The sequence below is a fragment of the Sphingobacterium paucimobilis HER1398 genome, from assembly GCF_000416985.1.
GTDB classification, from domain to species: Bacteria; Bacteroidota; Bacteroidia; order Sphingobacteriales; family Sphingobacteriaceae; genus Sphingobacterium; species Sphingobacterium paucimobilis.
Genome location: NZ_ATDL01000015.1, coordinates 576,714 through 634,384 on the forward strand (window position 1 = coordinate 576,714; position 57,671 = coordinate 634,384).

At 39.7% G+C, this 57,671-nt stretch carries 42 protein-coding genes (2 of these 42 cut by a window edge); 17 read left to right on the top strand and 25 right to left on the bottom strand.

The window, feature by feature from the left end; genetic code table 11:
* From M472_RS35300 to M472_RS35380, 17 genes are all read right to left on the bottom strand, one after another.
* Positions 1-1,181 carry the 5' portion of a serine hydroxymethyltransferase gene (locus tag M472_RS35300; protein WP_031301773.1) on the bottom strand. Its footprint begins 88 nt before the window's first position, so only the first 1,181 of its 1,269 coding nucleotides appear in the window; its start codon is at positions 1,179-1,181; its stop codon lies beyond the left edge, outside the window.
* Positions 1,182-1,300: 119 nt separating this feature from the next.
* Entirely contained in the window at positions 1,301-1,717 is a 417-nt protein-coding gene (locus M472_RS35305) for a hypothetical protein (protein WP_021070672.1), read from the bottom strand.
* Positions 1,718-1,728: 11 nt separating this feature from the next.
* On the bottom strand, positions 1,729-2,001 hold the full coding sequence (locus M472_RS35310) for a hypothetical protein (RefSeq protein ID WP_021070673.1): 273 nt from the start codon (positions 1,999-2,001) through the stop codon (positions 1,729-1,731).
* Positions 2,001-3,005, bottom strand: a complete 1,005-nt coding sequence (locus M472_RS35315) for a cbb3-type cytochrome c oxidase subunit II (RefSeq protein ID WP_021070674.1) — start codon at positions 3,003-3,005, stop codon at positions 2,001-2,003. Before M472_RS35315 ends, M472_RS35310 begins: the two co-directional genes overlap by 1 nt.
* A gap of 14 nt (positions 3,006-3,019) precedes the next feature.
* A complete protein-coding gene (locus M472_RS35320; protein ID WP_031301774.1) occupies positions 3,020-5,158 on the bottom strand; it encodes a cbb3-type cytochrome c oxidase subunit I in 2,139 nt (712 codons plus the stop codon).
* A gap of 232 nt (positions 5,159-5,390) precedes the next feature.
* On the bottom strand, positions 5,391-6,731 hold the full coding sequence (hemL, locus tag M472_RS35325; RefSeq protein ID WP_021070676.1) for a glutamate-1-semialdehyde 2,1-aminomutase: 1,341 nt from the start codon (positions 6,729-6,731) through the stop codon (positions 5,391-5,393).
* A gap of 11 nt (positions 6,732-6,742) precedes the next feature.
* Positions 6,743-7,552 (bottom strand): Cof-type HAD-IIB family hydrolase, encoded by an 810-nt coding sequence (locus M472_RS35330; protein WP_021070677.1) that lies wholly within the window; start codon positions 7,550-7,552, stop codon positions 6,743-6,745.
* Positions 7,553-8,387: 835 nt separating this feature from the next.
* A complete protein-coding gene (locus M472_RS35335) occupies positions 8,388-9,710 on the bottom strand; it encodes a DUF4302 domain-containing protein (protein WP_081643179.1) in 1,323 nt (440 codons plus the stop codon).
* A gap of 37 nt (positions 9,711-9,747) precedes the next feature.
* Positions 9,748-11,058 (bottom strand): DUF4302 domain-containing protein, encoded by a 1,311-nt coding sequence (locus M472_RS35340; protein WP_021070679.1) that lies wholly within the window; start codon positions 11,056-11,058, stop codon positions 9,748-9,750.
* A complete protein-coding gene (locus M472_RS35345; RefSeq protein WP_021070680.1) occupies positions 11,055-11,927 on the bottom strand; it encodes a substrate import-associated zinc metallohydrolase lipoprotein in 873 nt (290 codons plus the stop codon). The genes M472_RS35340 and M472_RS35345 overlap by 4 nt, the downstream gene beginning before the upstream one ends.
* A 65-nt stretch (positions 11,928-11,992) precedes the next feature.
* Positions 11,993-13,459 (bottom strand): RagB/SusD family nutrient uptake outer membrane protein, encoded by a 1,467-nt coding sequence (locus M472_RS35350; protein ID WP_021070681.1) that lies wholly within the window; start codon positions 13,457-13,459, stop codon positions 11,993-11,995.
* Positions 13,460-13,518: 59 nt separating this feature from the next.
* Entirely contained in the window at positions 13,519-17,109 is a 3,591-nt protein-coding gene (locus M472_RS35355) for a SusC/RagA family TonB-linked outer membrane protein (RefSeq protein ID WP_037458628.1), read from the bottom strand.
* Between the two features lie 143 nt (positions 17,110-17,252).
* Positions 17,253-18,386 (bottom strand): FecR family protein, encoded by a 1,134-nt coding sequence (locus tag M472_RS35360; protein ID WP_021070683.1) that lies wholly within the window; start codon positions 18,384-18,386, stop codon positions 17,253-17,255.
* Between the two features lie 21 nt (positions 18,387-18,407).
* Positions 18,408-18,938 carry a sigma-70 family RNA polymerase sigma factor gene (locus tag M472_RS35365; protein ID WP_021070684.1) on the bottom strand — a complete coding sequence of 177 codons (531 nt, stop codon included), beginning with the start codon at positions 18,936-18,938 and terminating at the stop codon, positions 18,408-18,410.
* A 280-nt stretch (positions 18,939-19,218) separates the two neighbouring features.
* A complete protein-coding gene (gene rocF / locus M472_RS35370) occupies positions 19,219-20,172 on the bottom strand; it encodes an arginase (RefSeq protein WP_021070685.1) in 954 nt (317 codons plus the stop codon).
* Positions 20,173-20,385: 213 nt separating this feature from the next.
* Positions 20,386-21,777 carry an MBL fold metallo-hydrolase gene (locus M472_RS35375; RefSeq protein ID WP_021070686.1) on the bottom strand — a complete coding sequence of 464 codons (1,392 nt, stop codon included), beginning with the start codon at positions 21,775-21,777 and terminating at the stop codon, positions 20,386-20,388.
* A gap of 63 nt (positions 21,778-21,840) precedes the next feature.
* Positions 21,841-22,632 (bottom strand): sulfite exporter TauE/SafE family protein, encoded by a 792-nt coding sequence (locus M472_RS35380; RefSeq protein WP_021070687.1) that lies wholly within the window; start codon positions 22,630-22,632, stop codon positions 21,841-21,843.
* A 296-nt stretch (positions 22,633-22,928) separates the two neighbouring features.
* On the opposite strand from M472_RS35380, the gene M472_RS35385 reads away from it, so the two are divergent.
* The 11 genes from M472_RS35385 (at position 22,929) to M472_RS35435 (ending at position 39,998) form a co-directional block, all read left to right on the top strand.
* Positions 22,929-23,477: an RNA polymerase sigma-70 factor gene (locus M472_RS35385; RefSeq protein WP_021070688.1), complete on the top strand. Its 549-nt coding sequence runs from the start codon at positions 22,929-22,931 to the stop codon at positions 23,475-23,477.
* Positions 23,478-23,538: 61 nt separating this feature from the next.
* Positions 23,539-24,693 (top strand): FecR family protein, encoded by a 1,155-nt coding sequence (locus M472_RS35390; RefSeq protein ID WP_021070689.1) that lies wholly within the window; start codon positions 23,539-23,541, stop codon positions 24,691-24,693.
* 74 nt (positions 24,694-24,767) lie between these two features.
* Entirely contained in the window at positions 24,768-28,217 is a 3,450-nt protein-coding gene (locus M472_RS35395) for a SusC/RagA family TonB-linked outer membrane protein (RefSeq protein WP_021070690.1), read from the top strand.
* Positions 28,218-28,230: 13 nt separating this feature from the next.
* Positions 28,231-29,712 (top strand): RagB/SusD family nutrient uptake outer membrane protein, encoded by a 1,482-nt coding sequence (locus M472_RS35400; RefSeq protein WP_021070691.1) that lies wholly within the window; start codon positions 28,231-28,233, stop codon positions 29,710-29,712.
* Between the two features lie 30 nt (positions 29,713-29,742).
* Positions 29,743-30,447 carry a DUF4843 domain-containing protein gene (locus M472_RS35405; RefSeq protein ID WP_021070692.1) on the top strand — a complete coding sequence of 235 codons (705 nt, stop codon included), beginning with the start codon at positions 29,743-29,745 and terminating at the stop codon, positions 30,445-30,447.
* Positions 30,448-30,465: 18 nt separating this feature from the next.
* Positions 30,466-32,010 (top strand): PKD-like family lipoprotein, encoded by a 1,545-nt coding sequence (locus M472_RS35410; RefSeq protein WP_021070693.1) that lies wholly within the window; start codon positions 30,466-30,468, stop codon positions 32,008-32,010.
* Positions 32,011-32,021: 11 nt separating this feature from the next.
* Positions 32,022-32,954 carry an ABC transporter ATP-binding protein gene (locus tag M472_RS35415; RefSeq protein ID WP_021070694.1) on the top strand — a complete coding sequence of 311 codons (933 nt, stop codon included), beginning with the start codon at positions 32,022-32,024 and terminating at the stop codon, positions 32,952-32,954.
* A gap of 33 nt (positions 32,955-32,987) precedes the next feature.
* Positions 32,988-35,282, top strand: coding sequence for a Gldg family protein (locus M472_RS35420; RefSeq protein ID WP_022829364.1), 2,295 nt, complete (start codon positions 32,988-32,990; stop codon positions 35,280-35,282).
* A gap of 1 nt (position 35,283) precedes the next feature.
* Complete coding sequence (locus M472_RS35425) at positions 35,284-36,609, top strand: MutS-related protein (RefSeq protein ID WP_021070696.1); 1,326 nt, start codon at positions 35,284-35,286, stop codon at positions 36,607-36,609.
* A gap of 11 nt (positions 36,610-36,620) precedes the next feature.
* On the top strand, positions 36,621-37,952 hold the full coding sequence (locus tag M472_RS35430; RefSeq protein ID WP_021070697.1) for a MutS-related protein: 1,332 nt from the start codon (positions 36,621-36,623) through the stop codon (positions 37,950-37,952).
* 675 nt (positions 37,953-38,627) lie between these two features.
* Positions 38,628-39,998 (top strand): NAD(P)-binding domain-containing protein, encoded by a 1,371-nt coding sequence (locus M472_RS35435; RefSeq protein ID WP_021070698.1) that lies wholly within the window; start codon positions 38,628-38,630, stop codon positions 39,996-39,998.
* Positions 39,999-40,405: 407 nt separating this feature from the next.
* Here the strand turns inward: M472_RS35435 and M472_RS35440 are convergent, their stop codons facing one another.
* From M472_RS35440 to serC, 7 genes are all read right to left on the bottom strand, one after another.
* Positions 40,406-41,137 (bottom strand): YggS family pyridoxal phosphate-dependent enzyme, encoded by a 732-nt coding sequence (locus M472_RS35440; protein ID WP_021070699.1) that lies wholly within the window; start codon positions 41,135-41,137, stop codon positions 40,406-40,408.
* Between the two features lie 147 nt (positions 41,138-41,284).
* Positions 41,285-41,539, bottom strand: coding sequence for a hypothetical protein (locus tag M472_RS35445; RefSeq protein WP_144062721.1), 255 nt, complete (start codon positions 41,537-41,539; stop codon positions 41,285-41,287).
* 208 nt (positions 41,540-41,747) lie between these two features.
* Entirely contained in the window at positions 41,748-42,218 is a 471-nt protein-coding gene (locus M472_RS35450) for a hypothetical protein (protein ID WP_021070701.1), read from the bottom strand.
* A 253-nt stretch (positions 42,219-42,471) separates the two neighbouring features.
* A complete protein-coding gene (gene lysA, locus M472_RS35455) occupies positions 42,472-43,629 on the bottom strand; it encodes a diaminopimelate decarboxylase (RefSeq protein ID WP_021070702.1) in 1,158 nt (385 codons plus the stop codon).
* A gap of 17 nt (positions 43,630-43,646) precedes the next feature.
* Complete coding sequence (locus tag M472_RS35460; protein ID WP_021070703.1) at positions 43,647-44,963, bottom strand: aspartate kinase; 1,317 nt, start codon at positions 44,961-44,963, stop codon at positions 43,647-43,649.
* Positions 44,964-45,244: 281 nt separating this feature from the next.
* Complete coding sequence (locus M472_RS35465) at positions 45,245-46,192, bottom strand: D-2-hydroxyacid dehydrogenase (protein WP_021070704.1); 948 nt, start codon at positions 46,190-46,192, stop codon at positions 45,245-45,247.
* Positions 46,193-46,260: 68 nt separating this feature from the next.
* A complete protein-coding gene (serC, locus tag M472_RS35470; RefSeq protein WP_021070705.1) occupies positions 46,261-47,328 on the bottom strand; it encodes a 3-phosphoserine/phosphohydroxythreonine transaminase in 1,068 nt (355 codons plus the stop codon).
* 374 nt (positions 47,329-47,702) lie between these two features.
* Here serC and gyrA point away from each other — a divergent pair, with 374 nt between their 5' ends.
* The 3 genes from gyrA to M472_RS35485 are packed head-to-tail and all read left to right on the top strand — an operon-like array spanning position 47,703 to position 52,554.
* Positions 47,703-50,258, top strand: coding sequence for a DNA gyrase subunit A (gyrA, locus tag M472_RS35475; RefSeq protein ID WP_021070706.1), 2,556 nt, complete (start codon positions 47,703-47,705; stop codon positions 50,256-50,258).
* 6 nt (positions 50,259-50,264) lie between these two features.
* A complete protein-coding gene (locus M472_RS35480; protein WP_021070707.1) occupies positions 50,265-51,362 on the top strand; it encodes a tetratricopeptide repeat protein in 1,098 nt (365 codons plus the stop codon).
* 25 nt (positions 51,363-51,387) lie between these two features.
* Positions 51,388-52,554 carry a tetratricopeptide repeat protein gene (locus M472_RS35485; RefSeq protein ID WP_021070708.1) on the top strand — a complete coding sequence of 389 codons (1,167 nt, stop codon included), beginning with the start codon at positions 51,388-51,390 and terminating at the stop codon, positions 52,552-52,554.
* A gap of 59 nt (positions 52,555-52,613) precedes the next feature.
* Here M472_RS35485 and M472_RS35490 read toward each other — a convergent pair whose 3' ends face one another.
* Complete coding sequence (locus M472_RS35490) at positions 52,614-53,306, bottom strand: carboxylesterase family protein (RefSeq protein ID WP_021070709.1); 693 nt, start codon at positions 53,304-53,306, stop codon at positions 52,614-52,616.
* A 185-nt stretch (positions 53,307-53,491) separates the two neighbouring features.
* On the opposite strand from M472_RS35490, the gene M472_RS35495 reads away from it, so the two are divergent.
* From M472_RS35495 to M472_RS35505, 3 genes are all read left to right on the top strand, one after another.
* Positions 53,492-53,905 carry a c-type cytochrome gene (locus M472_RS35495; protein WP_021070710.1) on the top strand — a complete coding sequence of 138 codons (414 nt, stop codon included), beginning with the start codon at positions 53,492-53,494 and terminating at the stop codon, positions 53,903-53,905.
* 105 nt (positions 53,906-54,010) lie between these two features.
* On the top strand, positions 54,011-55,237 hold the full coding sequence (locus tag M472_RS35500) for a metallophosphoesterase family protein (protein WP_021070711.1): 1,227 nt from the start codon (positions 54,011-54,013) through the stop codon (positions 55,235-55,237).
* Positions 55,238-55,241: 4 nt separating this feature from the next.
* Positions 55,242-57,671 carry the 5' portion of an AAA family ATPase gene (locus tag M472_RS35505; protein ID WP_021070712.1) on the top strand. It continues 606 nt past the right edge of the window, so the window shows 2,430 of its 3,036 coding nt (coding positions 1-2,430); the start codon lies at positions 55,242-55,244; its stop codon lies beyond the right edge, outside the window.

Consider the following 57,671-nt stretch of genomic DNA (forward strand, 5'->3'; position numbering starts at 1 on the left):
TCCCCCATCAAATCGACAATGGTCTCCATATCCTTTTCGAGCAATCCACGTGTCGTAATCGCTGGTGTTCCAACCCGGATCCCAGAAGTCTGCAACGCTGATTTCGTATCAAATGGAATCATATTCTTATTCAAAGTAATACCCGCGTTATTCAGAACTAATTCGGCTTCTCGTCCGGATATAGACCAACTGGAAAGATCAATCAGTAGCAAATGATTGTCTGTACCACCGGATACCATATCAAAATTATGGGTGCGAAGGGCATTTTCAAAAGCTTTGGCATTCCGTTGTACCTGACGGATATAGCTATCATATTCTGCTGTAAGTATTTCGCCGAAAGCAACCGCTTTAGCAGCTATGATATGCATCAATGGTCCGCCTTGATTTCCAGGAAAAACAGAAGCGTCTAACAGTGACGACATCATGCGTATATTCCCTTTATTATCTTGGAGCCCAAAGGGATTCTCAAAATCAGCCCCCATCAATATTATTCCTCCACGCGGCCCACGTAAAGTTTTATGAGTTGTACTTGTCACCACATGACAATGCGGGATTGGATCAGACAGCAACCCCTTAGCAATAAGTCCTGCTGGATGCGCAATATCAGCCAACAATAAAGCACCTACACTATCCGCTATGGCCCTAAACCGCTGGTAATCGATATCGCGGGAATAAGCCGTTGCTCCTGCAATAATCAGATTCGGACGCTCCCGCAAGGCAATCTCTTGAATCTGGTCATAATTTAAAAAACCAGTTTCTTTATCGACGCCGTAGAAACTGGTTTTGTATAACTTGCCTGAAAAATTGACCGAGGCTCCATGCGTGAGGTGCCCACCCTGCACCAGATCAAATCCAAGTATCTTATCGCCCGGCTTAAGACAGGCCGACAATACAGCTGCGTTGGCCTGCGAGCCGGAATGTGGTTGCACATTGGCGTAACTGGCATTGAATACCTCTTTTATGCGGTCTATAGCGGCCTGTTCTACCTGATCCACAACCTCACAACCGGCATAATACCTCCTACCCGGATAGCCCTCAGCATACTTATTGGTTAATACAGAACCTGTCACCTGCATCACCTGCGGGCTTACATAGTTCTCTGAAGCAATGAGTTCCAGATCTTTCATCTGTCTGTCCTGCTCTTGTGCGATAAGATCAAAAATAAAGTTGTCTAATTCCATCATGCGTAAAAGTTTTAAGTTAAATACAGAGTGTCGTTATTATTTTCCGCAAAAGTAAGCTTCCAATGGATGGTATTGCTGGTACAGAATACGCAATAGCTACTGATCCAGTGACCTTCCTACATATCCACGACAGGGAGATTCATATAGCGAACCAAATAATACAACGACCAGGCAATAAAGCAAATAAGTAAAATCCACACCCAAAAGGGAATCGTCTGCGGAGTCTCGCTGCCCGATATCAGAAAAGACGTCTGATCTCCTTTACCATACGCATTGATCATAATGGGAACTACCCCATCGACCACAGCATCCTCCTGAATCCCCTCCACGGCTATTGCCGGACCATTACGCACCTCAAAAGGAATAGTCCGTATTCCTTCCTTACCGGAAGGGTCTTTACTGACTAACTTTAAGATATGCTTACCATCAACGAGCTTTCGGGTATCGATCTCGATATGAATAGGTGCAGTCACTACAGCCAGTGGACGCACCTCCTCGTCCATAAATATGTATATTTTGCTCTTCGCTTCCATTACCGTATACGTTAAACTTCCACTTCATTGATTATCATCCGCTTGATATGTGTATCTTCCTTCTCCATAGGCCGAATCAGCCATTTAATGGAGAAAAAAAGTGTAGCCAGCACCATCAAGGCTACAGCCCCTATAATCCAATAGTCAAATTGGCTGTCTGGCCCAGATCCATGCACCACACCCCTTAATATCTTGGGCTGATGCCGATCACAGACCGGGCAAGCCCATACCGATTGCTGTATTACGAAAAACGCAATAAGCAGTATACTTTTTAGCTTTTCCATTACTTCATTTGTGTTTTTAAATACTCCATCACTTCTTTAACCTCTTCTTCGCTCACCTTGGGCGCTTTATTGCCCCAACTGTTACGCTCATAGTTTATAATCGCAGTTACTTCCTTTTCCGTCCAGCCCATATTATTCCCTACGGCAGGCATTGCACTATATTCAGGTCTAGAATCATAACCGTTCATGATAATATCCACATACAGCTTGAGGTCATTGCTAAGCACGATTTTACTGTTTTTCAGCGGAGGAAATGCCCCCGCCAACCCTTCGCCCGAAGCCTGGTGACAGGATTGGCAATTGGCAGCATACAATGTCTGTCCATCCAATAGTCCATCATCCATTTTTGATACGGTTTCCCCGGATTTCTCTTCCGGCTTATAAAGAAAAGATGGCGTAGTTGTAGCTTCAGGAAGCGGAGCTTGCTTCAACTCCTGCAGGTAAGCAACAAGATATAGCGCTTCTTGGGTGGCCACTACCCTTTGATTTCCTTTGCGCATAGCCAGCGGTACATTTACCGCAACATCCCCTTCTTCCAAAACCTCTTTAGATGTAAACAACCATGGGTAAGCCGGCATAATAGACTCCTTAACAACCAGACGCGGATTATATAAATGGAGGAGATGCCAATCCAGACTAGGTTGCCTATTTCCTACATCCGTCAGGTCAGGTCCTGTTCGTTCAGTCCCCATCAATGTTGCTGTATTTCGCCAGGTATCCACACGCGTGCTCAATGCATAATCAGCAGCTATGGATGGTCTATTGCCCCACACTTTGTCCATATGCACATTACGTACCTGCTGACTATGGCAAGCTACACAGCCATTAGATATATACAGATCTCTACCTTTTCTTGCATTTTCGCTCAGGGGCTGCGCATCCGGCAGAGGACCGTTATTCATCTGATTATCAAAAGCAGGTACAATAGCGATAACAACAGTCAACAACAGAAATAAAACCGTAGCCGTTGTAAATAGCTTTTTATGATTATTAAAAATTTCCATTTCAGCTTCCTCTCTTATTTATTTTCGATATTTTTCATCTCCAAATGCGCTACAACCTGTTCTACAAGTGACTCACCCTCTTTACTTACAGCCATCATCTGGAACACATTATACGCAAATACGATATGCGATATCCACATCAACGTACCCCCTATTGCGCGCCACAACCAGTAGGGCATCATCAACGTCACACTATCAATAAATGGTACATTCTCCATCCATGCCAGACCACGCAATGTCCCACCGTACATCAGAGACACCGAATAGATCATAAGTCCGATCAAGGCTAACCAAAAATGAGCACCTATAGCTGCCTGGCTCGATTCCTTCCCAGTGAGGCGGGGCAATAAGGCATAAATACTACCCCACAGCAAAAAGGCAATGATACCATACATCGTCATATGGGAATGCGCTACGGTAAAATCAGTAAAATGCCAAAGTAAGTTGGTATACCGAAAAGCTTCAGCTGTGCCCTGCATCGATCCGGTAAAGTAAAAAACAATACCTACTACAAAAAAGGGAAGAGAATAACTATCTCTCACTTTGTGCCAGGCACCACGGAAAGTCATGATAAAATTGGTCGTACCTGCCGCCACAGGGATTACCATCCCAGCACTGGCCACAATAGCAACAGTTTGTAGCCACCAAGGAATAGCACTGAAAACAAAATGGTGTGTACCAATAAGCGTATAGAACAGAATCTGTGTCCAGAACGCCAGTATACCCAGACTGTAGGAGTAAATAGGACGATTGAGCTGTTGGGGCAGAAAATAATAGACAATCCCCAAGGTAAACAGCATAAACCACATCCCTACCGCCTGATGCATATAATATCCCTGAATAATAGTCTCCCCCAATCCATCCTGATAAGAAGGAAGATAGCCCACTACAGCAACGATAGAAATGAACAATACAGCCGATACAATATACCAGTTGGAGATATAAATCTCTTTGGTTTTTCTTTTCGCTATTGTTTTGAGGTAGCTACCTAAGGTAAACGCCAGTCCCAAGGCAAACAGCAGCATAATGGGCCAGATATACTCGCGGTACTCACCGCCGCCATTGTTTATTCCGGCCATCAGACTGACGCTCCCGAATAATACGCAGGCATTGATCAATATCAAAGAGTACCACCCCCAATTGACTTTCTGCAACGGTACATTACTCACCTTGGCAACAATATAATAGCCCAACCCGATCATCCCTAAGGATGACCAGCCCCAGAAAACAGCATTGGTGTGGACCGGGCGTAGTCGCCCGAAGCTGAGCCAGCTGATCGCTTCGGCGTCGGGCGCAATAAATTTGATACCTAAATATTCGCCGACGGTCGTACCAAATAACAGCCAGAATGTAGCCGTACCGATAAACCATTGTATCAATTTGGAACTTGAAGCATCTATTTTAGGTCGGGGAAGTGCTTTTCGCTTTTTTGCCACGAACGGTAGGTTATCCAGATCTCGGGCCTGTAACAGTCCTTTTTCATCAGATACCGCAGCCGCACCACTCAATTCCTGATCCGAAAGTCTATATTGAAGTGCCCCCATCCGCTTTTCAAAAACAGCAGCATCTACATCATCCTGTTGCTGCATATAGGTCGCAAGATCTTCTGCATCTTTCTTTGTCCCCATACGAACAGACTTATGCACTTGTTTCCTTATCTGTACAATCAATAGGATAATAGCAACAACCAGCGGAATACCTACCAGAACCATGGTCACCAGGACACCGCCTTGACTCAGCAAATCCAGGTCCTCTACTTTCTCGTAGAATTGTGCCCTAGCCTGTAGTACCGCACCAAACAGAAAGAAAAGAACGACTCCTATCTTTTTATGCTGAGCCAATCGCTTGACTACCGTCCACACTCGGTTCATTTGCTCGGCATTCATAGCAGAGAACAACTCGTCCAACTCTGCATGAAAATCACCCTCCCGCTCGGTGCGTCGTCGTACCACATGCCAATACCGATCGATATACTTATATAATAAAGTCACCACGATCAATAAAAACAAAACCAACGTAACCCCAAGACAGGTTATCCAATCCATATCATAGAATGAAAAAGAGGTAGGGAGCATGACATGTGCTTTGGAAACCTGTGGGGTGTACAACAGTAAACAACAAAAAAATAAACTATAAAATCTTGAAAATGCCATAAGAAATAATTAATCGATTTAAAGAATACAATTCGTACCGATCTGGTTTGGGAAAATATGGCTTTTGAAAAAGAAGAGGTCAGGAATGGATTCGAACCATTATAAAAGGTCTTGCAAACCTTTACCTTCCAATCAGTCACCTGACCTTAAGATCTTCACTTTAGTAGATCATCTTTTGATACTCAAAGATACGCCATATCCGAATAGCTTTCCCATGACAGATCAGCCAAAATCAGCTGGTCCAGCCTATAGATGATTCTTCTATTACTTTATTTTTCACCATACCTGATAACACCGTACGGGCAGCTTCAACCGTATGATCAAGATCTTCCTGAGTAAGCGCGTCAGACAAAAACCAAGATTCGAAAGGAGAAGGAGGAAGATAAACTCCCTGCTCCAGCATACCCTGAAAAAATGCACGGAATGTCCCAGCGTCCGCACATTGGGCAGAAGCATAATCCGTCACCGCATCACTATCAAAAAACAAGGAAATCATTGAACCTACTCTATTGATACAAACGGGAACCTTAAACTCCTCAAACAAGGATTTCAATTCCTCCTCCAAATAGGCCGTCTTATGTTCCATCCGCCGATACAACGCTTCATCCCTATTTATCCGTTTCAGCATCTGTATTCCTGCGGACATCGCTAAAGGATTGCCCGAAAGAGTTCCCGCCTGATAGACAGGCCCCAAAGGTGCCAACTGATCCATAATGTATTTTTTACCTGCAAATGCCCCGACCGGCAATCCACCACCGACGATCTTTCCAAAGGTCACCAAGTCCGCCTCTACCTGAAAATACTCCTGTGCTCCTCCACGTGCCAAACGAAACCCCGTCATTACCTCATCAAAAATCAATAATGTCTGATACTGCGAACACAGTTTACGCAAGCCTTCCAAAAATCCCGAGACTGGAGCCACACAGCCCATATTTCCTGCTACTGGTTCGACAATCACCGCAGCAATACTTTCGGGAAACTGCTCAAATAACAGCGCTACACTATCTAGTGAATTGAAATCGGCCAACAAAGTATCGGCTATTGCCCCTTGTGGTACTCCTGCCGAATCAGGAATCCCCAATGTTGATAAGCCACTGCCTCCTGCTACCAAGAAGGAATCGGCATGGCCGTGATAACAGCCAATAAATTTGATGATCTTGTTCCTCCCCGTAAATCCACGCGCAAGTCGGACAGCGCTCATCGTCGCTTCTGTCCCGGAATTGACGAAGCGAACTTTCTCGACATGAGGGACCGCATCGACAAATAGCTGTGCCAATTCAATCTCTGCCTCTGTTGGGATACCATACGAAGTCCCCAAAAGTGCTTGCTGCTGAATCGAATCTACCACCGAAAAAAAGGCATGTCCGAACAATAAAGCTCCCCATGAATTCACATAATCGATATAGATATTATCATCGACATCGTACAAATAGGCTCCTTTTCCTTTTTTTACAAAAACAGGATTCCCTCCTACGCTGTTAAATGCTCTCACAGGAGAATTAACTCCTCCCGGTATAAGCCTTTCTGCTTTCCAAAAAAGCCGTCTGCTATTCTCGTATCTCTCTCTTTTCATGACGTTATTAGTTATAATGTAATCAATCCATCTTCTTCCTGTAACAGGTTAAAATACTTTAAAGCCTGTACGACTCCTGCTTCTTCTACCTCAGCGGTCACATGGTAAGCGATATCCTTTACCTCCTGACGGGCATTCCCCATCGCCACTCCATACTTTACATATTTGAGCATTTCGATATCATTGCCACCGTCTCCAAAAGCCATCGTATCACGTTTTCCAATTCCGTAATAACGCAACCAAAAGGCGACTCCGGTCGCTTTGTTGTAGCGCTGATTATTGATATCTGCAAAGTCATCATGCCACCTCGTCGCTACACAATTGACCATAATATTATCGATGATTGTCTTTTCCTGTTCAGGGGTGATATAGGCAGTCAGCTGAAATACTTTGGAACGCAACAATTCCAATAGTGGCCGTTTCTCAGGAAGAGGGATATGGATAAGTGAATAATGATGCTCCAGTAATTCGTTGATATCATTGGCAAAAACACCTTCTTCGGTCATATAGGAAATACAAAAAGCCGAAGGTCTGGACTCTAGGTATTGTACCAGATTAAACAGGTCTATATAAGGTATGGATGATTTATAAAGAACCTTTCCATGAGCATCGATACCTAAGGCTCCATTGGAGGCAACAAATCCATCAAATGGGAAGTCTGTGACACGCTTAATCTGGGCATAAGATCGCCCTGATGCGACAAATACCTTTATTCCATTGCTTTTTAAACAATGGAGACTTTCCAGTATGGAATCGGGAATAGTCTCTTCATTAAATCGTAATAAAGTACCGTCTACATCAAAAAAAATAGCTTTAACCATAGTTGTACGGGGTTTAATAAACACAGTACAAACATAGGCCTAAACTGGATTAGTCAAATGATACAGAAAAAACAATACAGCATAGTCCAGGTCGCCGTGGTTTATATTTTTACTGTACGCACGACAGCCTTGTCACAATACCATTACTCAAATAACATTAACAAGTATTTAACACTTTAGAAGCGTCTATACTCTTAACTTTGGGTATTCATAATTTAGGTTAATAATTGGTTAGTTAAGAACGCCTGTAGCTCCCCGCTTCAGGCGTTTTTTTTTATGTCCAAGCTCATCCGATTAACGGAGCTGTCTGTGTTTCCTTTCCCAGCTCAATCCGCCCTGCAAGTCTTGTACAAAAATCTACGGAGCTAGCAGCTGTGACTTACAAATCATACCAATTCCCCTACTTTGACAAATCTACAGGTATCACAACCGTCTTATTGGCTTTCACAACGATGACCTCCTGAATAGGCTGATAACTAACATTCTTAATGTGTAATGCGCTGCTCGGCTTTACTAGCGCTATATGTCACAATCATGTTATATACAATTCCTTAACAAGTTTTTAACACTTCAGAAGCATCTGTATCCTTAACTTTGGGTATTCATAATTTAGGTTAATAATTGGTTAGTTAGGAACGCCTGAAGCGGGGAGCTTCAGGCGTTTTTTATATAACAGCTGGGATTACCTTAGACATCTTATTTTCTATATACGAAGTGATCAAGACTGTTAGAACAAACTCTTTCAAAGAAAACTAAAAAGGGGCTATACAATTTTACTTGTATAACCCCTTATTCATTCTCTTAAGAGTCCTAAAAACAGAAATAAAACATCTGCTTAGTCGAGCGTACTCATCCCTCCAAAACCAATATCATTGGGAGAACTGACCGGCGCAAACCCTGCCGACAAGAATGAGGAAGGGTACCCAGGATTCCATACGAATGTAAAGTTCTTCTTATTGAAATAGGCCGTTATAGGTGCCAACAGATTTCCGTCTGCACCAATCCCTAATGTGATACTACCATTATCAACAATGTTAAAACCAGTAGAGGTCATCTGAATCTTGTACTGCCAGGTAGCTCTTCTATACGTACCATTCTGATACATATCCAAATAGAAGTAAAGATAATTAGTACCACTTAAATTGTATAAGTCTATATACGCGTAATCAAACTCAACGCCTTTACTTTTGAGATCAGCTTTTACACCTTTCATCATTTGTGCGAAACCGTTATTTTCATTGCCGTCTTGGTCCAGATAAGTAAGCATATCGAAGAAGCGCCAAAGCTTGCCTTCGGTATTGACACCAATGAAGTCTCTTGGATTTGTGGTATTCGTACTTGTTTCCTGTCCGTTCATTTTGGTCAACAACTCTGTTTTCCCTGCATCTAGCAACAGGTCCTGCAGTTTTGTCCCACCTATAGTGACCTCATCAAAATGCAAGCCCTGCTCATCAATTTCGTAAGGAACAGTAATCCACCCGGGGGTTCCTTTATTATTTTTATTATACATTAGAACATAGAGCTCAAAATCCCCTTCAAACATTTTAAAATCGCCCAGTCTACCGTTACCCAGTTTAAAAGGATAGGTTTTGTACTGTGCCAAAAGCGCTCTGGTTTTGTTATATTTTTCTATTGGTCCTTTAAACTTCTCGATATAATCTTCAGTAGCTTTTACAATTTTGAAATCATTTTTGTACTTAATACCCCTCAGATACAAGGTATCTTTCTCATACTTTAAGATCTCAAATTCAAAATCGGCATACAACCCATGCCCACGGTCGCCTCCCATCGCCTCAGGTCGAGGATCGGCTAGCTCATGAATATAATTATGGGTATCGAATGTCAGAGAAGGCACCTGTATAGCTTGCAATGCGTAGGTACTCAACTGTCGCTCCGACATGGAGGCCACAGACATATCCGATGCCATATTCACCTTACCTTCTGCGTCGAAAACAAAGTTGAATTCAAACTCATCACCTGTACCTGTTTGTAGCGTACCGGTCCAGCCTCCTTCCGTATTGGAACTCAATATCTTTCTATAATTATCCAAAGACTCCTTTAAGCGAATGTCCAATTGCCCTAGAATAGGTTCCGTAGTGTTTTTTTGGCAGCCCATCAATAACATCATTGACAATGCTACTATATATAATATTCTCATTTTACTTCTGTTTTTATTAACTGAGTATTCCTACATCTTATAGATGGCTATAAATAGCAAAGTTTGTATTATTGATATCATAGAATACAGGTATCAATCTATCTTCCCCTTCAATATGGCCCCATTTCAATTTGAAATTAGCACCTCGAATATAATCAGCCAATGGATTGAGCTGACTTCGTTGTCCTTCTGTATCACCCAAATCAACCCCAACTTGGGTTATCTGAAAGTTGTCACCAGCACTGCTGTAGTCACATGACATTCTCAGATATTTACCTTCCGTATTGGTAAGCATAATAGTAATACCCTTATATATAAACTCTAAACGCATATCACGATAAATAAAACCTTCATCCTTTAAACCAGTTTTAACTTGATTAAGCAGTGTTAAAAAATCATTACTAACATCAAGCTCGGGACTATTTGCAGGTCGACTAATCCTATATACCTTTCCATCTCCCATATCACCTACAATTTCTGAAACATCTACACCGCCGACCACTGTCCAAGTATTGTTCTTCAGATACTCTACCATCTCTGTTTCTTTATTATACCTCAGTCCTCCCAACTCATCCCCCCCCAGATATACAGGCGCTGCAAACAACAGTTCACCGTTTTCCGGTTTGGTACGTGGACTCTGTATCGTAGGCGCTCCCTTGGCATTAGCTGGATAGGTCATGATCTGAACAGTACCTTCTTCAGCATTCATTCTGAAACGATACAACCGACTTCCATCGGCAGTTCTATTGAGGTGAATAATACCATCATTCACATAAGATGGTAGCTTTAAAATTTCCTTATAGTCCTCGATTTCTTTCTCAAACTGTTGTTCGAATGATATTTTTGCCTTAACAAGCCTCAATGTCGTTTTGTTCTTGACTCCTGTCAGCAGGATCTCATCATTAGTCTGACTCTTTAATTTAAACTCGATATCCGAGCCGAGCCCCTTTCCTGGGTCTCCCCCCATTATTTCAGGCCGAGGGTCGACCAATTGGTGGAGGTAACTATAACTTGTAAAATTCAATACGGTCCCTTCGTCATACGCACCAATGCTATAGTCACTATTCCCAGCGGCAAGAATCTGATCCATATTGCAATCACAGTGCATAGCAACTTTCCCATCGGCTTCGAATTTGAAGTTAAAAACAAACACCTGTCCTGAGGTTGTTCTGATCTGTGCGTCCCACCCTTTATCTCCTCCTTCCATTAACGTTTTCGTTAACCCATCAATTTCAGCTTGATTCACTTCCGTAGCCTCCGGCTCGTAAGTTTCCAAATCCTTTTTATCGCCATTGCAGGCTGTCAATATAAACAAGCTTAATAAGCCTGTGAAGATATGTAGTCTCATTTTGATGTCTCTTTAACAATGGATGAAAAACTCTTTTCTTGTAACTCATGGAGGTCTATACTGAAATTCTCACGGTAATACGCCTCGATTATTTGCAACTTAGCTTCTAAAAGCCGCCTTCCCTCTGCTCCACCTCTATCAAGCATAGACTGGAAATCAGCTCTACTCATGGTCAAGTAATAAGAAGTAAGCTCTGCAAAATCCTCCATGGGTGCCCCCATAGAATAGGGAGAAATAAAACCTCGTTGCAAAGCATCATCTACTGTATATACGTTAAAACTTCCGGTATAGGATGATTTGGTTATCTGTTGAAACTCGTCCGTAAAAGGAACTTTTTGATTAAGAATATGCACAAATTCGTGATGTATAGTCTTCATGAACCATGACAATTCAGAACGAACCGTAAAATCGATGTTATTAATATCAAAAAGACCTATTTTAATTCCTCCCTCTGCTTGTCCTGCTATTTCGACATTAGACTGTGGATTGATAAGTGGAGATCCATATAAAACAAACTGTCGCGGTGCAAATTTCTTTATAATTGTGGAATCTTTGACCTCAATATAGGGCTTCATAAATGTATTCTCGACAATATCCATAGTGGGAATCACCAGATGTGTTTTGGGTGGCATATTCGACGAGTTGTACGGCGTCTGTGATCCATCCCATCGATAGGTGACTTCGATATTAAATGGTTTTTGGAAACGTTGGAATAACTCTTCATCAAGTGCCGTTTTTATTTCTTTGTCCTTACCACTAATTCCCAGGTAAAAATCGCTTGATTCTTCCAATGGATTCTTTTCAGAACAGCTCGTTGCGAAAAGTCCGAGCAGTACCAAAGCATTTATGATAAATTTATATGTATTCATTTTAAGTCAATTTTGTTTTAAAATAGAGTATTGCCTATTTCTGAATATGTATTATTCGAGGTTTACTATCTTGGGTTTAACGCTATCCCTTCATCTACAACCTCTGCTGGCATCTGTGATACCGTACGATTATCGTTATAAGGGATTTCAAACTCTTTTCCATCATTAGTTCTACGTTTGATCGTACGCTTATAGCGTAATAGATCAAAGTATCTCAATCCTTCATGAATAAATTCTACCCGTCTATAATTAAGAATCGTCTCTATTAACCCCAATTTGTAATCTTCGTCGTCAAAATCCGCTTTGTCATCAAAGTAATAGCTCTTTATTTTCTGACGTGTGATTTGTTTGGAAGCATTAAAAGTGTATACTCGCGTAGCTACATATCGATTCAGTTCCGCCAGTACTTCATCCAGACGGCCGAGATATACCATAGCCTCCAATCGATTGAAAAACACCTCTTCGGATGACAACAAGGAATATCCTGTGTAGGTATAACCGATCGTAGCATTCGCGCCAGAGGGAATAAACTGAGTAGAGTACTTCTCAAAGAAATACGACTGTAAGTTACGCTGATAGATATTGTAATACATGACATCCAACGTACCAGCAGGTGTATTATTGACGATGTAATCGGTAACAGACTGATTGGCAGAATATCTATTCGAGTGATATTGATATCCATAGTTGGAAACGGCTGAAACTAATAATAAATTAGATTTTTCTTTTGTACTGGCGTAATGCTGACCAAATTCGCTCCAAGACATTTTATCGTAGACATTCACATAGTCTCGTAAATTCATCACCATATCTCCTGGCAAAGCCAATTCTGCATGGCGTAGTGCTTCAGAATATCGCTTTTGATAGAGATAAAACCGACTTGCGAAAGCATGTGCAGCAGACCTTGTAAAGTGATAGCGCGACACCTTGTAATTGTCTCGAATAAGCTTTAACCCCTCGAGTAGATCCTTTTCTATTTTTTGATACGTCACCGCTACCGTTTCCCGGGTGTATTTTTGAGTAAGGTCGGTTTGAGGTCCCGTTACATAAGGGATGCCTGGTTCGTTTGACGCTGTCTCTGCATGGTAAAATTTCGAAAAAATATTGACCAACATAAAATGAGCATAAGCACGCGCCACGAGCGCTTCTCCCCTCTGCTCACTATAATCTTCCGGATTACTTAGCGAAGCAATTTTTACCAATGCTTCATTAGCTGCGGCAATCGCACTATAGGTATTTGTCCAGTAATAGATTGGTGAATCTTGATACTCATATTCTGGATCTTCAAAAAGGAAGCTTTTACGCAACACCTCTACATAATCAGGCATTCCGAAATTATCTACTATATTATCTGTCTTAGCTTCCAAAAATCCAGCATATCCAGCTAGTGGATAAGCCGAAACCAACAACTCAGAAATTTGTTCTGGTGTTTCTAACTCCGAGCGTTGATCTGGATTATGGTCCAGGAATTTCTCGCAGGACGCAAACAATAGAACAACGCTAGTTAATATATATATAAGCTTTGTATTCATGGTTTTTAAAATTATTCCGTTTACTTGTCATTTGTTGATTAACATGCAATCAGACAGCGCTACAAGGATACTTTTACCGATAGATTAATTTGTTTGGGCAATGGATTAGCAACCCCACCGGAATTGAAGAATTCAGGATCTTGTCCTTTTAGCTTCTTATCAGAATACAACAAGAATAGGTTGTTTGCATTCAATCCGAAGCTGATTCCTGTCAACTTTAATCTCTTAACGAAATCATTCTTCATCATATAGCTTACGTTAACGGTTTTCAATCGGACAAAAGAACCATCTACAATCCGTTGTGTCGAGTAGTTGTAAGCATTGTATGGATAGTCACCTGCAATATCCTGGTTTTGGTAGTAACCGCTTATAGAAGGTATATTGGTAAAAAGCTCATCCCCTGGTATCGCCCAAGCATTGATTTGATCGTAATTGCTGGCGTCTAAATCTGAATAATATTGATTAAAGACCGGATCTAAACGCACCTTGTTCCCAGCCTGATAGGAGAAGAAAATAGATGCTGTAAAATTACCATAACGGAAAGAGTTATTCAATCCTCCAGTAATAGTGGGGTCTACAGATCCCTCATATTTAAGATGAGAGGAATTCTCACTTTGGAAGCTTACGGTATTCGCTTTATTACCGTATTCATCGATGAATACAGGCAGACCTCGCTCATCTAGATATTGATAATCTATGGAATAAATACCACGAACTGGACCGTTCAATACAGGCGCCCCTTCTGAACTGACCATGGCAAACACAATAGGTGTGTAGGACAGATTTGTGATTTTATTTTTGTTCCATCCAAATGTACTATGCACCTTATACCCAAATCTTTCTTTATCAATCACCTTTGCTGAAATCGTAAAATCAATTCCTCGCGAATCCATATCGGCATAATTGTCGATCCTAGATCTAAATCCTGAGATACCAGAACTAGGACGATAGCTTATTAGATCAAACCCCTTACGATTAAAGTAATCAATATTAAAGGTCAATTTGTCGCGCCATAGGCCTAAATCCAACCCAACATTTAACTCATGCTGTTTTTCCCAAGTTAGGTTCCTATTTCCAAGACTACCTATATAAATATTATTCTCTACATTCGCTAATATTGGACGTACGCTCTGTCCTGCGTAGAATATAGTAGAAAAATTGTTTGCACTTCCCATGGAGGCTGTCAATCCGTATCCCCCTCTTAACTTCAGATGACTAACCGCAGAAATCTGCTCCATAAAGTCTTCTTCTGAAACATTCCATGCAACACTGGTCGTATATGTTGGGAGCCACTTCGTAGCCTGGTCATCTTTTCCAAATTTATTCGTTCCGTCGAAACGTCCGGAAAGGTTTACTACATACTTAGCTTTGTAGGAATAAGCGGCGTTGGCAAAGAAGGAAAGAAATCTATCCCATGTACGTTGCATACCGAAGTAATCTTCACCACTTTCAACCAGTTGCTTGATATAACGCGGATCCGTAAAAGCTGTTCCTCCTTTTAGGTATTGATAACCAGCTCCCGTATTATATCTTTCATCCCGATTGGCTACCCGGATTTCCTGGCCTCCAAAAGCATTTATATAATGTGTTTCATTGAAGTTCGTTTTATAATTGATGGTCTGACGTCCGTAGAAATTCATCAGGTTGTTTTCCCTTACATTGTAAAAACCACCAGCAGGTAAAACTACTTGCTTATTCTCATTAGGGAAATCGGGATCAGCATATAGGAACTTATTGTTCTCCAACATTGCCATATTATAATTCGAACGAAAGGCGTTTGCCGCATTCGAATTTTCACGTATAATAGTCTCCGTATTCGTTTTTACATAACGTACATTTCCTAAAAGTGAATATTCCAGGTTATCTAAGAATTTGTAACCTGCTTCACCTTGCAATTTGAAATCCAATACACTAATATCAATATAGTTGTTCTTGATTTCATGGAGTATATTAAAAGGTGTATAATCTCGGGTAAAATATTCCAACTCTCCGTTCTCATCATAGGGAGTCAATGTGCGACTACTGTTCAGCGCATAGGAATACGGGTTAATATCAAAATCACGTGTATATTCTCCGCGATAATCATCCATAAATCTATTCTGAGTTCCTGGAGCACGTTGTTTTCGAACACTGCCGTTAACAATAAAACCCAGATTAAATTTTTCTGTAAATTGATAATTAGATCTTGAATTTGCGGTGAAACGTGTTACTTTATCTGCAATAGTCCAACCGCTATCATTAAAAATACTCGTCGAAAAATATTGCTGTGATTTTTCTCCTCCCGAGGATATTGCTAAAGAATGATCTTGAACAAAAGAGTTATTAAACAGATTATCGAACCAATTCGTATTTGCATTAGCATATCGAGACAGGAATTGTTCACGTGCTGTTGGGTTATTGGCTAACAGGAACTGGTTTGTTTTATCATCATAGGTATCCATATACTCGTACATCTTTCTAAAAACTCCTCCATTTGGAGAGTTTAGCGAGTTCGTCATATTCAACAGTCCCTTCCGATACAAGTCTGCATAAAAACTCATCTGATCCCTAGAGTTCATGATGTCAAAATTATTGTAGCTGGGTTTGGTATAGGTACTAAAATTTCCAGAATAGGTTACCCGTGGACTCCCAGAGCGTCCCTTCTTTGTCGTAATCACGACGACTCCATTCATTGCACGAGCACCATACATAGCAGTAGCTGATGCATCCTTTAAGATTTCTAAAGATTCAATATCTTCAGAATTCAATCCAGCTACGGAAGATCCCAGTAATGTCAATGCGTCACCACTACTCAATTGGTCATTAGAGACATTGACTACTTCCTCCAAAACGACTCCATCAATCACCCATAATGGCTTATTGTCACCCGATATAGAGGTTGCTCCGCGAATCCGAAGCTTAGGCGCGCTACCAAATGAACCAGAAACGTTTTGTATGGACACCCCTGCTATTCGACCTTCCATCATACGACTGATATCGGCAACGCCGTCCATCTTGATATCATCCATCTTTACACTGCTGGCAGCTCCTGTAAACAACTTTTTATCAATCGTTTGATATCCGGTAGCAACAACTTCGACTTCATCGATAGATTCTACGGTCTCTTTAAGGACGATACGCGCACTAGCCAGGCTCTGTACAACATACTGTTGCTTCTGATAACCTATCATCATGACTTCTAGCTTATCACCTACAGTAGCCCCGATACGAAATTTTCCGGTTTGATCCGTAGATATGCTCAAGTTTTTACCAACGACGCTGACCGTAGCGCCAGCTACTGCAGAGCCTTTGGAATCTACCACTACTCCTGAAAGTCCTTCCTGCCTTATACTACCAACAACAGCAGAAAGATCTGACACCGAACGTCGTAGAATGATATGCTTCGAAACCAGCTTATAACTTAACCCTGTACTGTTCGCCAACTTACGCATAGCCTCATCTAAATCCAGCGCTTCAGCTTTAAAATCAACCTCTTTAAAGGAATTTATTTCTTCATCTTTATATACAAAATGATAACCGGTCTGCTTTTCAAATTCATTAAGAATAGACCTTAACGATTTGTTTGATACATTCATGGTGACCTTTTGTCCAAATGAATTGGCATATACGGAGGTTGTAAAAATGAGAATCCAAAAGAATATTAACTTCATTATTTTTACAAAACCTTGATGTCCTCTCTTAAAAAAGAGAAAAAGAGGACTATTAACAAAAAAAATCATAAATTTGTTAGTGAGTTTTAGTTTACAAAATGCTTTAATTCAATCTTGTGAGGGTCTTCCACCACCCTCACTTGTTAATTTACTGTTACGGTGATCTTTTTTTCATTTAGCTTAAATTTTAGATTAGTTAGGTAATTCAATATATCAAGAACATCGGTCAGCATCGCTTGCCGACTTATCTTGCCTGTATACAATACGTTCTGGTTGACTTGAGGAGCTATCTCGACATCTACGCCATACCAGCGTCTCAATTGGGTAGTAATATGCTTAAGGTTATCTTTTTCAAAATAGAATAAATCATCGACCCAACTCAACTCCCTTTCTATAGATTTGTTACTTTTAAACAATTCTTCACCACGAGTAATAATCACATCATTGGGCATCATGATTTTTTTGTTTTCCAAATTCTCTACCTGCACCTTGCCTTCCAATAAAGCAATACGCTTATTTTGCTCGTAAGCATTGATATTAAATTTAGTACCCAATACCTTTATCTTCAAATCATCAGATTGTACGACAAATGGTCTATTCTTATCCGACTTCACTTCAAAATATACTTCACCAGTCACTTTGACAACGCGGCTATCTGAAGCAAACTTACTTGGAAACTCTAAAGAACTCGAGGCATTGAGCATTGCCTTGGTACCATCAGGTAAAAACATCGTATAGACGGCTGCTTCAGGAGTCATTAGCGTATTTATACCCGGCGGTACATCTGTCGCTCCTTCTTCATATTGCAAACTCCCCTCCTCTAAAGAAGTAAAGCCATTAATATGCGCAGCGGCATGTAAATCATGCTCTTCTCCATCGGAGGTAATCAAACGGGCTTCTGCTTTCGCTGGGAATAAATCTAAAGCTTTTGTTGCGTTTTTCTCGACTACTTCTCTTCCAGTATCTGCAATCCAAATATAGTATCCTGTAAAGGAAAGCAAAAGGCCTATAGAAACAGCTGCAACATACCGATAGTAGCGAAAAAATACATTTTTTTTCGTTACCTTCTTACGCACAAGCTCCCAAGCATCTTCGGCTACTGCTGTCTCAAATGTATTAAAGGCTTCTAAAACTTCTTTGTCCTTACAAATACTTGAAAATGCACTGACATTTTCAGGTTTTTCTTTTAACCAAGATGTCAGCTCGTCCAGCTCCTCATCGGTTAATGAAGATAATTTGTATTTTAAGATCAGGTTAGTTACTCGGTTTCTCTCCATCTTATAATAAAGAAACGGAGATTACATAAAAGGGGTAAAGAAAAATAAAAAAAATAAAGTCGTCATCCGCTGAAGTAATAATTTCACGCCTCTTTTCTTATGAGATTTGACAGTTTCAACTGTAATTCCCAATTTGTCTGCGATTTCACTATTGGATAATTCTTCCAGATAACCATAGCGCACGACCTTTTGGCAAACATGTGGCAAGCTATCTATTGCTTTATAAAGTTCGAAATAAGTTTCTACCTTGATAATATCCTGTTCTAAGTCTGTATCATCCAGCTCTTCCCGCGGGGTCAACAAAAGATAGGTATCGTGCACCTTGGTTCTGCGAATCCGATTTAATATGGTATAACGAATCGATGTGTACAAAAAGTTGCGAACAGCAATAGGGCTGGTATCTTCAGAAATATTGGTTTTATTATTAATAAGCTGTACAAAAGCATCTTGAACGACATCTTCGGCAACCTCCATATCTAACACCTTCGACTTTGCATAAAACACCAATCTCGAATAGTACTCTTTAAAAATAACTTCAAATTTTTCCATCATACCAACTTCAAAAAGTCACTATAAATCGCAATAAAAAATAAACTACCTTGGGTTTTATAATCAATTATTGGCCATTTAAAACGCTATGCACTTGGTTTATATCATACAAGCCAACAGCAAAAGCATGCGTTCTGTTGGTTAAGGTATAAAAAAGTATTGAAAGTTAAAAATTACAGACACCTAATTCAATCTTTTCTTCCAATGCCCATAAAACCAAATACGGCAGAAATCTGAGATTTCTGCCGTATTAATTAGACCTAAGACTTGACCAGTTTCAGGCCTATACCGTTGTTTGCTCAAAGTGCTTTTCTAGAATATCAAAAGCGACTTCTGCCATTTTGTTGCCCTGACTATCCAATAACGGATTGACTTCCACAACTTCCAAACATTGGACTTTACCAGAATCTGTTAAATTCTTCAATAGCGTTGATATTTCTTGAGGGAAAAAACCTCTTGGCACAGGTGTTCCTGTACCATCAGAAATTAATTCACTATCCATACTGTCTACGTCAAAAGACACATAGATCATATCACAAGCAGACAGTTGCTCCAGAGCCTCCTTAACGCAATGTTCCAATCCACGTTCTCTGACTTCGGCAACCATGTAGTTGCGTATTCCCAAATCTTTTATCAAAGAATCCTCTGGATGTTCGGTATCCCTAACTCCGAAATAAACCAAATGCTCTGCATGCAATTTGGCTCCGGCGACCTTCAGATCCTTCAATTTATTCCAATAGGTCTCTGTCTCTTCATCCAGTTCATTGATCCTACATTTCATATTATCTTCCCCAAGCATAGCACCTAGCGGCATACCGTGCATATTGCCCGATGGAGTCGTATACGGTGAGTGAATATCCGCATGTGCGTCAATCCACACCACACCCAGCGTTTTTTCCGGAAAAACAGATTTAATACCGCTTATTGTTCCCATTGCTGAAGAATGGTCACCCGAGAATACTAAAGGAAATTTTCCCTGCGAAAGCGTATTGGCGACTACAGAAGCAACTTCTGTACATTGTTGATAAATATAAGGTATGTATTTTGCAAATGGATGCTGATCATTTTCATACACAGATTCATTACGGGTCTGCACATCTACAAAGGGATATCTGTGAAAAAAATCACTCCCTTTATTAATGGCAGCTATCTCCATAGCATCGATACCCAAATCCGCGCCTCTAGTACCAGCTCCAATATCCGACCTGTTCTTAATTATTTCTATCGATGTTTGCATAACTTTAGTTTTCGTATAGCTATCTATTAACGATAGCCCAAAAGAGATTATTTAACAAATATCTAAAACTGCAACTACAAACTCAACCTTATTTACGAATTCAATAAAAAAAAGTGCAAATAACGGATAGACAAGAATTTTTACTACCAATTCTGACTACTTCCGTATTTGCACCACAAATTATTCGGCCTATCGCTCTCCTTTATCGTGTAGCTATACTACAGTCTGTTCTCCTGCATCTTTCCAATCCTTCATTCCCCCCGAATAGTTCTTCACATTTTCAAAGCCATGCTTTCTAAGAATAGAATAAGCGATAGCCGAACGATCCCCCGCCTGACAATGGATAACGATCTGTTTCTCTCGACTGATTTGATCTAAATGATTTTGCAAGGTACCGACAAAAATATGTTCAGCTCCTACGATATGTCCAGAAGCATATTCACTTGCTCCTCGTACATCTATCAATTGCACATCTTCCCTATTCAAATACGTTTTGAAAGTATCCCGATCAATAATATCGGCAGTATCCAAAGCCATTTCCACTTCTCCAACATCTGTAATATAGCCATACATATTGTCCATGCCGATACGCATTAATTTTCGCGTAAGATCTTCGATCTGTTCCTCTTCTGCAATCAATATAAACTGTTCCTGATAATTCAATTGCCAGCCCATCCAAGTAGAGAAGGACTTATTGTTCTGTATATTAATACTACCTCTAATAAAGCCCTTGGCAAAATCAACTTTATTTCTCGTATCGATAACAGGCAAACCCTTGTCATAAGCTGCAACAAATTGCTCTTTCGTAAGCTTTGGATGCTTTGGAACCTCCATAAGCAAAGGTCTGTCCACCTTATTAAGGTGCTTCATCATCGCAAAATAAGTTGGCGGTTCGGGTTGACCATCCAACAGATAATCGACGAAAGCTTTTTCATCGCTAGCAAATTGAAATGCCCAATTGCGGATCTTTTCATACCCAACCGTGGTACTCGGTACAGCCCCAAGTGCTTTGCCACATGCAGAGCCAGCCCCATGTCCTGGCCATACTTGTATATAGTCTCCTAATTCCGTAAAACGTTGAACAGACTGATACATCTGTTGGGCTCCTTTTTCCTGTGTTCCTACAATACCTGCTGCCTTTTCCAAAAGATCAGGCCTCCCGATATCTCCCACAAAAACAAAATCTCCTGTAAATACCATAACCGGGGCGTCAGTAGCAGGATGGTCCGTCAGAAGAAAACTTATACTCTCAGGAGTATGCCCCGGTGTATGCAATACCTCCAGTGTGAGATTACCTACCTTGATCTTATCTCCATCTCGCAGTCCCTGATGATCAAACTGATATTGCCAATCATCGCCTCCCTCATCAGAAAGAAAGAGTGTCGCTCCTGTAATCGCCGCCAACTCCCTAGAACCACTTAAGAAGTCAGCATGTATATGCGTCTCGGCAACATGTGTAATCCTTAAATTATTTTTTTTGGCAATATCCAAATATACATCGACGTCACGCTGCGCATCTATAACGATCGCTTCTCCTTTGGCCTGACACCCTATTAAATAGCTTGCTTGAGCAAGACTCTCATCATATACGTGCTTAAAAAACATAATCTACATTTTTAAAGTTTATATTATATCTATAATTCTATACTAATCCAGGATCAGTAGTTTTTACCATTTCAATAGCTCCTTTGCCAAGATATAGCCTCCCATAATTAATACAAACCAACCAAACGCTGGTTTTAATTTATGTCCATCAATACCTTTTGCCAAATAGGTTCCTATCAGTACCCCCACAACAGCCAACAATATAATCTTCACAAGAAATGCCCAGTCGACCGAAATAGTGTGCAGTGAAGATACAAAACCAAGGAGTGAATTAACCGAAATTATTAAAAGCGAGGTTCCGACCGCTTCTTTCATTGGGGTTTTTAGATTATTGACAAGTACCGGAATTATCAAAAAACCTCCTCCTGCACCTATAAGACCAGTAATACCCCCAATCCAAATACCTTGTAACAAAAGAACGCCAAAAGAATGCCTATCATTTTCTACGACCTGCTTTTCCTCGCGATTTTTTATCATATGATAAGACGCTAATACCATTAAAATAGCAAAAAGAATCATAATCAACATGTCTTTGGTAATGATAAACATATCAGATGTATAAATTACCGAAGGAATAAGAGGCAGCAACCATACCCGCGTCACCATGACCGCAATGATAGACGGTATACCAAAAATCAAAGCTGTACGAAGATTGACCAGATGTTGCTTAAAATAAGTAACCGAACCTACAAAACTCGTGGTACCAACTACACACAAAGAGTAGGCTGTCGCAAGAACAGGATCAATATGAAAAAAATAGACCAATACGGGCACCGTCAGAATACTCCCCCCTCCGCCAATCAGCCCCAAGGATAGTCCAATCAAAATTGCCGATAAAAAACCTAAGACCTCCATTCAATATTATTTTTTGGTAGTACAAAAGTGCCATAAATAAATAGAACTATCGGTGACTTGTGTTACATTTACTATACATACCTTACTATCCCTAAAGGCTAGATACTTAGCAAGTATCTCTTCAAGATGAATTGAATAAATAATGTGTAACTACAAAAGAAAAATATAGAATACTTTTTTTTAGAAGATAAAATCCCTACTTTTCATCATGCAATGCTAGACGTTATACGCATAGAGAGCACTTCATCGCTAAATAATCACTGATACAAGTACTGACCAATATAATGTAATGCCTGATGATTGACGAAGATATAAGTTGGCTTAAGGATCTTTCACAAGGAAAAGAAACTGCTTTTAAGAGGCTATATGATCTGTATTATCCGCTTTTTTGCAGATTTGCTATGCAGTACATTCAAGATGAGGAAGAAGCAAAGGATATCGTCCAGGATGTAATATTTGACATCTGGCATCATAGAAAAGCCATGGATGATATTCGGTCACTACGTTCTTATATGTATAAAAGTATAGCCAATAAGTGTATAGATACGCTTAGAAAAGCCAAAGTAAAAGGGACTTATTTAAACAGTATATCGGAAGGATCAGATTTTTTTTTACTAAAAGTACTTGAAGAAGAAGTTTTCTTAACGTTGCGCGAAGCTATTAAGCGTCTTCCCTCTCCCACTAATACCATCTTTGAATTATCCCTAGAAGGACATTCGAACCTAGAAATAGCGCAATTACTCGAACTTTCGCTAGACTCCGTAAAATCTCATAAAAAACGAGGAAAAAAAATACTATATCATAAATTACACCTATTACTTTTATTGCTTCTTCAGAAAAATTAATTTTTTTGACACTTTCCATATTCGAGTTCGTCTTAGCTTATATAAAGAGTAAAAAAGACGAATGATAAACCGTATTTTCAAACTAAGCAAACTGGTTGCAAAAAAACTATTACATCAACTTGATGATAAAGAGACGGACGAGTTAAAAAACATCTCCAAAGAGGCGGGAATTACGGAGTCTTCTTTAACCGAATCTTTTGATCAAAATTTTTATAAGGACAAACAAAAAGAAAATTCACAAATAGATTCTGAATTAGCCTTTGAGATATTCAGAAGAAGAACACAACGCGCAAAAACAAAACTCACCTTTTTTAAAGCTGCGGCAGCAACTGCTGCGCTGTTCCTATTTTTCTCTGCACTACTTTGGTATAAAACCCCATCCCCGACTTTAGCTGTAAAGGAGCAATTTCCGGAAGAGACCTCACCAGGCTATAAACAAGCTGTTCTAACGCTTTCAAATGGACAGAAGGTTGTACTGGACGAAATTCTTAATGATAAAGAAGCCTTAAAACTGGCCTCCATGGGGATAGAACAGGACACCAATGGATTAGTCTACAGGGATCAACAATATCAAACCAATGCAATCAATACACTGCAAGTCCCTTTAAAAGGTGAATATCAGATAACTTTAGCAGATGGAACACGGGTATGGCTCAACTCCTCATCAACGCTTAAATATCCAAATGGTTTTGCGGCTCAAAATCGGGAGGTATACTTGGATGGAGAAGCGTATTTTGAGGTAGCCCATAACCCCAATAAACCTTTCGTAGTTCATGTAGATCAGATGAAAGTAAAAGTACTTGGTACGAAATTCAATATTAACTCCTATAATAAAAAGGCTATAAAAACTTCATTGGTAAGCGGAAAAGTCAGTGTTCGTATCGAAGAAAAAGAGCGCATATTGTATCCGGAAAATCAGGCTCAGGTAGATATCCTGACAGGCCGTATCAGTATCATGCCCACTAACACTGAAAAAATAACAGGATGGACAAAGGGCAAGTTTATCTTTGATGATGAACCCCTTTCCAATATTATGTCCACATTGTCGCGTTGGTACGGCATCAAGGTACATTTCGGTTCCGAAGAAGCACAGAAAACAACCTTTACAGGAACTTTTTATAAGAAAGATAATTTAGAAAAAATCATGCAACTCCTGACACATACTCAGGAAATAAAATACAGAAAGGAGGGACAGGAAATATATATTACAAAATAGCGGTCAGTATGCGACTACCGACCGCCGATAATGGCTTTGCCAAAGTAAATTGACACTCTAACCAAAACGAAAATATGAAAAAAAAACCTAAATGGCATATGCTGTATGGCGTATGCTTTGAAAAATCTTTTCTAACCATGAAGATATCCTTTTTGCTCTGCTTTGCAGTTTCGGCACAAATATATGCTGGAACAGCCAACTCGCAACAGGTCAGCATTTCTATAAAAAATGCGTCATTGCGCCAAGTCATCCGTGAAATTGAAAGACAGACGAATATCCCTTTTCTATACAGTGATTATCAAGTCGCCAATATTAAAAGGATGGACGTCGATCTAAAGGATGTGCATTACAGCACCCTCCTCAATCTCATGCTCGACAATAGTGGTCTGAATTTTAAGAAAATAGAAGATAGCATAGTCATATCACCAGCACCGCAAGCAAAAGAAAACAACAAACAGCAGACTTATAAGGTTGCTGGACAAGTACTCGATATATCCGGTACTCCGATCGCCGGTGGATCTGTCACTGTAAAAAACACAAAATTAAAAACGGTAACTGACGATAAAGGACAATTTACCTTAGATATCCAAAATAAAGAAGAAGTCCTGGTTATTTCATCCCTAGGTAAAATGGCTAAAGAAATAACAGTTACTGCAGGGCAGCCCCTGGTAAAAATCACACTGCATGATGCCGTAGCCAATGTCGAGGATGTAGTGGTCACAGGATATAACACGATAAATAAGCAGAGTTTTACGGGCACGGCTATACAGATTACTAAAGAGCAACTGTTACAAATCAGCTCTTCTAACCTAATGAGTGCTTTACAGGTATTTGATCCCTCTTTACGTATGATGGACAACAAAGATATCGGTTCCAACCCTAACGCTCTACCTGAGTTTTATATCCGCGGACAGTCTGGTTTTCCAGGAGTCATGGAGTTGGATATGGCAGAGGGAGGTGCTGTAAGTCAGTTTGCATTAAAAAACAACCCCAATCTACCCGTATTCATTTTGGATGGTTTCGAAGCTACCCTAGAGAGAATATACGATCTCAGTTTGCAGCGCATTAACCACATTACTATACTCAAAGATGCTGCAGCGACAGCCATGTACGGATCTAGAGCTTCAAATGGAGTGATTGTCATCGAAACAATAACCCCTAAACCGGGCCAGTTTCGGATAAACTATACGGCCAATCTCGATATAACGGCTCCGGATCTATCAAGTTATAACCTCATGAATGCCCGCCAAAAGCTTGACGCAGAGACTGCTGCTGGTCTATTCGAACACCACCCCGACGCGCCTCGCGACAAATACTATGATGCAGGTCTGATGAATCTACAATGGTTACGGACGCAAAAACAGAATATGATCAGTAAAGGAATTGACACCTATTGGTTATCGCAGCCTTTATCAACGATGTTCAACAACCGTCATAATGTCTACGTCGAAGGAGGCTCAGAAGCATTGCGCATGGGAGTCGATTTACGGTACGATAATCAAAATGGCGTTATGAAGGAATCTAAAAGAAACCGGATAGGAACGGGGATAAGTCTGGAATACAGACATAAAGGATTACAAGTCCGTAACCAGTCCTTGGTAGATATTGTGAAGTCTGATGATTCGCCTTATGGTACATTCGAAACCTATACCAGGCTGCAACCTTACTACGCTATCCATCAAGAGAATGGGGATCTTGTACAAACTCAACCACCTTATGGAAGATCTGAAAATGTTCTAAATCCTATTTATGAAGCTACGCTAGGCAGTTTTAGTAACAATAAATACAAAGAATTTTCCAATAACCTATCCGCCAATTGGTACATCGACAATTATTGGACAGTAAGGGGACAATTTGCAATAAACTATAAGCAGGTTCAACAGAATAGATTCATTGATCCAGCCTCTCCACGCTATTCGGATTATAGAATCCCAACAGAAGATATGGGCGAATTAAAAGTTCAGAATGAAGATCAATTCGGCTGGAATACCAATTTATTTGCGACATACAACCGAAACTACGGTGTGCACAGTTTCAATCTTGCTGTGGGGATGAATGCCAAAGCTGCTTCCTACGACTATTCGACAGCAGAGTATTCTGGATTTCCGAATGGTGATCTGAACTCCCCTAGTAATGCGAACAAGATCAAGCAAAAACCACTTTTCTCCGATAACAAAACTCGCCTTCTGGGTGGTTTTGCCAACGTCAACTACACCATAAATAACATCTACCTATTTGATGGCTCTGTCCGTATGGACGGTTCATCCGAATTTGGTACGGACCGCAGGTGGGCACCCTTTTGGTCTTTGGGAACAGGAATGAACATACATAACTACCTCAAGATTCCTGAGTTTAACATAGTACGGGTGAAAGCCAATATTGGTCAAACTGGAAAATCAAACTTCGCACCTTACATGGCTCGGAATACCTACAACCTAATGAACGATCAATGGTATACTACAGGAATAGGAGCCGAACTAATCTACATGGGGAACAAAAATCTGACCTGGGAAAAACAACTTTCTTCTAATATAGGTATAGATGTCACCTACAAAAACAGGTACACTTTAGAACTTAATTATTACAATAAGGAAACCTACGATTTGATCTCCGATGTCTCCCTTCCTTCGTCTTCTGGCTTTTCCACCTATCGCGATAATGTCGGGAAAGTATTAAATAGAGGGGTAGAAGCAATCGGTAACTTTAAGGTCTATAGCCAAAAGAATTGGGATGTTATTGTCTTTGCCAATATCGCGCATAACAAAAATAAGATTGTAGAAATAGCAGAAAACCTTAAGCAATACAACGATCGTGTAGATGCCCATTACGAAAAGTATAAAAACCGCGAGGCAGGTGCCTATCAATGGCTGGAGGACAGAGCGGACGAAAACTCCGCATTTATCAAGCCTATACGTAAATTTGAAGAAGGAAGCTCTCTGACAGCGATATACGGCATGAAATCATTAGGCATCAATCCCGCTGATGGACAAGAGATATACCAGAAGCGAAATGGAGACATCACCAAGGAATGGGCTCCTTATGAACAGGTCGTCATTGGAAATACCGAACCCACAGCACAAGGCGCCTTTGGTATTAATGTACGGTTCAAACAATTTTCACTTTACACCAGCTTTCTTTATGCATTTGGCGGAGAGTCTTACAATGAATCCATCATCAAAAACATCGAAAACGTCAACCTATTCTTCTACAATGCCGATGTACGAGCACTGACAGACCGTTGGCAGAAACCGGGTGATATCACTTCATTGAAGTCTATCCAGGACCGACTTTTCGTCACGCGTCCAACTTCCCGATTCGTCCAGACCAATAACTATCTGGCACTAAACTCTGCATCATTGATGTACGACCTTGCTCCTTCGGTAATCGCCCGGTTAAAATTACAGAGCCTGAGATTGGGAATCAATATGAATGATATTGCCAGATTCTCTACGATACGTGAAGAAAGAGGATTAAATTATCCCTTTGCCCGTACCTTCTCTTTCACCTTAAGTACCACATTATAACCTTGAATATATAATGAAAAAGGAATTATTAAAATTAGTGGGTCTCTTTATCATAGTGATAAATACATCCTGCGAAAAATTCTTAGAAGTCTCTTCACAACAAGAGGTACTGGAAGAAACCATCTTTAAAGATGGAGCAAATATGCGTATCGCTGTAAATGGCGTATATCGGGGAATTTCGGAGCCTAGCTTATACGGCAAAAATCTCACTTGGGGAATGCTGAGTGCCATGGGGTACAATTATGAAATCAACAGTGACCTAGGGACTGCGGAACGTCAAGTAGCAGATTTCAATTGGGAGAATATCTCTGCACAGGAACTAACCGAACAAGTATGGAAAAAAACCTATAATGTTATTGCAAACTGTAACAATATAATACAACAAGCCGAATCAAAGGATTCCACTTTCTTTGAGCACGGGGAGATGGAAAAACGTCTTATTATCGGCGAGATGACCGGATTACGGGGCATGTTACATTTTGAAATGTTGAGACTATTCGCTCCATCTTTTAAGGCAAACCACAATGGTAGCGCCTTACCCTACGTAACAGCTTACCCTACCAAACAACCCGAGCATATTGGTATGGAGCTCTTCTTCAAAAAAATCACGACCGATATGGAGAAGGCTAGAGAGTTATTAGCTTCTATCGATACCATCAAGTATGACTACTCCTTATGGCGTCTTTTACAGGGCAGGATAAAGCAAATTAATAATACCAAGGTGCCTGAGGGTTTGTTTTTTACCATGCGCGCACAACGGATGAATTATCACGCGGCTACTGTGCTACTGGCGCGTATGCATCTTTACAAAGGTGATCACAAAGAAGCTCTTCGATATGCTGACACTTTTTACCAATTCAATAAAAAAAAGAATCGTATCTCATGGACTCCCGCTATTTACCAAGGATCGATCAACCTTGTTGATTTAGTCCACATCAAAAAAATTGATGAACTGATATTAGCTGGACATAATGTCAGAAATTTCGACAATTGGGAAGCGGTTACGATACCTCCCTCCGCCTATCAAATGAAAAACATGGATATTCTATTCCAGAACGACCGGGATGATTACCGCTATGTAGGCTATTATAACCGGTATAGCGACAAGAGATACCTAACATGGGCTAGGCCCAGAAGTAATGATGCAACAACTGTTATTGCACAGGGACCCATTATCCCCATGATCCGACTTTCAGAAGCTTTCCATATCATGATCGAATGTCTTCTCGAAGAAGGTAAAAAAGCCGAGGCTTTTGCACTCTTCAAAACAATACGGACTAATCGTGGTGCCAAACGTATACTGAATGAGAATATGACTGTAGAAGAGATGAAAGAAGAACTCTATCAAGATATTATCAAGGAAACACTGACGGAGGGCCATACTTTCTATCTGTTCAAAAGGTTACAGCGCGATATTTATAACGGGTTGTCCAATCGTATCATGAAACCAGAGGAATGGACTATCCCAATTCCGTATAGCGAATCCAGTTATTAACTATTTATGAATTCTAAAATCTTTTTAAAGATGAAAAGAAAACTCTATATCTATATAGCTATAGTAGCAGTGCATAACCTATTCGAAGGCTGTAAAGAGGACACTCTTCCCCTATTCGAGGGCGACAATTATGTTCAATTTAGCCGTCCATTGAATGACTCTTTGACCTGTACTTTTTTAGATGTTCCTGATACATCTCACCGTATGTTTCCTATTAGTGTCGACCTGATAGGTATTCCATCTACACAAGATAGAAATTTAGAAATACAAGTTATACCAGAAGTCACCACTGCTCAAGCTAAGCATTATGAAGTACCAAAGCAATTGATACTGGGTGCCAATAAAGTGCGTGACACCATCTGGATTAAAGTCAATAACACACCGGACCTCAAGGATAGTCCCGTAAAAATCGTGTATCAAATAAAAGAAACAGACGCATTCAAAGTTGGTGAACGGAATTATTCAATGGGTGTCTTATATTTCACCAATAAGATCAGTCAACCGATTTGGTGGCGAGGTACAGTACAATCAAGCTTTTTGGGAACCTATTCGGACAAGAAGTATGCCCTATTTATTAAGTTGACAAACAGAGTCGACATAGACCCTAACAATCTAACTGAACTGACAGAACTGACGCTGATTCTCAAAAATCATTTGAGAGAAATGAAAAATGAAGGAAATACAGTTTACGAAAACGACGGCACAGAAATGACAGTAAACCTTATTGGTGGTTAAGACTAACATCATAAAACAATGAGAACATATCATATCTTATATATACAACTGCTGCTCATATGCAGCTTGTTGACAGCCTGCTTCAAGGACAAAGGCAGCTATGAGTACATCGACTACAATGAAGTCACCATCTCCAGCATAACTGGAAAGACCACCATTAGCTTGGGTGAAGCTTTGGATCTAAAACCACAATTGAAATGGAAATCGCCGAGCAAGGACACCTTAAACTTCAACTTTGAGTGGGTATTTGAGAATAAAGTTGTATCGAACAAACGTAATATAGACTATACACCTACCCAAGTGGGCGGACACTGGTATTATCTATTTGTGAAAGATAATAACGACAACATTGTTTACAGAAAAGAGATATATCTAACCATAAACTCGGCTTACAATGCTGGCTGGGTCATTCTTTCCGAAAAAAACAATAATTCTTCCCTCAGCTACATCAGAAGAGAAAAATACAAAGATGAAGACAAGAAAGATAAACTCCGCTGGGTCCCTTTTGTAGATATTTACCAACAGCTACATCCAGATGCTCCTCTCGGTAATACCCCATCTAAGATAGTAACCAAGATATTCCCCACGGATGAGGGCGATGAACTGCTAATTATACAAGGGAATAAACAGAGTGTATTTTTGAGTGGCAGTGATTTTTCAAAAATCAGCTATTTGGCCGATGAATTTAAAGGCGGACAGATCCCTGACAACCAAGACATAAAAGACTACCACTTTTATAAAACAACGGCCCATGTCGTGCTTTCCGATGGCAGTATTTATTGGAAAAGATACCAATCCAACTCGAATGCCATTCACACAGGGACATTCTTTTCTTCGCCGCTTCGAACTGACGACATCATCAAAACCCATCAATTTGTTGAAGCTAAATCCTACGAGACAAGAATGCTGCCTCTATTTGATTACAAACAGAATCGACTGGTACACATTAATATGTCCAATTCAGTCAACTTCGACAATGGACGCTTTATGACCAACGCTTATCGGACAACTCTTCCTTCCGATTTTATTAAACTGGATGAAATGGCTGAGGTAGAGTATCTATATGGTGCAGAGTACGCAAGAGGCGAGTCCTTTATGAACTTATTAAGACACAAGAGCAGCAATGAGTACATTATACAGGAATACAATATCTTTGGAGGGACTGGTTCCCTAAATATTAGTGAGATAAAACAGTACAAGCTTTCTAATCCGGGTATAATAACTGAAACTTCAATATACTACCGTATGCGTAAAAGCTCGTATATGTTTATTTCCAACGGCTCAAAAGTATATTTCTATGACTTCAATACCACTACATTTAAATTATACTACGACTTTGGAAGCCCAATTGTTGATATAAAAAGTGGAGGTGACGAGAGCGAGTTTGCGGTAGCTTGTACCGATGGTACGTTCTATATCTGTTCTCCAAAAGACCCTATACTGGCACTTCCAATACCTGGTAGCGAAGGAATAATGTCAAAAATAGAAAATTTAGGGAGGGTAGTTTCAATTGCATTTAAATACGGCAATGATACCGCTCACTATGTAGACCAATACAATTAGCAATAGATAAAATGACAATCGAACACCCAATCCTCAGCGTAAACAATCTTTCCCATAAATATCAAATACAGTGGGCTGTTAAAGATATTGACTTTGAAATCACCCGTAAAGGCATCTACGGTCTATTGGGAGCCAATGGAGCTGGAAAATCCACTATTATGAATATCATGAGCGGTGTTTTGAACCAAAGCCATGGCGAGGTATTTATAAAAGGAATCAATATCAAAGAACAGCCTATAGAAGCCAAAAAGAAGATCGGCTTTTTACCACAGAAACCTCCTCTTCTCTTAGAAATGACCGTAGAGGAGTTTCTTATCCATGCAGCCCGACTACGCTTGATGGATCGTATAGCGATTCCTGAAGCAGTGGATATCGTTTTGGAAAAATGTGCTTTAACACATTTCAAAAGACGGGTATTGAGTAACCTATCCGGAGGATACCAACAGCGTGTTGGAATTGCTCAAGCCATTATTCACAACCCAGAGATCGTGATATTCGACGAACCGACTAATGGACTTGATCCTAATCAAATACTTGAAGTAAGAAAATTGATTAAAAGTATAGCGGAAGAGAGAACAGTCATCTTATCGACCCACATACTTCAAGAAGTGCAGGCTCTATGTGATCAGATATGGATGATCCACGAAGGAACTATGGTTTTTACAGGTTCGTTGCACGATTTTGATACCCACCTCTCCCCTAGCGTACTCAAAGTAATCCTAAAAGGGCTCCCCAGTACGTCCGAGTTAGAAGATATCCCTGGAATACTCAGCGCATGCCATATGGAAAAAGCAGAGTATCACCTAGAATATGACCTTAACGAAGAGACACTGGAACGTCTCGTCGAGAAAAGTATGGAGAAAGGCTGGAGATTAATTGAAATCGTAAGAGAAAAAAAATCGCTTGAAAACGTATTTGCCACATTATCCCAACATAGAAAATAACCGTACTCCATAGATATAAACAAAGAAAATTACATGAAAAATGCGATTAATATAGTAAAAGCAGAGATAAAGCTTTTATTCTACTCTCCTGTTGCCTGGTTGATCCTCCTCATATTTAGTTTACAATGTACTTTAACTTTCACAGAGTCCTACAGTGACCATCTAAGAAACTTCTTTAACAATGGGAGTGTTTACAAAGCCACACACATTATTTTCACAACTAGAAGTGCACTTTTTTCTGTTATGCAACAGTATCTCTATTTATATATTCCATTATTAACCATGGGTATCTTCAGTAGAGAGATCAATAGTGGATCGATCAAACTTCTTTTTTCTTCACCGATCAAAACTATAGATATCATCCTAGGCAAGTATATGGCTCTACTCCTATTTTCCCTGGTGCTGTTGATAATACCGATCTTACTTGTCCTATTTGGTGGAATTACCATTGACAACATGGATTGGGGATCTATTATCGCTGCGTTATTGGGTATTTTTCTATTGATGGCCACTTATTGTGCGATAGGTTTATTCATGTCTTCGCTAACATCCTACACCGTAGTCGCTGCGATAGGTACGATGGCCATATTTGCCTTTTTAAGCTATATCCAGGGCGTAGGGCAAGAATTGGATTGGGTCAGAGATATCACGTATTGGCTGTCGATATCAGGCAGAGCCAGTACGTTTGTTTCAGGAATGATCACGACAGAAGATGTTCTTTATTTCTTGTTACTTATCACCGCATTTTTATCCTTTTTGTACATCAGGATGAATGCACAACGAAAGCATGTTTCATTGGCAAAAAAAACAGGTCAATATGTACTGGTCGTAGCGTTTGTTTTAACTTTTGGTGTCTTATCTGCTCTCCCTTCTTTCAAAAAATATGCAGACCTGACTGCAACAAAATCCAACACGTTGCTAAAGGGGAGTCAAAAAGTTGTGAGTTCCTTACAAGAGAAAGTACAGATTACGACCTATGTAAATATGCTTAACGACGACTATGTCTGGTTCTTACCTAACCAGCAAAAGTACGACATGGATAAGTTTGCTAGTTATGTCAGGTTCAAACCTGATATAAAAATGAAATATGTATACTATTTCGCGGAGCCGGAAAAATCAGAGCTATACGAGCGATTCCAGCATTTAGGCCCTGAGAAGGCCAAAGACAGCATCGTAAAACTCAATGATTTCAAGTTTCCAATTCTCAGTGTAAATGATATTGCTAAGGATATTGATCTAAAAGGTGAGAAATACCGAACGGTCAGACTCTTAGAAACTGAAAGTGGCAAGAAAACATTTCTTCGATTTTTCGACGATATGCAACGGTTCCCTTCCGAAGCGGAGATATCTGCGGCATTGAAAAGACTATCTATAGAACAACTCCCCACTGTCGCATTTGTGAATGGCCATAACGAAAGAGATGTCTCTGCGATCAACGACAGAGGTTACAACCGCTTTACAGAGGCCAAAACTTTTCGCTACTCGCTGATCAATCAAGGCTTTAATTTCAAGTCGATATCTTTAGACCAACCTATATCAGAGGACGTAAAAATACTTATTATCGCAGAGCCAAGACAAGAATTATCTCCACAGCATTTATTGCACATCAATGATTATATCAACAAAGGAGGAAATATGATTATTGCAACAGACCCAGGAGTGCAGCAATATACTAATCCTATCTTAGCTTCGCTGGGCTTAGAGATCCAAGAAGGTTTATTAGTTCAACCAGACAGTCTTTTTTCTCCAGACTTATTACTCATGAAACTCTCCCCTGGAGCCGGAGACATAAACTACTATTTCTCAGCAATAGAAAAACGAGAATTACAACTGCCATTGTCGGGTGCCAGTCCTATAATTATGAAGTCCAAAACAGACTTTAATATTATCCCCCTATTTAAAACAGACTCACTGAATAGCTGGGTCGAGCTGCAGACTACTAATTTCATTGATGATTCAGTCACGTTCGATCCCCTATCCGAGTCCAAAGGAGCCTATGCCACCGCTTTAGCATTACGACGTAATATATCCGGAGACAAGGAGCAAAAGATACTGGTGACTTCTGATGCTGACTGGTTGAGCAATTTTGAACTTAATTCGAGCAGAGAGGGAATAAAATCAGCAAGTTTTAATCTTTTAACGGGGGCTTTCCATTGGTTTACAGACAGCGAGCTACCTATAGACATGCGTTCCATCCCCTATAAAGACAAAACATTTTCCATAAGTAAGGAAGTCTGGCAAATAGCAAAGATTTTCCTCATCTGGGGAACAGCATTGCTTCTCTTGCTCAGCGGTTCTATTCTTTTATTAAGAAGGAGGGGTAGATAAGATGGCACTATTTATCGATCAACAGACTCTAGACGATCTTATCATTTTTTCAAAAGGAAAAAATGCCTCAATATGTAGCTTTTTTAATCAAACAGTGACAAGAGGTGGAGAAGAGCAACTTATCACAATGCTTCAATATCCAATGAACCATAAAGAAGAGATACAGGGGCGTGTGGACATTTTACGCTTATTGATGAGCATACCGACATTAGAATTTCCATTTACGTCTCTTGATTTCAGTGATATTGAACAATACTTGTCCGAAACGGACAGCCGAAGTCAGATTCAAAATTCGAAAAAAAGCTTAAAAGCAAAATTGCGCTATCTACTAAAAGTAGATGCGCAGATTTTACATACAAAAAATGGTATCGCCGCATTACAAAGAGTCATACAAGCATTCGTCATATTTGCAGCTAATATACCTGTAGCTAAGAAAACTGATTCATGGAGCAAATTTGAACAAAGCGCATTAAAAATAACAGAAACCACTCTTTGGAAAGATTTTTTAGATACAGAGAAAAGTGTTCAAATAACGGATAAGAATATTCATAAGGTAGATCAGCGCTGTCGTTTCGATGACAAGGAGGTCATTTTAGGATTTATGAAAGCAACGTACGAACTAGATGCTCTTATAGCCGTGGCACAGGTTGCTCTGAATAAAAATCTTACTCTGCCACTCATCTTAGACGACAGTGACGATACCGAACTGGACATCGATGGGCTTTATCACCCATTGGTACCTAATGCTGTGCCAAACAAACTATCATTAGGTCATAAAGAACATATCTTATTCTTAACTGGAGCAAATATGGCCGGTAAATCAACTTTTATGAAAAGCTTAGGTATCAGTTTATATCTGGCGCATTTAGGTTTTCCAATACCAGCCAATCACATGAGATTTAAAGTCAAGGATGGATTGTTCACAACCATCAACCTTTCTGACAATATCAGCTCTGGGTATAGTCATTTTTATGCAGAAGTACTCCGTGTAAAAAGAGTAGCTGTAGAACTGGGCAACAAGAAGAAATTATATGTGTTTTTTGATGAATTGTTCAGAGGCACGAATGTTAAAGATGCCTATGACGGTACTTTAGAGCTATTAAAATCATTTGCTCATAAAACTGATAGCTTTTTTCTTATATCGACACATATTACTGAAGTTGCTGAAGAACTTTCTCATCTAAACAATATCCATTTTGCCTACCTCCCCACGATATTGGAAAATGACAAACCCGTATATACTTATACCTTAGAAAAAGGAGTCAGCGAAGATAGGCATGGTATGGTCATCATAGAGAATGAAAAGATATTAGAAATATTAGCTTAGATAACATTTAAATGAAAAAATTTCATACGGACAATCAAACGCTTGAAGACCTGAATGTATTTGGCAAGTTTAAAAAAGGGTCCCTCTTTCAGTTATACAATAGAACCCAAACGACACGAGGTGAAAAACTACTGGAGCGTTGGTTGAAAGAACCTTTTACAGAAATTGCACCAATTCGGGATAGGCAAGCGCTAATCAAAGAACTAGCGGCATATCCTCATGATTTTCCAATCAATCTGGAAAATTTAAAAAAAGCAGACACATACTTACGACAACCCATAGCTACAAACTACGTAAGCAGTCTAGGGAACTTATCATTAAAGAAGTTAAAGCAGCTGATAGGTATAGATAGCGAATGGGAAATATTTTCCTCCAGTCTTAAGGCTACACTGTCGATACTCAAAGACTTGCATACTTTTATCACAGAACTGAATAAGCAAGAGAATAAAGATACTTACCGACAAGCTTACCAACGTATCGAATACATTTCTAAACAACTGGACAGTGCTGAGATCACAGCACTATTCTCCCTAGACATGGCAGATTCTATTAAAGATATAAGCTCTATTCATTATACCCTTAGCAAAATGTCTAACGATGGATTGAAACCTGTGATCGAATTGATTGATGAACTCGATGTCGTCTTTGGAATCAGAGAAGTGATGAAGGAACGAAAACTATGCTTTGCCGATTTCACTGTAGACTACAAATCTCTTTATAAAGTTGAGAAGTTACGACATCCTGCTTTGAAAGATGCGGTAAGTAATAATCTTACTCTTTCCGATGATAGTACGGTGCTTTTTCTAACAGGTGCAAATATGGCTGGTAAGTCGACCTTCATGAAAGCCGTTGCCTCTTCGCTCTACCTGAGCCATGTAGGGCTTCCAATAGCAGCCCATTCACTAACTCTTACGCTCAAAGAAGGCCTTTTTACCTCCATTAATGTCCCAGACAATCTTTCAAAAGGATACAGTCACTTCTACGCAGAAGTCAAGAGGGTTAAAATGATAGCCGAGGAAGTTGCCGCTCAAAAAAAACTACTGGTTATTTTCGATGAGCTGTTTAAGGGGACCAATGTCAAAGACGCATTAGAGGCTACAACAGCAGTATCTAGCGCCTTTGCAAGTCATAATTCCAGCAATTTTATTATATCAACACATATTATAGAAGCTGCTGACATACTCCGCGTACAACATCCCAACATGCAGTTTAAATTCTTACCAACAGTGATGAAAGATAACCGTCCAACCTATACCTACACCATCGAAGAAGGTGTAAGTAGTGACAAACACGGACTTCTTATCTTGAAGAATGAAGGTGTTTTTGAATTGATAGAAAAGTGAGATAATTCTTTCCCTTGGATCTTAGATAGATTCAAGGGAATATAGTTTCAATTAACACCTATAACTTCGATTTCAGTCGGCTTAATGTTTCTTGAGACATATTCAAATAAGAAGCTACCATTTTATTGGAAAGCCTACGTACTACCGTAGGATTTTCGGCCAACAACAATCGGTACCTTTCCGTAGCATCACAGAAATAATGATTGGAACAATAGCCTGATAAAAACCCAAGTTGCGTTCCTTTTGTAAAACATGACTCATATAACTTACATTTTAATTTTTATTTGTGTGCAAAGGTATATAGGCACCTACAGACAGGCATTGACCTAAGTCAAAAAAACAAATTTAATAAGGAACGTTGTTCTTTCTAGCCCCCTTAGCCCATACTAAATTTGCGTAATTGCTTAATTTTCCGTATATTGTGCTTTTTGAAGGAAAAACAACTCTATAAAAGATAGTGTTGTACAATAGTATTCAACAAGTTTACCGTTTGGTAAAACCTAATTTTTCCTTTCTATTTGGCTTAGCCATCTATTAAGAAATTTTTCGAAATTTCTTCTATTGCGTCCTGATTTTATTTAGGATGGTCTTGAATCTAAAGATTCGTTTTCGTAAAGAACTGAACACAGTTGTCCGTTATAGGGCGACTTAAATTTTTATTATTAATAGTATTATATGACAAATTTTAAAGTTGGTATTATTGGCGCTGGTCCCAGTGGATTGGCTATGCTACGAGCATTTGAATCGGAACAGAAAAAAGGTAATCCCATCCCAGAAATTAAATGTTATGAAAAGCAAGATAATTGGGGCGGTATGTGGAACTACACCTGGCGAACTGGTGTAGGAAAATATGGAGAACCCCTTCACGGAAGTATGTACAAATACTTATGGTCCAATGGTCCTAAAGAGTGTTTAGAGTTTGCGGACTATACATTTTCCGAACATTTTGGACAGTCCATATCGTCGTATCCACCACGCGAGGTCCTCTTTGATTATATACAGGGGAGAATCAACCAAAGTAATGCCCGTGACTATATACAATTTAATACCGTAGCTAGATGGGTAGATTATCTAGAAGATAAGCAACAATTCCGCGTCATCTTCGACAGCTTAAAAGACAATCGTACTTTTGAAGAGTATTTTGACTACTTAGTTGTCGGTACGGGGCACTTCTCCACACCAAATTTTCCTTATTTCAAGGGGATTGAGGATTTTCCAGGAGCAGTAATGCATGCGCACGATTTTAGAGGAGCGGATCAATTCAAAGATCAACGCTTACTGCTTATAGGCAGCAGCTATTCGGCTGAAGATATTGGTGTACAATGCTATAAGCATGGAAGCCAATCGGTAACAATAGCCTATAGAAGCAATCCGATCGGTTGTAACTGGCCTGAAGGGATTAAAGAAAAATCGCTTGTAACTCATTTTGAAGGATCTAAAGCTTTCTTCAAAGATGGTTCTTCTGAAGAATTTGATGCTGTCATCCTATGCACAGGCTATCAGCATAAGTTTCCTTTCTTGCCGGACAACATGAGACTAAAAACAAAAAATCGTCTCTATCCTGATGATTTATATAAAGGAGTGGTATTTAATCACAACGAACGCTTACTCTATCTCGGTATGCAAGACCAGTATTACACATTTAACATGTTCGATACTCAAGCTTGGTTTGCACGTGACTATATGTTAGGCCGCATTGCCATTCCCGAAAAAGACAGTCGTACTAAAGACATCAAAAAATGGATGGACTATGAGGAAAAAACGAAAACGGGTGCCGATCACGTTGATTTCCAGACAGACTATATCAAGGAACTGATTAGTATGACAGACTACCCCGATTTTAATGTAGATAAGGTGTCTGACATGTTCAAAAGTTGGCTTAAAGACAAAGAGAACAACATTCTAAACTATCGAGATCAGGTATACAGATCGGTAATGGATGGCACGCAAGCCATCCCGCACCACACCGCATGGATGGACGAGATGGATGACAGTTTGGAAAAATACTTGGAAGAAAGCGTCGTCGAGAAGGCTGAAGCTATCTAGAGAGCATTATATTTTAAGCACAAGGGGTCGGTTGTACAGCCGACCCCTTGTGCTTTTATGCTTTAATATAATTCGGTTTATTTAATTCCAACAAGATATTCGTTAAATAAATTATTGACACTGTAGCAGCTGATCATTGCAACACGTTATAATGACAGCTTATCTCTGAAGACCTAAGACAAGCAATCTAAAAAAGGACAAGAAAATGATATGAAAATCTTACTAACGAGCATAATTTATTTTATCGCAGCCTTTTCTTCACTGTCTATCCTAAACCCTGAGGTAAATTGGCTGTACATTTTATCAACGAGTTCCATAGCCACTGTCCTCACTTTCCTTCTATGCTGGCTTCTTTCATTTATTTCTAAGAAAAGAAAACAAATAAAAAGATATAAAACAGATTCGCTTTAAGCTTTTGTTTCGTCCCAATAATAACTATCCGCATAGATACGCTGTCCAAAAATAGCAGTCCCTACCCGAACAATGGTCGCTCCCTCTTGAATCGCAGTTTCAAGATCTCCACTCATTCCCATAGACAACTCTCGCATAGTTACATTGGGTATATTTTGGGCTATGACTTCTTGTTGTATCTCCTTTAACAATCGAAAACAAGGTCTTACTTTTTCAATTTCAGCGCTAAACAGCCCAATGGTCATCAGTCCCTTAATCTCTATATTACTAAATTCAGATACGGCTCTCACCAAGTCTATTGCTTGATCTGGATGAGTTCCAAATTTACTCTCCTCCCCCGAAGTATTCACCTGAATCAGCACCTCTATTTTTTTCCCTTCATACACCAGGCGCTGTTGAAGTTTTTCGGCAACATCGAGTCGATCAAGTGACTGGATGCAACTAATATCATATTTTAAAATATCTTTTATTTTATTAGACTGAAGGTGCCCTATAAAATGACTGGTATGAGGCACCGATTGCAAGGGCTCATATTTTTCTTTTATTTCTTGAACTTTGTTTTCTGCGATCAGTGTCTGTCCGGCTTCTAGAGCTACCTTAATACGGTCAGCAGGCACTGTTTTCGTTGCTAAAAGCAACTTCACCTCCTTGGGATCGCGTCCACTGTCTCTACATGCGACCTCCATCCTACGAAGGATAATATTTAGATTATTGATTATATCACTCATCTACATAAAAATTAAAATACCAGGACTCCAACTGCTCTTTTTCATCTCCATCAACACCATGACACAAAGGTAAACTTCAAATCAAAGACCATTATACGACAGTTTCGTAAAAAAAACATAGTCCAGCCCCATAGCTAGACAATCCACCTACCCTTTAGAAGTGTCTACGAGCACCATATAATGTAGTTTTGCAGTCACCATATCTTCTTCAACAGATGTATCCGCATTAGCAACCAATTCAAACCCTTCGAACCAAGCTTCGATACCATTTTCAACCTCGTTTTTCTTAACGAATTCCTCTTTCTCAAATCCTATATTATAAAAATAGGGACCATCAGCCTCATCTACCACAGACCTGGGAACGGTCACCTTTATAGACACTTTGAGTTCTTTTGTACTCATATGTATTTTTGTTATTTCTAGCCCCACCAATTGGCTGATCAGTGACGATCTGGCTATTGATGTATGTTCACTTACAAAGTTACGCAACTTGGTAGTGGTTTCTGGTAATACGCTTAACATTTTAGTTCAAAAAAAAGAAGAAATGTACTGTCCATACATTTCTTCTTTGAATTATTTTTAATATTTCCGCCTAGTTTAGCCTACTGCACTATTTTGATTCGTGGACAAAAATCTGCGTACTCTCTCCTATTGCAACATTCGGAAACTTCTTATCATAATCAATCACGATATCGCCAGCATCTGACTGTCCATCACCGTTCGAATCCCAATCAATAGTTACATAATACTTGATAGGCTCGCCGTCCCTAACTTCTGGCTTTATCAGTTTTTCATGGTTCTCCGGCAGATTGAATTTAATCGTAAATGGCAGTGCTGACTGCTCGATTTTCTCTTCCATAATTAAAGTTGCGGGGGCATCAGCTATAAGCTCCGACACCGCATAGAGACGCACTTTACCCTCTGCTTTCTTAATGGTACCATCTCCTACAAATTCCACAGTTACTGTTTTGCTTTCATTCTGTTGCTGTACCTGATCTTGTTTTTCCTTGACCTTAGAAGGATTGGCGCAACTAGCCAATAGCACTACAGCCAAAATCAATACGGAAGATATTTTTTTCATGTTCATATTACTTAATTGTTCATTCTTTTTCGTTTCTAACTTTCATTCTTCTGTTACAGCACGTTTCACCTTTAAAATACAATCAAAATCTACTTTTGTTTCTAATCAGACGCACAAATCGAGACATTAACCTCAAGTTTTAAGCATATAACGAAAGAATAATCTTTTTCGAAACAATAGAAACAAAGTTTTTTACACAAAAAAGCCCTATCGGATTAATCCAATAGGGCTTTTCCCTAATAATCAGAGATTCCTATTCAGAATACAAATACCGGATTTCATCTCTCAAATTATAATTTGAGGCCATGACCTCTCCGTACGCACCTGCTGTACGAATAGCAATCATATCTCCCCTTTTGCTTACAGGGAGCATAATTTCTTTTCCAAAACTATCCGAGCTTTCACAGATAGGCCCCACTACGTCATAACTAAGCTCTACATCTCCCCCCCGATCTCCTATTCGTTCAATCTTATGGTAGGCTTGGTATAGTGCTGGGCGCATAAGTTCTGTCATTCCTGCATCTAAAATCAAGAAGTTCTTTTTTGCTCCACTTTTAGTATACAATACACGACTGACCAACGTCCCACACTGAGCGACAAGAGCCCGTCCCAACTCAAAATGTACCTCTTGCTGTGCATTACGTTCCAAGAACTTATCGAATACATCAAAATAGGCTTCAAAATCAGCAATAGGATTACCATCAGGGTTATTGTAATCCACACCGAGCCCCCCTCCTACATTGATGATACGAATATAAGTTCCACGTTCTTCAAACCAATTTTTCCACTCATTCACTTTAACACATAAGCTTTTGAACACATTAAGGTCGGTAATCTGGGATCCTACATGAAAATGCAATCCTACCAGATCAATATGAGCACAGGTCTTGATTACAGCAGCAGCTTTTTCCAACTCGGAATTGGGCACGCCAAACTTATTCTCATCAAGCCCAGTCGTTATATAATGATGTGTATTGGCATCCACATTAGGGTTGATACGCAAAGAGACATTTGCTCGTTCACCGTGCTTACCTGCCAATTCATTAATCACCTCCAATTCTTGAATAGATTCCACGTTGAAAGCAAAAATACGATGCTTTAATGCGGTGATAATCTCTTTATCAGATTTACCAACACCGGCAAACGTTATCTTATCTGCAGCAAAACCTGTATCTATAGATCGCTGCACTTCATTACCACTTACACAGTCTGCTCCAAATCCCATTGATTGGATAATCTCAAGTATTCTACTGTTAAAATTAGCTTTCAATGCATAGTGCACATGAAATCCACGTTTATCAGCGGCTACCTTTGCTGCTTGCAGAGTCTGTCTCAACAGATTCAAATCATAGTAATAAAATGGTGTTTCCTGCGCAGAGAAACGATTTAACACATCATTATTTTCAAACATTCTTTCTATTCTAAATATTAAAACAATCTATTATGCAAAGACCGCAATGCCTCAGTTTTATGTTTTGAATCCAAAAGTATAGACACATTGTAATCAGAACCTCCATAAGAGATCATGCGAACTGGCAAATGTTTGACCGCATCCAATACACGAGCAGCATACCCATGTGTATTTGCTCCAAAATCACCAACTACACAGACAATAGTCTGTCCTTCATCAACACCGACTTTACCAAAAAGTTCCACCTCTTTGATTATTTCCAAGAGATTGCTGGTATCATCTATTGTTAAGGACACAGCCACCTCTGATGTCGTGATCATATCTATAGGTGTCTTATAACGCTCAAATATCTCAAATACTTTGCGTAAAAAACCATAAGCCAGCAACATTCTTGAAGAATGTATATGAATTGCTGTAATATTGTCTTTAGCAGCTATCGCACGGATCACTCCTTTTTCACATCCTGCTTTTGAAATCAATGTACCGTGTGCTGTAGGATCCATAGTATTTAACAGCCTGACCGGTACATTGTACCGCTGCGCAGGAAACACACTTTGCGGATGCAATATCTTCGCTCCAAAATAAGCCAGTTCTGCAGCCTCATCAAAACTAAGATGAGCAATCGGGGTCGTATTCTTCACAATACGAGGGTCGTTATTATGCATACCATCAATATCTGTCCAGATTTGAATTTCATCAGCACGTATAGCTGCTCCAATCAGAGATGCCGTATAATCCGAGCCTCCTCTGCGCAGATTATCGATTTCACCAAACGAGTTACGACAAATATACCCTTGTGTAATAAATAATTTATGATCTGGATGCTGTTCTATAAATGGAGTGATCTTTTCTCCTATATAGTCTACAATAGGTTCATTATCTTCGTCGATCTTCATGAAGTCTAAGGCTGGAAGCAATACAGAAGCAACCCCTATTTCCTCTAAATGAAAATGCCATAGAGCCGTAGACATCAATTCACCCTGTGCCAAAATCACTTTCTCTTCTGTAGGTGTAAAAACTTCGTTGTTAGCAAAAGCTCCAATTACATGAAAATGATGATCAATAAGTTGTTTACCCTTCTTAAGCCCTTCTTCGGTGGTAAAGAGCTCTTTAATAAGTTCCTCGTACTTATCCTTATGCGTATCGATCAACTGTTTGGCCAATTGCTTATCTCTATTTAAATAAGCTTGTCCGATTTCTACTAAAGCATTGGTCGTGCCTGACACTGCAGACAGCACCACAATTTGACGTTCGTTAGGGTCAACGATTTCTAGCAACCCTTTGATACGAACTGCACTTCCTACGGAAGTACCACCGAATTTTAGAATTTTCATGGAGTAATTACACTTTTAACTTTATATTATATTTCAAAAAGCTCTACATACAGAACCTCAAATTTCCACAAAAACAGAAACACACTGTTTTAGAGCGTGAATATACCTATTTACCTCGAATATTATGCGAATTTATCATTTTTAGTGCTAAAAAAATAAAAATATCATAATCTAAGTCCCTAATATATAAACACCCTAACTGGTATCACAAGGCAAAAAAAATGCGGCACAAACACCGTTCAGGTTTGTGCCGCATACAAATATCCAATTATGCGGAAACTTTACTTCTTTAGACTTTCAATCAATAGTTGCGCGAGTTCTTCACCTATGCGCTCTTGAGCTTCATTCGTTGCAGCCCCAATATGTGGAGTCAAAGATATTTTAGGATGTGTCAGCAGCGCTTCACGTGGAGCTGGCTCATTTTCAAAAACATCTAATCCAGCGAAAGCTACCTTTCCAGAGTTCAATGCCGCTACCAATTCCAATTCATCTATCACTCCTCCACGAGATGCATTGACCAAACCAACACCGTCTTTGAGCAATGCAAATTCCTCCTTACCTATAACAGCTTTATCTAAAAAAGGAACGTGCAGAGATATGAAGTCAGAGATGCCAAACAATTCATTCAACTCTACCTGACGCACGGGAATATCCACCTTTATTCCTCCAGACAGACTTAGTACCAAAGACGTGGGGCCATCAAACAAATCATAATAGACAACATCCATCCCCATACCCAGCGCAATCTGTGCAGTAGCTCTCCCTATACGTCCAAACCCCACCACACCGAGCGTCTTTCCTTTTAACTCTGTTCCGGCTGCATATGCCTTTTTAAGGCCTCCAAAATTGGTCGCTCCTTCTACTGGCATTTTTCGGTTTGAATCAAACAAAAAACGAACCCCGTTCAATAAATGTGCGAATACCAACTCCGCAACAGAATGTGATGAAGCAGCAGGTGTATTCACGACAGTAATTCCTTTAGAACGTGCGTAATCAACATCAATGTTATCCATCCCAACCCCTCCTCTACCAATGACCTTAATATTCGGGCAGACGTCCAAAAGTTCCTTCCTCAACTTTGTAGCACTACGTACTGTTACTGCATCATATGCATTAAGCTTATGGACCAACTCGTCCTGCGGAATATGCACCGTATCGACAACGAATCCGGCATCCTCTAATATTTTTTTACCAATGGGATCTATCCCATCGTTTGCTAAAATTCTCATTATTTGCTTTTTTGTGTTCTAGTTATCATGCTAACTTCATAACTAGATTATAACTTCATAACTCTCCCCTACTTGTGCTTATCTTCAAACTCTCTCATGGCATCTACCAAAGCGTTGATAGACCTTATGCTTAACGCATTATATATCGAAGCTCTGAATCCACCTACAGAACGGTGTCCTTTGATCCCCACTAAATCGCGTTCTTTAGCCAGAGCCAAGAACTCCGCTTCCAATTCCGGAGATTCCATAACAAAGGTCACATTCATACGCGAACGATCTTCCAACTCCGCTGTTCCTTTGAAAAATGGGTTCCGATCGATTTCATCGTACAGTGTACGCGCTTTAATGATATTTTCCTGCTCAATAACTGCTACTCCTCCTTTAGCTTTCAACCAGCGGAGATTAAGCATAGCGACATAAATAGAAAAAACTGCAGGCGTATTGTACATCGACCCGGCTTTAATGTGGGGTTGATAATCAAAAATACTTGGAATGGTCCGCCCCGTTTTCCCCAGAATCTCATCTTTTACAATCACTAAGGTTAATCCTGCTGGTCCCATATTTTTCTGTGCACCAGCATAGATCAGATCAAAATCTCTAACGTCCATATCCCGACTAAATATATCAGAAGACATATCCACGGCAATAGGCACAGAGGTTGAAGGTACGTCAAACACTTCCGTTCCATAAATCGTATTATTAGACGTATAATGAAAATAGGACGCATCTGTTGGAATGGAATATCCCTTAGGAATATAATTATAATTTTTATCGCTTGAAGACGCGACTATATCTACCTGTCCAATATTCTTAGCTTCTTTAGCAGCTTTAGAAGCCCATACACCGGTATCAAGATAAGCTGCTTTGCCTCCCTCAGGCAACAGGTTTAAAGGTACCATCGCAAATTGCTGACTGGCTCCTCCCTGAAGAAATAGAATGGAGTAATTCAATGGTACGTTCAACAATTCACGAACCAATCGTTCTGTCTCTACAATGACCGCTTCAAACTCTTTCGAACGGTGAGAGATTTCTAAAATAGATAGTCCTGTCTCATTAAAATTCAAAACCGCTTCGGAAGCCTCTTTAAATACCTCTTGAGGCAAAATACAAGGACCTGCACCAAAATTATGTTTCATCTCGTTTGTTTGTGTGTAATAAGTGAAATTATCGACAAATGTAGCAAGTTTTTTTATATTAATAATAACACAAACAATTATTTATTACCAAATAATCAACCAATAAGCTGTTTTAATAATAAATCTTTACAAAAATCAAACAATAACCAAAAAACAATTCAATCCTACTATCTTATCTCCATATTAATACTTATCCGCTCAAAGCCCAGAAAGGCCGACCTCTAAATATCAATTACTGAAAATCGCTATTTAAACCTTTTTAAAAGTTCCTAAACCATCCTAAAGCCTATAATTTCAGAAAAAAAAATCGTATCTTCGCATGCGTAGTGCCCCATCTAAAGGCACTTTATTAGTTTTACAGAAACCACGTAAATATGGCTGAAGAAACAGAAAATGAAAATAATCTAGTTCCTGCTCATGACAGGGTAGTAAGAATCAACATCGAAGACCAGATGAAGTCCGCCTACATCGACTATTCGATGTCTGTAATCGTGTCAAGAGCGCTCCCTGATGCAAGGGATGGCTTTAAGCCCGTACATAGGCGTGTATTATATGGTATGGAAGAGCTCGGCGTCAACTCGGGCAAGCCTTATAAAAAGTCAGCACGTATTGTAGGGGATGTTTTAGGTAAATACCACCCACATGGTGACTCTTCTGTTTACGAAGCCATGGTACGTATGGCCCAAGACTGGTCCATGCGCTACCCTTTAGTAGATGGCCAAGGTAACTACGGATCCTTAGATGGAGACCCTCCTGCAGCGATGCGTTATACAGAGGCTCGTTTACGTAAGATTGCAGAGGAAATGCTTTCTGATATTAAGAAAGATACTGTAGACTTCCAACTTAACTTCGATGATTCACTTGAAGAACCTTCCGTTCTTCCTACCCGTATTCCTAATCTATTGGTCAACGGTGCTTCTGGTATTGCAGTGGGTATGGCGACCAATATGGCGCCACATAACCTTACCGAAGTAATCGGTGGTATCGTCGCATACATCGACAACAGAGATATCGAGATTCCCGAACTCATGCAGTATATCAAAGGACCAGATTTCCCTACAGGAGGGATTATCTACGGTTATAACGGTGTACGCGAAGCTTGTGAAACGGGTAGAGGTCGTGTTGTAATGCGTGCCAAAGCCGAGATTGAAACAACGAAGTCAGGCCGTGAGATTATTGTCGTAACCGAAATTCCTTACCTGGTTAACAAAGCGGATATGATCAAGCGTACAGTTGACCTTATCAATGACAAAAAAATCGAAGGTATTTCAGAAATACGTGATGAGTCGACACGTGATGTACGTATCATTTACGAAATCAAACGTGATGCCAATGCAAACGTAGTCCTCAACAATCTATTTAAGCATACATCTTTACAATCGTCCTTTTCGGTCAACAATATAGCCCTAGTCAAAGGTCGCCCTATGATGATGAATCTAAAAGATATGATTCATGAATTTGTAGAGCACCGACACGAGGTTGTTGTACGCCGTACCAAATTTGAGCTCGCAGAAGCTGAAAAGCGTGCTCATATATTAGAAGGCTATCTGATTGCTCTAGATCACTTGGATGAGGTCATCAAATTAATCCGGGCATCAGAAACCCCAGAAGATGCTCGCGTAGGATTGATGGAACGTTTTGGTCTTTCTGACATACAGGCCCGTGCTATTCTCGATATGACCTTACGCCGTCTAACGGGACTAGAACGTGATAAGATTAAGGAAGAATATGCGGAATTAATGAAGACAATCGAATACTTAAAGCAAGTACTTGCCGATGAAGGTCTTCGCATGAAAATCATCAAAGATGAGCTTCTAGAGATTCAAGAGAAATACGGTGACGAGCGGAGATCTATTATTGTCCACTCTGCTGAAGACATGACGATGGAGGACTTTATTGATGATGAAGAAATCGTCATCACCATCTCGCACAATAGTTATGTCAAGCGTACTCCTCTATCGGAATACAAACGCCAAGGGCGTGGTGGTAAAGGAGCTATTGGCTCAAATACCCGCGACGAAGACTTTACCGAACATATCATTACGGCTACTGCTCATAATTATATGTTACTATTCACAGAAGCGGGACGTTGTTTCTGGCTGCGTGCATTTGAAATTCCAGAAGGAAGTAGAACATCCCGCGGAAGAGCGCTACAAAATATCATCAACATTCCGAAGGATGAGAAAATCAAGGCCTACATTCTAGTCAAAAACTTGAAAGACCAAGAGTACCTTGAAAATAACTTCATTATTATGTGTACTAAACAAGGTACTATTAAGAAAACATCTTTGGAAGCTTATTCACGTCCTCGCGCCAACGGAATCAATGCTATCAATATCAATGAGGGAGACCAACTTATTGAAGCATGTCTGACCAGCGGATCCAGTGAAATCGTGATGGCATTACGTTCAGGCAGAGCGATTCGCTTCAACGAATCTACCGTCCGCCCGATGGGACGTACGGCCACTGGTGTACGTGGTATTACTTTGGACACAACCACTGATGAGGTTGTTGGCATGATTAGTGTGGACAATTCTGAACTTAGCGTACTCGTTGTATCTGAAAAAGGTTATGGCAAACGTACGGATATCGAAGATTACCGTATCACAAATCGTGGTGGTAAAGGCGTCAAGACTATTAATGTCACTGAAAAGACAGGAGAGCTTGTTGCTATAAAAGGAGTTACAGACAACGATGATTTAATGATCATTAATAAATCTGGAATCGTCATACGTATCGGTGTAGATTCACTTCGAGTGATGGGACGTGCCACACAAGGAGTTCGCTTAATAACATTGAAGGAAACAGACGAAATAGCGTCAATAACAAAAGTTGCCAGAGAGGAAGAGGAAGAAGAGGCTGACGTAGACTCGGAAGCAAATCTTGAAAACGAAAACTCGGAAGATCAAGCAACTGAAGAAACAGAATAATAAAATATGAAAGCAATTACAGCTTCCTTATTATTAATAACTTTAAGTACAACTGTTGTAGCCCAATCCAATTATAAGGAGGGCTCCAACAGTTTTGCTCGTTATACACAGACGGGTGACATCAAGCAATTGGAGAGTGCAAAAAAGTTCAGTGATGCCACATTTGCATCTAAAAGAGACTCATTGTCCTCAAAAAACAATGTTTTGCGGGCACTTGTCTATAGTTCGCTTGCTTACGCCGATTCTACCCGCAAAATAAAGACGGACCGAGACCCTATCGACATTACCTTGTCGACGATCGATAAATTAAAACCGAAAGACAGGATTAATTTTGAAAGTGAGATCAACTATATCACGCAGAATCTTACCGCCGCATACATCTACAAAGCAAATAAAGCTATAGAAGTAAAGGATTACGAGAAAGCTTATAACAGTTTCTTAAAAGTGGAGCAACTCGGAGCAAAATCTGAAGATGTTCTGAACAACTTAGCACTGTTGGCTGCTCAAGCAGGAAAAACAGACGAAGCTATAAATTATTATAACGAGATTATAAAAACGACAGATGCAGATGCTGGAAAGTACTTAGCATTAGCGAATCTATACGACATAAAAAAAGAACAAGAGCTTTATCTACATACTGTCCAAGCAGCTAGGAATAAATTCAAGGATAACAAAAAAATTCTTTTTTTGTTAATTCAAAATTATGCTATGGTAGAACGATACGCAGCAATCACTCCTATTATAGATGAAGCTATAAAGTATGAGCCCGAAAATATAGAATTGCTGTACCTAGCGGGGTTTGCAAATGAAAATGAAGGCAATATCAGCTTAGCTAGAAAGTATTATGTCAAAGTTATAGAACTGGATGAAAATAATTACGACGCAAACCTTGCTATGGGACTTATTTTCTTGAATCAGTTTTTAAAAGATAAAAACAACCTTGAAGCACAATACAGCGCACAGGATTACCTATTGAAAGCTAATGGCATACAACCCTATGCTATTAATGCTCTCAAAGGTCTGGCAATGTACTATGAGGCTGCAGACGATCTGGATCAATTAGATCGCGTAAATGTTTTATTGAATCAGCTCTCAAACAATTAAATAATAGTATAATTAAGAATTAGATATGAATTTAAAAAAAGCAATAATTTTATCAGCGATGGTCACAGCAGGTACAACTGTATTTGCGCAATCTAGCAATCTGAAAAAAGCAGCTTCCAACATTCAAAAATATGAAGAATTGAGAAGCAGTGGTTCAGCTCAATTGGGAACTTCCTTCCTAAAAACAGCAAAAGAAGCCATCGATGCTGCCTCAGAGCATGATAAGACCAAAGATCTAGCCGAGACATGGACATACTATTCCTTAATCTATGCAAGCTTAGCCGTTGACGAGAAAAGCGAAGAAAATGCGACAAAGGCCGCAGAAGGTATTGTTAAAGCCAAAGAATTGGATAAAGACAAGAAAAATGCTTCAAATATCAGCGTAGCGGAACAAAATCTATATTCCTTTAACTTCAATCATGGGGTTGGTTTTTGGGACAAAAAAGAGTATAAAGCCGCTTACGATGCTTTCAGTAAGGCACTTAGCTATGTACCAGGCGATACGACATTGACGTATTACGCAGGTCTAGCCGCTATACAGAACAATGACTATACCAATGGTATAGATAAATACAAACAATTGATCGACAAAAAGGACTACTCTCAACACAAAGCGGTAATGGTCGATCTGCCAAAACTATACTTATCGCTCAAAGACACAACAAACGCTTTAGAGTATGCTGCATTGGCAGCCAAAGAATATCCTAACGAGAACGATGCCGTAGTTCAGAATATCGAACTCAATCTTATTGTTGGAAATGAGGCAAAAATTATCAGCGAAATTGAAAACCAGATTTCCAAAGATAGTAACAACAAAAACCTCTATTACTATTTAGGCATAGCACAAAGTGCAAATAATAATACGGACAAAGCCTATGAGGCTTACAAAAAGGCTATTGAAATAGACCCTAACTACAATGACGCCAATCTAAATGCAGGTGTGGTATTAATGAATGGAATCCGCGAGAAACTTCAAAAAGTAAACGAAGACAAAACACTCTCTAATAGCCAGTTTACAGCAAAAATAAATGAGCTAAAAGAACAAATTAAACCGGCAGAAGCTCACTTTCTTAAGGTAGTAGAAAACGACCCTAAGAATGAAAGTGCTTTAAAAGGTCTGAAAGGTCTTTATGATTTCCTTCAAATGGAAGAAAAAGGAAAAGCTATTCAAGAAAAAATTGATGCTTTGTAGACTCTTGTAAGATCACAAAAAATACTATAAAAAAGAGATGCTGATAAGGCATCTCTTTTTTATTTGAGCTTTCTATAAGAGAACAGCCAGTCGTAAATCTCATCTTGATGAAACAAGCGTTCGACACTTCCGTGCGTTCCTCCAGCTATCACAGTTAATGTTACATCTGCCTGTTTGTTACAGTTTTTAATAGCATTAAACATTTTTTTTGATTCAGATAGCGGCACAGCCCGATCGCGATTACCGTGTTGAATCCATAATGGAACCTGTGTCAAGTTGCAAGCATACCCTACAGTGCCTCCTCCACAAATAGCAACGGCTGCGGCGATCCGATCAGGATACTTGCCCGCAACATCCATCGTCCCATACGCTCCCATACTCATACCGCATACATAGACTCGAGAACTATCTGCTTGATAGTTTGAAAGAACGTAATCAATGACCTCCATCACCTGATCAGGATTCCAGCCATTATTTGTTTGAGGCGCTACAATAATCCCAGGAATATCCCGACCTCTTTCCATAGCATACAATACACCATAACGTTTTACTCGCTCCAGGTCATTTCCTGACAAACTTTTGCCGTGAAGAAATATTAGAACAGGTTGTTTGCCCCCCTCCTCCGAATAGTCTTCTGGTAGACGCAGTAAGAAGTCATAAGTAGTTTTATTTTTTATAGGCTTGATGTCCTTGGAAAATACCTGAACAGTTGAACAAAAGACCAAAAAAAATGTAAAGAATCTGTTTTTCATTAATTATGTAACCCCGTTGATAGGCCACAAAGCTATGAAACCAGCATGATCTTTCAAAACCGCATTAACAACCAATTCAATATGCGGTTATCAAATGTTTTACTAACTCAGAAACATATTTTCATGACTTTACCATGACAATATCAAAAAAATCATTATCTTGCCTGTAGCAAAAACTAATAACCATGATAAATCGTTCGAAACTTATTATTCTATCTGCCATTACCAGCGTGGTTCTTGGAGTCAGTGCATTTACAAACGCACCTGCCACACTACAGGCTGACGGTCCCAAAAATTTAAAGGTACTTCCTAAAAACATATCCCATGAAGACTTAGGGGCAGTAATGAAAGGCTTTAATGCCGCTCTAGGTGTCAAGTGCAACCATTGTCATGCCCCAAAAACGAATGGGGAAAAAGGATTAGATTTTGCCAGTGACGCCAATCACCAAAAAGACATCGCACGATCAATGATGAAAATGACGAAAAAGATCAACGCAAAATACTTCAAGCATGAACATGAAGGTCTTATTCAAAACATTACCTGCGAGACCTGTCATAATGGAAACAAGGAACCCAAGACTATAGCGGTGAAACCTTAAACTTTTACATTTATTAACTACATATTTGGATATAAATCTGTATTTTTCCTGTATAAAAGACAGATCGTCGATCGGACGATAAAACACTAATACAGGTTTATATCCATGAAAATACTCCACACCGCTGACTGGCATTTAGGAAAACGTCTTGACTTTGTTTCAAGACTGGAAGAACAAAAGGAGGTTTTAGATGAAATATGCCAAATAACAGAGCAGCAACAGGTTGACTTGGTCATTGTAGCTGGCGATCTCTTTGACACGTTCAATCCATCCGTAGAGGCGACAGAATTATTATATCATACATTAAAACGGCTTACAGCCAATGGAAAACGTCCAGTAATTGCTATTGCTGGAAATCACGACTCACCCGATCGTATAGATTCGGTAGATCCTTTGGCTAAAGCTTGCGGAATCATTTTTATCGGTTATCCAAATGCCATTATCGGTACATTTGAAAGTGAAGATCACTTCCAAATTACAAAATCAGACCATGGTTTTATAGAACTTCAGCTTAAGCATATTCCTTACCCCGTACGGGTGTTAACCACACCATATGCCAACGAAATCCGGCTTAAGCAATTTATGGGGATTGAAGACAAATCTGAACAATTAAATCAATGGCTCAGCACACATTGGAACATACTGGCAGAAAAATATTGCGATAATCTAGGCGTCAACCTTTTGACAGCGCATCTGTATATGATGGAACGTGGTGGCGAATTATTAGAGGAACCCGAAGGGGAGAAACCTATTAAAATAGGCAATGCCGATATAACCTATACGGACGGTATTCCGGAAGCTATCCAGTACACCGCCCTAGGACACCTACACCGCTATCAACATATCGCTGGCCATCGTTCTCCAGTGGTCTACTCCAGCGCTCCCCTATCTTATTCCTTTTCGGAAGCAGGACAAGGAAAAAAGGTTGTCCTCATCGATGCACAGCCACAACAGGATGTTCAGGTGACTCCTATCAGTCTAAGCAAAGGACGCAAGCTACATCGTAAGAAATTCAACCATGTCGATGATGCCGTAAGTTGGCTTCGTACCAATCCCGATACGCTGGTAGAATTGACCATGGTTACTGATTCTTATCTCTCTTCACAAGAGTTGAAACAGTTGCAGGATGCCCATGATGGTATTATACACATTATCCCGGTTCTCACAGAAATTCTCAATCCTACCGATACCAACACACCTGTACGGCTCGATCAGGATATCTACGCCTTATTTTCGGATTATTTTAAAAGTAAATACGGTCAAGTGCCTAATGAAGAGATCAACACGTTATTCAAAGAGGTCTTGACACATAATAAAGATATAGAAGGATAAAACTATGCTACCCATATATTTAAGTCTAGAAGGTTTGTATTCTTATCAAAAGAAGCAAGAGATTGACTTTACTCAACTGACCGAAGGGGGATTATTTGGCATATTCGGATCAGTAGGGTCTGGTAAATCTTCCGTATTAGAAGCTATTAGTTTCGCCCTATATGGAGAAACCGAAAGACTCAACAAACAGGAGAAACGAGCCTACAACATGCTCAATTTAAAATCGGACACCGCGATTATCGACTTTCACTTTTTGAACTTTGAAGGACGAAAATTCCGTTTTGTCGCACAATGGCGCCGCAAAAAGAAATTTGAAGAGACGACAAGTATCGAGCGGTATGCATACGAATGGAAAGACGAAAACTGGTTGCCGTTAGAATCAGCTGATGGCGCCATCGTCACAAATCTTTCCTACCCCAATTTCAGAAGGACCATCATCATCCCGCAAGGACAGTTTATGGAATTCCTAGAACTGAAAGGTAAAGAACGCTCCGATATGATGAAAGAGATCTTTTTTCTTAATCAATACGATCTAGGTCCTAAAGTCAGTCTACTCCAAAGCGATAACAACAAAAAGATCGAGCATATCAAAGGAGCCCTTACTGGTTATGAAGAAGTTTCTGAAGAGATAATCGTAACACATGAGGAGGCATTAATCGAAGCAAAAAAAAATGTAGAAAATGTCAAACTAGAGTTCGAAAGTATAGACAAGAAACTTCAAAGACTACGTATTGACAAGGAAAATAAGACCGATCTCAACAGCAAGGAGGCAGAACTACAAAACCTTGATCTACAACTCCCCCAGATTAAGCGTTATGAAAAAGAGTTGCAACAATTTGAATCTGTATCTCAAAATTTTAAAGAGCCTATAAATAATCTTCATCATATCACGTTTAACCGCGAGCAGCTGTTGATCAAAATAGAAAAACTAAAAGATAACAAGCAGCTGTTAAATACAAGAATAGTAGAGACAAGTTCCCAAATGGAACTTATCAAAAATGACTATGAGGCACTACCCACCTACAAAAAAAGAATCGATGATTATAGGTTATTGATCACCAATACCGATCTGCAACAACATAAAACAGAGCTACAAAACCGTATCGCACGCGGCACACCTATCATAGATCAAACCAGACTGAAGGAAGCAGAACTCTCCAAAAAGTTAGCAGAAGAGGAATCTCAGCTTGAAATCTTTAAGAGTTCACGTATGCAGACACAGGAATTGATAGCCATTGAGAACTGGTATCAGAAGCAAGAGCAGCTTCAAAAAGAGACTTCTGATCTACATGCCAATCTCCAAAAACAGAATCAGGAGTTAGTTTCCTATAGAGACCAGCTCTCCTCATTAAATCTATCCGAGACCAATTGGCAAGAAGAGCTACAAGTAAAGATTAATGACATTTCCTCCAAAAGCACCCTTCTTAAAGAGCGAGAGAATGCACTATTGATCAAGCAAGAGCTCTCCCAATACGTTTTAAAACTCCAGGATGGCTCTCCATGTCCATTATGTGGATCTCTAGAACATCCAGCTCCAATGCACAAAGAGGACTGGATAATCGAGGAGAATACCCTTGACAAGGAAAGGAGTACGTTGACACAGATGGACGAAAAACTAAGAGAACAGTTTTCCAAGGTATCAACAGTTACCGTACTTATCAAGGAGAAGCTGAATAATATAGAAAGTTTAAAGCTGCAAGAAAAAGAACTCCAAGGTTTACTTTCTCGTCATGAGAACACGTTCCTGTGGAACGATTTTCAGAAAGAAAACCGCGATGCTTTTGAGGTCAAGAAAAGTCAAGCTCAACAGTTGGAGATCAAAATTACAGAACAAGAAAAATCGATCAAAGAAACACGAAAAGAAATCCAAGACACACAAGAGAATCTGGCTAAATATGTCAAATCGCTAGATGACCTGAAGAATCAAGTGACTATTGCTGAAGCAAAAATAGCTCATAATCTGGAACAGTTGAAATCTATAGATAGCCAAGGATATATTAATACAGATAAAGCTACGCTGATAAAAGAGTTAGACGAGCTCGACATCAAGATCATCACCGTAGAGAAACAGTATGCCGACTGGACTGAGATTTTGGTCCAAACAAAAACTCAATTTGCAGAAATTGCAGGACAATACACCGCGGCTCACGAGCAATACGTCTCCTTAACAGCCCAATTACAGGCTTTACAAGGAACGATCAACAGTTTGCTGAAAGAGTTTCAATTCGAAGACATTACCGTCGTGAAAGCGATTTTGGAAAAGAATGTTGACGTCTCCAAAACCCGAGAAAAAATTCAACAGTTCCACATGCAATACAATATGCTGCAAACTAGAATAGCAGAATTAAAAGAATTAACCAGAAGCAGTATATTTTCACAAGAACTCTTTGAAGAAACACTAGAAATTCATCGGCTGAAAAAAGAGGAGCTTGAG

Excerpts from the sequence above, each read along its gene's own strand:
- serC (WP_021070705.1), bottom strand. The coding sequence starts at position 47,328 with ATGAAACATAATTTTGGTGCAGGTCCTTGTATTTTGCCTCAAGAGGTA.
- M472_RS35365 (WP_021070684.1), bottom strand. The coding sequence starts at position 18,938 with ATGATGGAAAAATTTGAAGTTATTTTTAAAGAGTACTATTCGAGATTG.
- M472_RS35310 (WP_021070673.1), bottom strand. The coding sequence starts at position 2,001 with ATGGAAAAGCTAAAAAGTATACTGCTTATTGCGTTTTTCGTAATACAG.
- rocF (WP_021070685.1), bottom strand. The coding sequence starts at position 20,172 with ATGCAAACATCGATAGAAATAATTAAGAACAGGTCGGATATTGGAGCT.
- M472_RS35430 (WP_021070697.1), top strand. The coding sequence starts at position 36,621 with ATGAAAAAATTTCATACGGACAATCAAACGCTTGAAGACCTGAATGTA.
- M472_RS35345 (WP_021070680.1), bottom strand. The coding sequence starts at position 11,927 with ATGAATACATATAAATTTATCATAAATGCTTTGGTACTGCTCGGACTT.
- lysA (WP_021070702.1), bottom strand. The coding sequence starts at position 43,629 with ATGTTTGAAAATAATGATGTGTTAAATCGTTTCTCTGCGCAGGAAACA.
- M472_RS35445 (WP_144062721.1), bottom strand. The coding sequence starts at position 41,539 with ATGAGTACAAAAGAACTCAAAGTGTCTATAAAGGTGACCGTTCCCAGG.
- M472_RS35400 (WP_021070691.1), top strand. The coding sequence starts at position 28,231 with ATGAAAAAGGAATTATTAAAATTAGTGGGTCTCTTTATCATAGTGATA.
- M472_RS35360 (WP_021070683.1), bottom strand. The coding sequence starts at position 18,386 with ATGGAGAGAAACCGAGTAACTAACCTGATCTTAAAATACAAATTATCT.
- M472_RS35425 (WP_021070696.1), top strand. The coding sequence starts at position 35,284 with ATGGCACTATTTATCGATCAACAGACTCTAGACGATCTTATCATTTTT.
- M472_RS35315 (WP_021070674.1), bottom strand. The coding sequence starts at position 3,005 with ATGGAAATTTTTAATAATCATAAAAAGCTATTTACAACGGCTACGGTT.
- M472_RS35480 (WP_021070707.1), top strand. The coding sequence starts at position 50,265 with ATGAAAGCAATTACAGCTTCCTTATTATTAATAACTTTAAGTACAACT.
- M472_RS35440 (WP_021070699.1), bottom strand. The coding sequence starts at position 41,137 with ATGAGTGATATAATCAATAATCTAAATATTATCCTTCGTAGGATGGAG.
- M472_RS35380 (WP_021070687.1), bottom strand. The coding sequence starts at position 22,632 with ATGGAGGTCTTAGGTTTTTTATCGGCAATTTTGATTGGACTATCCTTG.
- M472_RS35335 (WP_081643179.1), bottom strand. The coding sequence starts at position 9,710 with ATGAGAATATTATATATAGTAGCATTGTCAATGATGTTATTGATGGGC.
- M472_RS35390 (WP_021070689.1), top strand. The coding sequence starts at position 23,539 with ATGATAAACCGTATTTTCAAACTAAGCAAACTGGTTGCAAAAAAACTA.
- M472_RS35465 (WP_021070704.1), bottom strand. The coding sequence starts at position 46,192 with ATGAGAATTTTAGCAAACGATGGGATAGATCCCATTGGTAAAAAAATA.
- M472_RS35340 (WP_021070679.1), bottom strand. The coding sequence starts at position 11,058 with ATGAGACTACATATCTTCACAGGCTTATTAAGCTTGTTTATATTGACA.
- M472_RS35450 (WP_021070701.1), bottom strand. The coding sequence starts at position 42,218 with ATGAAAAAAATATCTTCCGTATTGATTTTGGCTGTAGTGCTATTGGCT.
- M472_RS35330 (WP_021070677.1), bottom strand. The coding sequence starts at position 7,552 with ATGGTTAAAGCTATTTTTTTTGATGTAGACGGTACTTTATTACGATTT.
- M472_RS35375 (WP_021070686.1), bottom strand. The coding sequence starts at position 21,777 with ATGTTTTTTAAGCACGTATATGATGAGAGTCTTGCTCAAGCAAGCTAT.
- gyrA (WP_021070706.1), top strand. The coding sequence starts at position 47,703 with ATGGCTGAAGAAACAGAAAATGAAAATAATCTAGTTCCTGCTCATGAC.
- M472_RS35490 (WP_021070709.1), bottom strand. The coding sequence starts at position 53,306 with ATGAAAAACAGATTCTTTACATTTTTTTTGGTCTTTTGTTCAACTGTT.
- M472_RS35405 (WP_021070692.1), top strand. The coding sequence starts at position 29,743 with ATGAAAAGAAAACTCTATATCTATATAGCTATAGTAGCAGTGCATAAC.
- M472_RS35420 (WP_022829364.1), top strand. The coding sequence starts at position 32,988 with ATGAAAAATGCGATTAATATAGTAAAAGCAGAGATAAAGCTTTTATTC.
- M472_RS35305 (WP_021070672.1), bottom strand. The coding sequence starts at position 1,717 with ATGGAAGCGAAGAGCAAAATATACATATTTATGGACGAGGAGGTGCGT.
- M472_RS35395 (WP_021070690.1), top strand. The coding sequence starts at position 24,768 with ATGAAAAAAAAACCTAAATGGCATATGCTGTATGGCGTATGCTTTGAA.
- M472_RS35460 (WP_021070703.1), bottom strand. The coding sequence starts at position 44,963 with ATGAAAATTCTAAAATTCGGTGGTACTTCCGTAGGAAGTGCAGTTCGT.
- M472_RS35320 (WP_031301774.1), bottom strand. The coding sequence starts at position 5,158 with ATGGCATTTTCAAGATTTTATAGTTTATTTTTTTGTTGTTTACTGTTG.
- M472_RS35485 (WP_021070708.1), top strand. The coding sequence starts at position 51,388 with ATGAATTTAAAAAAAGCAATAATTTTATCAGCGATGGTCACAGCAGGT.
- M472_RS35355 (WP_037458628.1), bottom strand. The coding sequence starts at position 17,109 with ATGAAGTTAATATTCTTTTGGATTCTCATTTTTACAACCTCCGTATAT.
- M472_RS35435 (WP_021070698.1), top strand. The coding sequence starts at position 38,628 with ATGACAAATTTTAAAGTTGGTATTATTGGCGCTGGTCCCAGTGGATTG.
- hemL (WP_021070676.1), bottom strand. The coding sequence starts at position 6,731 with ATGAAAAGAGAGAGATACGAGAATAGCAGACGGCTTTTTTGGAAAGCA.
- M472_RS35385 (WP_021070688.1), top strand. The coding sequence starts at position 22,929 with ATGATTGACGAAGATATAAGTTGGCTTAAGGATCTTTCACAAGGAAAA.
- M472_RS35415 (WP_021070694.1), top strand. The coding sequence starts at position 32,022 with ATGACAATCGAACACCCAATCCTCAGCGTAAACAATCTTTCCCATAAA.
- M472_RS35410 (WP_021070693.1), top strand. The coding sequence starts at position 30,466 with ATGAGAACATATCATATCTTATATATACAACTGCTGCTCATATGCAGC.
- M472_RS35350 (WP_021070681.1), bottom strand. The coding sequence starts at position 13,459 with ATGAATACAAAGCTTATATATATATTAACTAGCGTTGTTCTATTGTTT.
- M472_RS35500 (WP_021070711.1), top strand. The coding sequence starts at position 54,011 with ATGAAAATACTCCACACCGCTGACTGGCATTTAGGAAAACGTCTTGAC.
- M472_RS35495 (WP_021070710.1), top strand. The coding sequence starts at position 53,492 with ATGATAAATCGTTCGAAACTTATTATTCTATCTGCCATTACCAGCGTG.